Here is a 53113-nt window from a genome sequence, read left to right as displayed (position 1 = left end):
TTTAAATCAAAAAAGCTATCCACCAAAGTGGAAAGCTTTTCATTGGTCTAACTACTAAACCCGCTACGAGTTACAAATTCGTAGCAAACAACACAACTAACGTTAAAAACCTTATGGGGCAAAAAAGCCTTTCTGTTACGAAAGGCTTTCCCCAATATTGCGGTCTGGACGGGACTCGAACCCGCGACCCCATGCGTGACAGGCATGTATTCTAACCAACTGAACTACCAAACCTCTGCGTTATTGCGGTGGCAAAGATACAATAGATTTCCGTTTACGCAAGCGTTTTTTGAAAAAATAATTGATAAATTTTCGCCTTATTATCCAAAGTTTTGTTTTTCAACCAAGTATGTCATTAAAATTTTTTCGAAACTTTCATCCACACTCACCGGAATGTACTTTATTCGGTTTTGAGAGCAGGTTAAAGCCAACTTCTTGAAGTAACTTTCCACCTGTTTTTCGTATTCTTCTTTCACATTATCCGCAAAAATCGCTACTTCATCTCCCGTTTCCACATCAATAAACTTCCTTGGAGCATTATCAAAGTCAAAATTTAACTCTGTTTTGTTATCGACAACATGAAACAAGACTACTTTATGCTTATTGTGTTTCAAATGTTGCAGTGCATTAAACAGCGCTTCTTCTCCCGATGATTGGGAACCAGACTGAAACATATCCGTAAATAAGATGATCATCGAACGGCGGTGGATTTTTTCCGCTATTTGATGCAAAAATGTAACCGCGTCTGTATTTTTTTCAACAGCAGGCTTCACAAGTAAACCTTCGAGCGTATTCAAAATCATCCGATGATGGCGATCACTACCTTTTTCAGGCGCGTAGTACTCGTATGTATCCGAAAACACACTTAGACCCACAGCATCGCGTTGTTTCCTCAACAGATTCATTAAAACTGCCGAAGCCAATACTGAAAACCCAATCTTATTCTCAAAAAAGTTCTGATTGTCTTTTAATTTTGGATAATGCATCGATGAGGAATTATCGATAATAAGATGACACCGCAAATTAGTCTCTTCCTCAAAGCGTTTTGTAAACAGGCGATCCGTTTTGGCAAACAACTTCCAATCAATATGCTTGGTGCTTTCGCCAACATTATACACTTTATGCTCGGCAAATTCAGCTGAAAAGCCATGAAACGGGCTTTTGTGCATTCCTGAAATAAAACCTTCCACAACTTGATTAGCCAACAACTCCAGATGCTGGAAACTGGAAATTTTTTCTATTTGCGATTCAATCTTCATCTACCAAATATATCAAAAGATTGAATGATTTAAAAATTAAAAGATTACCGAAACAAAACTTAATCAAGAAGCGGAAATAAATGCAGCTTAAACAAAAAAAAAGGCTTGACTTTCACCAAACCTTCTCTTTGAATCCAATAAAGATTCTATATAAATCATAATCTACCGATTACAACAAAGCGTCTAAACTATCAGCGTAAGTTTGTTTCGGAGCAACTCCTACTTGTTTCCCTACTACTTCTCCGTTATGAAAAACCAAAACCGTTGGAATATTTCTCACTCCGTATTTAGCTGCAAATTCTTGGTTTGCATCAACATCAACTTTTCCTATAACAACTTTTCCTTCGTATTCGTTGCTCAATTCATCAATGATTGGACCTACCATTCTACAAGGTCCACACCATGCTGCCCAAAAATCCACCATTACCGGTTTGTCTGATTTCAAAACTACTTCCTCAAAAGTAGCATCTGTTATTGCTAATGCCATAATATTTTATTTAAAGTTTATCGTTTGAATATTTTAAAGCTTCAAACTAGGTTACAAATTTAGAAATTAAAAACAAACCAAACACTATTCCCAAATTAGTTTTGACTATAAACATATTGTTAATTCTTATCTTTCTTCACTGCAAAATTCCGTTTTTGATTTTCAGGAGCTATTTCCTGCTGTACGCTGTATCTTTTTACAATTTTTTTAGACTGGAAGCCTTTTGAATGCTTCCAGTCTAAAAAAATTGTAAAAAGGATGCCGCTCCCATCAGGGCTAAAAAACCCGCGTTCCAAAAACCTATTTTTTTAAAACAAAAAAAGGGATGCTTTTTCAAACATCCCTTCTCCTATAATAAAACTGTATTACAAGCTATATTTCAATCCAAGCGTCAAACCAAGACCACTGATTCCAACATAAGAACTTAATTCATCCATCGGTTTAGTTGAATCCAATCCATTTGGATTTGTCGCAGCATTATTTGAATTAACATCCAAACGGTCTACATAATTCGTATGAATTTGAGCCTGACTTCTACCTGCCAAAGCATTTTGACCATTCATAGTAAATTCAGTAGTTTCTTTCGATTTACCATGAACAGTAAAATTACGATATTCTAATTCTGCAAATGCAGAAATATGTTTTCCTAATTTATATGAAGAACCTAATGTCGCCATAAAACCTACTGTTGGATTTGGCTTAACCTTATCAACACTATGAACAGCTACCGTAGCAGGGTTAGCAACACCTGTAGGAGCAATTGCATCTGTAGTAATTTCTAAATCACCGTGAACTGGTAAAAGTACCCCAACTTTCGTGTATGGTTCAAAACCATTTTGCTCTCCTAAAAATAAAACTAAAGCAGGAGCTAAATCAAAAGCAGTGATTTGTCCCACTGATTTAAAATTATAAATAGGCCGACCACCCGACATAAAAATTACATCTGTAGTTGTTTGAGCCATTGTTTTATCGTTACTAGAATAATAATTTACCCCCATCTCAACACCCAAACGCGTATTAAATCTATAGCCAACAGTTGCTCCAGTTCTAAAACCTTCACCAAATGAACCTGTAACACTTTCTTCAGAAACTAATTTTCCACCTACGTAAACTTTATCTAAAGCTGCATTACCTCCAACTGTTGGAAATTCTGTAGCGGCAGTTTGCAAGAAGTAAGATCCTCCAAGTTTAAAATACCAACTTTCTTTTTTTTCGGTTTGTGCAACCATAGTCATTGAACAAACCATTAATCCTAATACAAATAGGTTCTTTTTCATAATTTTGTTTTTTGTTTTAGGACAAACTTATATAATTTTAACTAATGCTTTTATGTATTTCTTAAAGAAATGTGAACACAAAAACAAAATTATATGCATGCATATAAAAATCAAGTGGTTACGTAAAAAATTTAACGTTTTAAATCCAAAAAAAATAATCTCAAGGAAGTAAAAAAACTAATATTAGTAAAATTGAACCTTATTTTGATGCTACTAACCCTAAAAAACAAACCTCTCGATTCATTATTATTCTAATTCCGGCATTTAAATTTTATTTATCTGTACTGTTTACAACACCTAATTCAGCTTAAAATTAATCTGCATTTTTTCCAGTTCCATTAACAATTCATTCGAAATTTTAACTTTCAGTTTTCTACTCGGCATCGTTAGCTTGGTGACTACCTTAATTTCTTCCACCTCTTCCACTTTTGCAACAGCATTACTCTCTGGAATTTCGAGAGTTTCCATTTCAGAATTATCATTTTCATCAACAAAAGCAACTTCTTCATTCTCTAATTCAACTGGAGCAACAGCAACGAGGCGTTTTGTTTTTTCCAATTCCATAACCTCAAAAGAAACCGTGTTATCTCCTTTATTCTCTTGAAAAAGGTGACTCAATTTATGGATAAAATCTGTTTCTAAATCCTTAATATTTAGCAGTACAATTAATTTTCTAGCAAAAGTTTCTAATACATCTTGCAATTGTTTTACCTCAACAAACTGAAGTCTTGGTTCTCCTTTTTTTCCAGTATCTCGGTCTGTCCAGCCTTCTTTTACCAATACTTTCATGAACGTGAAATTATTCTGGATAAAGAAATGACGGAACTTTAAATACTCTTCCCCAAAAATTCGGAACTCATAACTTTCATCATATCCTTCTAATGTAAACATACCCCAACCTTTTCCATTTTTAGCCACACGATGTTGCACATTATTGATGATTCCTCCAAACGCTAGGTTTTTACTCACATGCAATTCCATGTTTTTCAACGCTTCCAGTTTGGCATTACAAAAATATTTCATTTCAAATTTGTAATCGTCTAAAGGATGTCCCGAAATATAAATCCCTACAACTTCTTTTTCTTTAGCCAATTTTTCCATCGTGCTCCAATCCTCGCAAGGTGGCACGATAGGTTCTGCGATTTGAACATCACTGCTGTCGCCAAACAAACTCACTTGGGATGAATTCTCATTTTCCTGAAACTTTGCACCATACCGAATCGCTTTTTCATAAAAAGTAATTCCATCGCCATCATCATGAAAATATTGCGCTCTAGTAGTTCCTGTGAAGGAGTCAAATCCTCCCGCCAAAGCCAAATTTTCTAATGCTTTTTTATTTGCCGCACGCAAATCGATACGTTTGGTCAAATCAAAAATAGATTTATATCTTCCGTCTTTTCTTTTCTCCACAATCGTAGCCACAGCGCCAGAGCCCACTCCTTTAATCGCTCCCATTCCAAAACGTACCGCGTAATCATCATTAACGGTAAACTTATAAAAAGACTCATTTACATCAGGCCCCAAAACTTGTAACCCCATACGTTTGCACTCTTCCATAAAGAACGAAACTTGCTTGATATCACTCATATTATTCGAAAGTACTGCAGCCATATATTCAGCAGGATAATTCGCTTTTAAAAATGCTGTTTGGTACGCAATCCAAGCGTAACAAGTAGAGTGTGATTTATTAAAGGCATATTCCGCAAAAGCTTCCCAGTCTTTCCATATTTTCTCCAGTTTATCTTCGGCATGACCTTTGGCGGCAGCCTGACTGATAAATTTGGGTTTCATTTTATCCAAAACGTCCTTTTGCTTTTTTCCCATCGCTTTACGCAAAACATCGGCATCACCTTTCGAGAAATCTGCCAGTTTTTGGGACAAAAGCATTACTTGTTCTTGGTAAACGGTAATTCCATAAGTATCTTTCAGTAATTCTTCGCAGGCATCAAGGTCATAAATAATTTCCTCTTCACCATTTTTTCGCTTGACGAAACTCGGAATATAAGCAATTGGTCCCGGACGATACAATGCATTCATCGCAATCAAATCGGGAAATACTGTTGGCTTCAATTCCTTCATATATTTCTGCATTCCAGGACTCTCATACTGAAAAATCCCAACTGTTTCTCCCCGCTGAAAAAGCTCATACGTCTTCAAATCATCTATCGGAAACGTGTCTGGATCAAGATCAATTCCGGTTCTGTATTTTACTAATTTAACGGTGTCTTTTATCAGAGTCAGGGTTTTCAAACCCAAGAAGTCCATCTTCAGCAATCCGGCACTTTCAACTACCGAGTTATCAAATTGAGTCACATACAAATCCGAGTCTTTGGCAGTAGCCACAGGAACAAAATCAGTAATATCGCTTGGCGTAATAATCACTCCACAAGCGTGAATCCCTGTATTTCTTAAGTTTCCTTCTAAAACTTTAGCTTGCTGAATGGTTTCTCCACCCAAATCATCTTCATTAGCAAGACCTATTAATTCTTTTATTTTATCGTATTCCTCGGGACGAACCGCTTTTTTAATGATATCTTCTTTTTCATTTAAAAAACGAGCCAAATTCCACTTGGAGGGCATCATTCCCGGAATCAATTTCGCAATTTTATCTGCTTCAAATAAAGGCAAATCCAGCACACGAGCGGTATCTCGAATGGCTGATTTGGTTGCCATTTTACCATACGTGATAATTTGTGCCACTTGTTTCGAACCGTATTTTCGGATTACATAATCCATTACGCTACTTCGTCCTTCGTCATCAAAATCGATATCAATATCGGGTAGTGACACACGATCCGGATTCAGGAAACGCTCAAAAAGGAGGTTGTACATCAATGGGTCAATATTGGTAATTTTCAAACAATACGCCACCACCGAACCCGCCGCAGAACCCCGACCAGGCCCTACAGAAACGCCCATACTTCTCGCTTCGGCAATTAAATCCTGTACAATCAGGAAATAACCGGGATAACCAGAATTGGAAATCGTTAACAATTCAAAATCCAATCGTTCCTGAATTTCTTCAGTAATAACAGGATATCGTCTTCTTGCTCCTTCAAAAGTCAAATGTCTTAAATACGCATTTTCACCTCGTACTCCGCCATCAACTGCATCTTCGGGATTATTAAATTCAACCGGGATTTCAAATTTTGGAAGTAAAACTTCACGAGCCAAATCGAAAATTTCAATCTTATCCACAATCTCCGAAATATTCGAAATCGCTTCCGGCAAATTGGCGAAAAGCTGTTTCATTTCGTCTCCCGACTTGAAATAATATTCCTGATTTGGTAATCCGTAACGATAGCCGCGACCACGGCCAATAGGCGTAGTTTGCTTTTCACCATCACGCACACAAAGCAAAATATCGTGTGCATTCGAATTTTCCTTGTCTATATAAAAGGTATTGTTTGTCGCAATAATCTTGACATCGTGTTTCCTTGCCAATGAAATCAAAGACGAATTCACCCGATTTTCATCTTCTTGATTGTGACGCATCACCTCAATGTAAAAATCTTCCTTGAATTCATTTTTCCACCAAATCAAGGCTTCTTCGGCTTGGTTTTCACCTATGTTTAAAATCTTATTTGGGATTTCACCATAAAGGTTACCAGACAAAACAATAATATCTTCTTTGAATTCCTGAATGACTTTCCTGTCGATTCTTGGCACGTAATAAAATCCTTCGGTGTAAGCGATGGAAGACATTTTAGCCAAATTATGATAGCCTTTTTTGGTCTTCGCCAAAAGCACTATTTGGTAACCATTGTCTTTAACCGACTTATTTTTATGGTCTTCACACACAAAAAATTCGCAACCCACGATTGGTTTCATCGGAACTTCAGTAGGTTCTTCACCATTTTCTATTGCCGCTTTATTTTTGGCTTCAGCCGCCTTATTGTGGTATAAAATATCGCGCACAAAATGAAAAGCACCCATCAAATTCGCATGATCCGTCATTGCAACCGCAGGCATTTTTTGCTGAGCTGCCGCTTTTACCAATGCCGCAATACTAATTGTAGATTGCAACACGGAAAATTGGGTGTGATTGTGCAAATGCACAAAAGGCGTATCAATAAGCACCTTTTTATTCTCAGAAAGTTCTGCTCTGGAAACGGCAGGAGCTTGTTTCTCTCCAAATTGCTGCCGAATTTTATCCGAAGCTTCCTTGAGATTGATATGTTTTAAACCAATGAGTTTAATCTCACTTGGGTTCTTACTTTGAAAGTCTTGAAAATAACTGGCAGGAACATCCAGTTCCTCTTTTGTGAAAATATCACGACGAATCAACTCCAAGAAACAACGTGTAGTTGCCTCCACATCGGCAGTCGCGTTATGCGCTTCGCCAAAAGGTTTATTAAAAAGATACGAGTGCAATTCCGTTAATGTAGGCAACTTAAATTTCCCTCCTCGACCACCCGGCAATTTCAATAAGGAAGCCGTAACTTCAGTACATGTATCCAGAATTGGCATGGAACTCATTTGGCTTTCAACGCCCATTCTGTAAAATTCGCAACCCATAATATTGATATCAAAACCTAGATTCTGACCCACAATAAATTTGGCTTTGCCTAATGCGATATTGAATTTTTCCAAAACTTCCGCCAACGAAATTCCATCTGTCTCAGCCAATTCAGTAGAAATACCGTGAATTCGTTCCGCGTCATATGGAATATTAAAACCTTCGGGCTTGACCAAATAATCTTGATGCTCGATGAGTTTTCCCATATCATCGTGCAACTGCCAAGCAATTTGAATACATCTTGGCCAATTGTCTGTGTCAGAAATGGGAGCGCCCCAACGCTTTGGTAATCCTGTAGTTTCGGTATCGAATATTAAGTACATAAATCCCCTCCCCAGCCCTCCCCGAAGGAAAGGGTGCCTAAACCCAAAGATTCAGACCGTGTATTTAACTGGCTTAAAACACTTTAAAATTAATAATAGTAGCAAAAAAATGAATTTCAAATTTATGCTTTTTTTAGCTAAAAAAGTGACTGAAGTTATCAACAAAGAGAAGAAAAATTTCTCTTCTTTTTAAAAAGATTTCTCTGATATTTCCCATTTCTGAATCCGCACAATCATCTTCTGATTACTACACTAAAATACAAATTTATCAGTTCTCCTTTTTTTGGATGTCGTAGTATTTTCTCAAAGTAAATTAGAATTCTATGACTCCAAATAATTCTTAAACGTTGAGATTAAAAGACTAAAAAAGAACTATTCAAAAGAGCAATTTTTCATTATAACATTGACAATTATTTAATAAAAAGTCCAATTTATATATTTAATGTAAACAAAAGTGCTTTTTTAAACATAAATTTAATGAATTAATAATTTTAAAGAAAGCTCTTAATTCAGAAAAAAAGCGAATCAAAAACGAAATAAATCTATATTAAAAGTAAACAATAAAGCTACAGATACTTTATCGGAAACCGTAAACTGTTTAAATTGCGTTTTGGGTATCGTATATAATGAAATATTAAAAAATAAAGACTTGATTCTTTTTTTAATTTTGCTTTCATTGTTATCATCTTAGTCAACTTGGCTATAAAAAAATACATTAAAAACATATTAAAATGAGTACTACATTATTTGACAAAGTATGGGATTCGCACGTGGTGCGTAAAATTGAAGATGGACCAGACGTGTTTTTCATTGACCGTCATTTCATCCATGAAGTTACTAGTCCTGTAGCTTTTTTAGGTTTGAAAGAAAGAGGAATTTCAGTATTATATCCAGAGCGTACTTTTGCTACTGCTGACCACAACACACCAACTATAAATCAACATTTACCCGTACAAGATGCACTATCTGCCAATCAATTAAAAGCATTGGAAGACAACGCAGCAGAATATGGCATTTCGCACTGGGGATTAGGTCACCAAAAGAATGGAATTGTACACGTTGTAGGTCCTGAAAACGGAATTACTTTGCCAGGCGCCACTATTGTTTGTGGAGATTCTCATACCTCTACGCATGGTGCTTTTGGCGCAATTGCTTTTGGTATCGGAACTTCAGAGGTTGAAATGGTTATGGCTACACAATGTATCATGCAACCAAAACCAAAGAAAATGCGTATCAACGTAAATGGTGAATTGAGTAAAGGTGTTGGTCCAAAAGACGTTGCATTGTATATTATTTCTCAATTAACCACTTCTGGAGGTACAGGATATTTTGCAGAATATGCAGGAGATGTTTTTGAAAACATGTCAATGGAAGGTCGTATGACTGTTTGTAACTTGAGTATCGAAATGGGTGCTCGTGGCGGAATCATTGCTCCTGACCAAAAAACATTTGATTTCTTAGAAGGAAGATTATACGCTCCAAAAGGCGAAGCTTGGACAAAAGCAGTTGAATATTGGAAAACATTAAAAACAGATGCTGATGCAGTTTTTGACGCTGAATTAAACATCAATGCTGCAGATATTGAACCAATGATTACGTTTGGTACGAACCCTGGAATGGGAATTGGTATCTCAAAAAATATTCCAAATGCCAACCAAGTAGAAGGTGGCGCCGAAACATACAAAAAATCTTTGGCTTACATGGGCTTTGAAGAAAATGACGTAATGATTGGTAAACCAATTGATTTTGTCTTCTTGGGAAGTTGCACCAATGGTAGAATTGAAGATTTTAGAGCTTTTACAGAAATTGTAAAAGGGCGACAAAAAGCAGAAAATGTTACGGCTTGGTTAGTTCCGGGCTCTCATGTTGTAGAAGCACAAATCAAAGAAGAAGGACTTTTGGACATTCTTACTGAAGCTGGTTTTGTATTACGCCAGCCAGGTTGTTCGGCTTGTTTAGCGATGAATGACGATAAAGTTCCTGCGGGAAAATATGCTGTAAGTACATCCAACAGAAACTTCGAAGGTCGTCAAGGTCCAGGTTCAAGAACATTATTAGCTAGTCCAATTATGGCAGCTGCAGCTGCAGTTACTGGAAAACTAACAGATCCAAGAGATTTATTCTAGTTGAAAGTCGATTGCAATAACAATATCAAAAATTAATAAAATGTTTTAGTTTTTATGATTCTGTTTTCTATACAAGAAACCTGAAACCTAAAACCTAAAACCTGAAACCTAAAAAAATGGCATACGATAAATTTAATATCCTTACCAGTAGTGCAGTGCCACTATCAATAGAAAATGTAGATACCGATCAAATAATCCCTGCGCGTTTCTTGAAAGCTACCAAACGTGAAGCTTTTGGAGACAATCTTTTCAGAGACTGGAGATACAACGGAGATGACACTCCAAAAGCAGATTTTGTACTAAACGACTCAACTTACAGTGGAAAAATCCTTGTTGGAGGAAAAAACTTCGGTTCAGGTTCTTCGAGAGAGCACGCAGCTTGGGCAGTTTACGATTACGGTTTCCGTGCAGTTGTTTCCAGTTTTTTTGCAGATATCTTTAAAGGTAATTGCTTAAACATTGGTGTTTTACCGGTACAAGTAAGTCCTGAATTTGCCGACACTATTTTCAAGGCTATTGAGGCTAATCCAAAAACAGAATTGGAAATCAATCTTCCAGAACAAACTATTACTTTATTAGCAACTGGTCAAAAAGAATCTTTTGATATTTCTGGTTATAAAAAAGACAATATGGTCAACGGTTTTGATGACATTGATTATTTACAAAACATCAAAGAGGAAATTATTGGGTTTGCTGACAAACTTCCTTACTAAAAAACAAACAATAAAAAAGCAGTTATTTAAAGTTCAATAGTATAATTAAGCCTGAGAACTGCTTTTACCTTTTTATAAAAACACAAAAGCAAGATTTCAATTTACTGAAATCAAAACTACTTTTAGCATCAAATTTATAATGGAAAAAAGAAAAATTGAAATAATGGATACGACACTCCGTGACGGTGAACAAACCTCGGGAGTATCATTTTCTGCTGCAGAAAAACTAACCATTGCACAATTGTTGTTGGAAGAATTAAATATTGATAGAATCGAAATTGCTTCTGCACGCGTGAGCGAAGGGGAATTTCAGGGTGTGAAAGGAATAATGAATTGGGCTAACGAAAAAAATTACTCCAATAGAATTGAAGTTCTAACCTTTGTTGATGGCGGACTTTCCATAGATTGGATGAAAAAAACCGGAGCTAAAGTCCAGAATTTACTAACCAAAGGATCTTTGAATCATTTAACGCATCAGTTAAAAAAAACACCCGAACAGCATTTTACTGAAATCGAACAAGCCATAGTTTTGGCTCAGGAAAACAATATTGAAACGAATGTCTATTTAGAAGATTGGAGTAACGGAATGCGGAATTCACCTGATTATGTGTTTCAATATTTAGATTTTTTAACCAAACAACCAATTAAAAGAGTCTTACTACCGGATACTTTAGGCGTTTTGATTCCTTCAGAAACTTTTGAATTTATTTCGAAAATTATAGCAAGATACCCTGATACTCATTTTGATTTTCATGCACACAACGACTATGATTTAAGTATCGCAAATGTAATGGAAGCAGTAAAAGCGGGAATCCAAGGACTCCACGTGACCGTAAACGGAATGGGAGAACGTGCTGGAAATGCACCACTTGAAAGTACTGTTGCTGTAATCAATGACTTTTTTCCGCAAATAGAAATCGGCGTAAAAGAATCCTCATTATACTCCGTAAGTAAATTAGTGGAGACTTTTACCGGTTATAGAATTCCTGCCAACAAACCTATCGTTGGTGACAATGTGTTTACCCAAACTGCCGGTATTCACGCTGATGGTGACAATAAAAATAACTTATATTTTAATGATTTGCTTCCAGAACGTTTTGGAAGAAAACGAAAATACGCCTTAGGAAAAACATCCGGAAAAGCTAATATTGAAAAAAACCTTCAGGAATTGGGTCTTCAATTAAACCCTGAGGATTTAAAGTTAGTTACCCAAAGGATTATCGAATTAGGCGACAAAAAAGAAACGGTTACCAAAGAGGACTTGCCTTATATAATCTCTGATGTTTTAGACAGTCAAACTTATCAGGAAAAAATTGTTGTTGAGTCCTATATATTATCTCATGCAAAAGGCATGCGTCCATCGACCACTTTATCTCTAAAAATAGACGGCGAAATCATTGAAGAGCACGCACAAGGTGATGGACAATTTGATGCTTTCATGAATGCTTTGGCAAAAATATACAAAAGCAAAAATTTAGAATTGCCTAAATTGATCGATTATGCCGTACGAATTCCGCCAGGAAGTAGTTCTGACGCCTTATGCGAAACCATAATTACCTGGACGAATAATGAAAAAGAATTCAAAACCAGAGGACTGGATTCAGACCAAACAGTTGCCGCAATTATAGCAACCCAGAAAATGTTGAATGTTGTTGCTGCCCAATAATAAATAGAAATACATTAATATAAAATAGACCTAATGAAATTTACCATAGCCCTTTTAGCCGGAGACGGAATTGGACCCGAAGTAATCAATGAAGCTGTAAAAGTTTCGGATGCCATTGCAAAAAAGTTTAACCATGAAATCACTTGGACACCAGCACTTACAGGAGCTTGTGCCATTGACGCCGTTGGAGTTCCTTATCCTGACGAAACACATGAAATTTGCATGAAAGCAGATGCTGTTTTATTCGGAGCTATTGGACATCCAAAATATGATAACGACCCAAGTGCGCCTGTAAGACCCGAACAAGGTTTATTATTGATGCGTAAAAAATTAGGTTTGTTTGCCAATGTACGTCCAACCTTTACATTTCCATCTCTGATTGACAACTCCCCTTTAAAAAGAGAACGCATTGAAGGAACTGATTTGGTTTTCTTAAGAGAGCTTACCGGAGGAATATATTTTGGAGAAAAAGGAAGAAAAGACGATGGCGAAACAGCTTTTGACACCTGTACGTACAACAGATCTGAAGTACAACGTTTAGCAAAAAAAGGTTTTGAATTAGCAATGACCCGAACTAAAAAATTATGTTGTGTGGACAAAGCCAACGTAATGGAAACTTCCCGATTGTGGAGAGAAACAGTACAAGCCATGCAAAAAGACTATCCAGAGGTGGAGGTGAGCTATGAATTTGTTGATGCGGTTGCCATGCGTTTGGTACAATGGCCAAACTCTTATGATGTCCTGATTACTGAAAACTTATTTGGAGATATATTAACGGATGAAGCTTCTGTAATTTCAGGTTCTATGGGATTAATGCCATCAGCATCTGTTGGAGAACATACTTCATTGTACGAACCAATTCACGGATCGTATCCACAAGCCACAGGTTTGAATATCGCTAATCCGTTAGCGACCGTTTTATCTGCTGCAATGATGTTTGAAGATGCTTTTGGATTAAAAGAAGAAGCAGAAGCTATTAGAGCAGTGGTGAATAAATCCTTAGAACAAGGAATTGTAACCGAAGATTTAGTTGCAAAGGGAAGTAAAGCGTATAAAACGAGTGAAGTTGGCGACTGGTTAGTTGCTAATCTATAAAATTTATTTTGTTTAAAAATTGAGTAATAGCTAAGATTACAACCTGAAAAACAACACTCACTTTTAGCTCTTACTCAGCTTTAAACCAAATAATAAACAACAAAAAAGGTGTCAATTTTCATTGACACCTTTTTTTATAGCTAGAAAAAAATATTAATATCCTCCTCTGTTTCCACCACCACGGTTTTCTCCACCACGGCTGTTTCCACCACCATAACCACCGCGTGAATCTCCACCACGACTGTTATTGTTAAAACTTCTTCTTTCACCTTCTGGTTTAGGCTCAGATTTGTTTACTACGATTGCACGTCCTTGAACAGTAGCTCCGTTCAATTCGTCAATTGCTTTTTGAGCTTCGTCATCATTTGGCATCTCAACAAAACCAAATCCTTTACTTCTTCCTGTAAATTTATCAGTAATAATTTTAACTGAATCAACTGCTCCGTAAGCCTCGAAAGACTCTCTTAAATCTGCTTCCTCAATACTGAATGGAAGGCTTCCAACAAAAATATTCATATGTACTTATTTAAATAATAGAGCAAATGTACGTCTATTTTTTTCTAATCCACTATAAATTAGCTTATTTATGTTTTTTATTTTAATTTAAAAAATAAAAAGAATATTCTAAAACACCTAATTCAAGGGTTTTAGGAATTTAACTCAGCATAGTTTCCAGAATCATAAACTTCCCTGAAACTAATAAAAACATCTTAATAATAATTAACAACATCAAATTTTAAACAAATAATACAGACTTACAACATACAAAATCAAAAACAACCCTAATCCATTATCATTCATTTAAGTATAGTCAGATTAGTATTTATCAATAAAAGATGTATCTTTGCACCCTTAATTAACAGAGGTCGAGTACCTCAAAATTTAATCACAAGATTATGTCAGTAAAAATTAGATTACAAAGACACGGTAAAAAAGGAAAACCTTTTTACTGGGTTGTAGCAGCAGATGCACGCTCAAAAAGAGATGGTAAATACCTAGAAAAAATTGGTACTTACAATCCAAACACAAACCCAGCAACTATCGACTTAAACCTTGATAGCGCAGTAAAATGGTTGCACAATGGTGCTCAACCAACTGATACTGCAAAAGCAATTCTTTCTTACAAAGGAGCTTTATTGAAACATCACCTTGACGGTGGTATCCGTAAAGGAGCCTTAACTCAAGAACAAGCTGATGCAAAATTAAATGCTTGGTTAGATGCAAAATCTGGAAAAGTTGATGCTAAAAAAGAAGGTTTAACTAAAGCACAAGCTGATGTTAAAGCTAAAGCTTTCAAAGCAGAACAAGATGTTAACGCTAAACGTTTAGCTGCAGCTGCTCAAGCAGAAGCTGATGCTATCGCTGCTGCAACTCCAGCTGTTGAAGAAGAAGTTGCTGAAGTTGAAGCTGAAGAAGCTCCTGCTGCAGAAGAAAATAACGAAACAACTGAAGCATAATTTAAGAAGCGAAGATGCGTAAAGAAGATTGTTTCTACTTAGGTAAAATCGCTAAAAAATTTAGTTTCAAAGGGGAAGTTCTTGCCTATTTAGACACGGACGAACCTGAGTTATACGAAAACTTGGAATCAGTGTTTGTTGAATGCAACAAACACTTGGTTCCTTTTTTTATTGAAAGCAGTTCACTGCACAAAAACGACTTTCTTAGAATTCGTTTTGAGGATATGAATACTGAAGAAGATGCCGATGCCATAATAGGTAACGCCATTTATCTTCCTTTAAATATGTTGCCAAAACTTACCGGCAACAAATTCTACTTCCACGAAGTAATTGGTTTTGAAGTTGAAGACAAACGCCTTGGTGTTGTTGGGAAAATTCAATCCATAAATGACACTACTGCCCAACCTCTTTTTGAAGTTTTAAACGGTGAAGTAGAAATCCTTATCCCCATGATTGACCATTTTCTTGTGAAAATCGATAGGGAAAACAAAAAAGTCATCATGGACTTACCAGAAGGATTAATCGAAATGTATCTTTAGAACAGTTTAATCGGTTATTTGTTTATTCGGTTAATCAAAAAAATTGTTAATCTAAAATCAAAGTTTTAAGCTGCTAAAATCTGCAATCAAAAATCGTTAATCCTCAATCTGAAATCATCATGTTTTCATTCAAGCAATTCTCAATCCAGCAAGATCGTTGTGCCATGAAAATTGGAACAGATGGCGTTTTATTGGGTGCATGGACACCAATTGAAAACAATCCGTTGAGCATTTTAGATGTTGGAACCGGAACCGGTGTTATTGCTTTGATGCTAGCACAAAGGAGTCATGCCGAACAAATTGATGCGTTAGAAATTGATGAAGAAGCGTACGAACAATCCGTAGATAATTTTGAAAACTCACCTTGGAGCGACCGCTTATTTTGTTTTCATGCAGGATTGGACGAATTCGTCGAAGAACCGGAAGACGAGTATGATTTAATTGTTTCCAATCCTCCTTTTTATACCGATGAATACAAATCCGAAAATGAACAACGCGATTTAGCACGTTTTGCTGACGCAATGCCTTTTGAAGATTTAATTGAAGCTGCCGACTTGTTACTTTCGGAAAACGGAATATTCGCAGTAATCATTCCTTTTAAAGAAGAAGAAAATTTCCTGGCTCTAGCTGCAGCATTCGAATTATACCCATTAAAAATTACAAGAGTAAAAGGAACTCCAACCACCGAAATCAAACGCAGTTTATTGGCTTTTAGCCGAAATGAAAGTGTGAATTTTCCAGTTGATGAATTAATTATCGAAACCGCGAGACATATTTACACCCCAGAATACATTGCCTTGACTAAGGATTTTTATTTGAAACTTTAGTTTGCTTTAAGAATACTCTTAAACTGGTACAATATTCTTTCTAACAAGCGTAGATCTTCTGTAACAATCTCAGCAGAACCTTTCATTTCCTGTTGAAAAGGAATTTTCTTTTTATAATTTGTTTCCAAATTTTCGGGAAGCGAAACATCTAATAATAAATTTCCTTCTTTATCCGGAACCAATGAAATGTTTTTTACTTTACCTTTTAGGATACCAAACTCTCTATCAGGAAAATTTGCCAGACGAATATTAACGCGTTGCCCAATCTTAATTTTTCCGGAATTTTGAGCTGGAGCTTTGACTTTACCTATATATCCTTTTTCTATAGCGGGAATTATGGAGAATACATTATCCCCTGCTATTATGGTCTGACTCTCCGTCCAAATTTGCAAAAAAGAAACTTGTCCTTCAATAGATGATTTTAGCACATATGCTAATTCCCAATCTTTTATGATTTTTTTCAATTGATAAAAAGATTGTATCTTGGTACTTTCCAAATTAACTTCCTCTTTAGTTCCATTAATTCTTGTGCCTTCGCTATTCCGGTCATTACTAATTAAAGATGATTTTAATTGCGAAATACTACTCAAAAGACTTTTATAATTTTTCTCAGCTTGAAGATATCCTAATTTCTTATTTTCAAAATCTTGCGCAGACACTACTCCTTTATTAAATAAAATTTCAAATCGATTCACATCATTCTTCTGAAGCTGCAATTCAGATTCGTTTATGTTTTTTTGCTGTTTTAAAAGATCCAAACGCTCTCTAATCTGAATACTTTCTGAATTATTAGCCTTATTTTCTATTTGGAAAGGATGCAAATCCGAATTAAGCTCATCCGCAATGTAAGCTGCATGAAAGATTGAAAAAGCGTTCTCAATATCTCCCAATTGAGCATTTCTTAATAATCCAAAAGGAAAATTACTTTTCTTTGAATTAATATTTATTGTGTCAACGATATTTTTCAATACATAAACATCTTTATAATTAGCAGGATTTTCAATTATCGCCAAAGGCGTATTTACTAAAACTTTGCTCTTGTCAGTTATTAAAATTGCTTCAATTCTCCCTGAAGTTTTTGCCACCAACTTTTCAGGTGGAATATTTGTAGTGACAGTAACTTGCGTTGTTATAACGTCCGGATATTTGACAAACCAGGAAACAAAAAAAAGCATCAGGATAATTCCAAAAATCAAAACTGTCCCCCAACGGATCATCCAATGCGGAACACGTGTAAGAATATCTTGAACCTCTTCGCTTCTCAATTCGAATGTCGTATTATTTTCAGTCATATTATTAATTTCCTAATTGCAATTGATTTCTAACCAATTCAAAATAATTTCCTTTTTGCTCCACCAAAGCAGAATGGCTTCCAATTTCAATAATCTTTCCTTTATCCAAAACAACAATTTGATCTGCATTCATTACAGTACTTAATCGGTGTGCAATCACTACTACAGTTTTATTTTTAAAGAAAATATCTAATTTCCCCATAATTTCTTTTTCATTATTGGCATCCAATGCGGAAGTGGCTTCATCAAAAAATAGCATTTCAGGATTCTTATACACCGCTCTGGCAATCAACAGCCTTTGTTTCTGTCCCGTACTCATCCCTACACCTTCGGAACCAATTTTTGTGTTATAGCCTAATGGCAAACCCGAAATATATTCTTTTATGTTGGCAACATCGGCAGCATAAACCAATCGATCTTTATTGATACTATCAACTCCAACCGCAATATTATTAGCAATGGTATCATTAAAAATAAAACCTTCTTGCATAACCGCACCAATGTTAGCGCGCCAAGCCTTTTGGGCAATGTTTTTAAGTTGTGTATTGCCAATGTTAACTTCTCCATGATCTGGCTCGTAAAATTTTAACAGCAGTTTCATTAAGGTAGTTTTTCCGCTACCACTGACTCCTACAATTGCAGTTACTTTATGGGCAGGAATAGTCAAATTCAAATTTTCCAAGACTGGAATATCTGACCCCAAATAACGATAAGAAAGATTTTTAATTACAATATCACTATCTTTTGGAATATCATGTGTTTGATACACTTCTTGCTGTGCTTCATCTTCTTTTTCATGAATCTCAGATAGCCTGGCTAGTGATATTTTAGCATCTTGCACCTCCCGAACAAACTCGATAAGTTGTGCAATAGGACCGTTCAAACTACCGACAATTGAACTTATCGCCATCATCATACCTAAAGTAATTTGACCATCGATAACCAATTTTGCCGAAAGGAAAATAATGAAAATATTTTTTAGTTCATTAATTACAGATGAACCAATAGTTTGTGTTTGTTCAAGAACTAATCCTTTTATAGAAACCCGAAACAATCTCGCCTGGACATATTCCCATCCCCAACGTTTTTGTTTTTCGGCATTATGCAGTTTTATTTCCTGCATCCCGTTGATAAGTTCCATTACTTTACTTTGTTCTTGGGAAACTTCTGAAAAACGTTTATAATCCAGTGCTTCTCTTCGTTTTAAAAACAAGGTAATCCAACCGAAATACAATAAGCTTCCAGCAAAAAAAACGAAGAATATCTGAATATTATAATAGGCTAAAACCCCTCCCATAATAAACATATTGATCACCGAGAACAATACGTTTAATGATGAAGTGGTAAGTATGCGTTCTATACGATGATGGTCGTTGATTCGTTGCATGATATCGCCTGTCATTCGAACATCGAAGAACGAAATCGGCAAGTTCATTAATTTGATAAAGAAATCTGAAATCAAGGAAATGTTAATTCGTGTAGAAAGATGGAGTAATATCCAACTTCGGATGAGTTCCAATCCTGTTCTTCCGGCAAAAAGAAATAATTGCGCAAACAGAATTAAATAAATAAAATGAATATTCTGATTTTGAATCCCAACATCTACAATACTCTGTGTAAGAAAAGGAAAGATAAGCTGTAACAAACTACTGGCAAGCAAACCAATACTTAATTGCATTAAAAATGACTTATATCTTAAAACATATTGAGACAATAACCCAAAACCCAACCCTTTTTTATCTTCTTTATCAAATTCCGATTGAAAAAATTTTGGAGTAGCCTCAAGTAATAAGACAATCCCCTCTTTTGTGGTATTATCGGCATTATTCCCTATCCATAATTTCACAAAATCTTTCTGGTTGTATTCTATTAATCCAAATCCTGGATCTGAAATAAAATAACGGCCCTTTTTTATTTTATACAAAACCACGTAATGCTCTTTATTCCAATGCAAAACACATGGCAATGGCGCTTCTTCTAGTGTCTTAAGATTGAGTTTCACCCCTAAGGTTCTGAAACCGATCTTCTCAGCGGCATCACTTAAAAACAATAAATTACTCCCTTCACGTGTAGTTTCGCTAAAATCACGTAACTCTTGAATTTTTATGACTTTTCCGTAATGTTTCGAAATGATTTTTAAACAGGTGGGGCCACAGTCTTTGTTGTCAGCTTGTATATAATTTGGAAATTTCTTCAATTTTTTATTTTGTTTTCAAAAGTAATTTAAAAAAACTGTCAAAAAATTATTTTTTTGACAGTTTAATTTTACTATTATGATTAACGACAACAAGAGGGATCAAACACAGCAATAATATCTATCATATATTAAAACTATCTTACCTGATATACCCGTCCTATTAAAACAGTCATCTCCACCTTCTGAAGCTATATAAAGTGAGTCACATCCAGCTGGAACAGCTGTATACACTCCTCCTTTAATTGACTTTTGCTCATTTTTGGTTAACTTTTGAGCGCCTTCTAAGTTTAAAATATTTTTTAACATAATCTAATATTTAAAATTTGATTAATCTCTCTAATTATTTAAAAGGTAATTATCTATTTAAGATTACTAACTAACAATCTCTTAATTCAGCACCAGCAACGCAAGAGGTCCCTCCTTCAACACCGGTACTGCAATTATTAGTTCCCGCCCAACAGCATTTTTTACAAGCCCCTCCATCATCGAAGGCCAAATCTTTTAATCCACCTTTTATTAATTTTTGCTCATTTATAGTTAATCTTTGAGCACCTTCTAAGTTTAAAATATTTTTTAACATAATCTAAAAATTTGGTTAATATCCCAATCGTTTTAAGACACTTGGAACTTATGTCTATCTATCCAGCATTAAAAAATGAGGAAATTAATAATCTCTTACTATTCAATACAAATCCAACAAGTTCCTTTGGTATAACCCTGACCAATTGGACACGGATGAGTTGCATCACATGTAATTCTTCATCCGTTAATTGACTTTTGCTCATTCTTGGTTAATTCCTGAGCTCATTTTAAGTTTAATATTTCAATTGTTTTTAAGAAACTTGAAGTTTATGCCAAACAATTTTAGAAATCTGGAAATAGCAATTACTGTTTCCAGATTTCAAATCCGAAAATTGCTATGGCATTATATCTTAAAAACAATCTTTTAACAAGGGATATAACTATTTAGTCTGCAGAGATTAGTATATCGACAGTCATTCACACATTGTGATCCTGCAGGACAGTTTCCATCAACGTTACAAGCCAATCCACCTTTAATGCTTTTTTGCTCATTTTTAGACAATTCTTGAGCTCCGTCTAATTTTAAAATGTTTTTTAACATGATTTTTTAATTTTAGGTTATTAATAACAACATTTTCCGCAAGCAACAAGTGCAAACTCATCATCTATAGTTGGACATGTTGTAGTTGTTTTTGGAACACAATACATTGTAGCCCATGCATTAGCACAAGCCTCAGTAATACCTCCATTAATTGATTTTTGCTCATTTTTGGTTAATTTCTGAGCACCTTCTAAGTTTAAAATGTTTTTTAACATAATCTAAAATTTTAAAAATTTGGTTAATATCTCAATCGTTTTAAGACACTTGGGACTTATGTCTATTCTTGCAAGAAATATTTTTATGTTTTTTTATGCTTCTACTAAAATATTTATTCCTGAATATTCTTTATCCTCTGAAAAATCATTTAGAAAATATTTAAGTTCACTTATTTCATATTCTTTTGGAAACAATTTGCCGTTTACAATTTTGACTGGGGTATAATTGAATTCATTTTCTAAACACCAATTGTATTGTTGCTCTATCTGATGGTTAACTCTCATAGGAACGTCACCAATCTTCCATTTAGCTACCCATTTTTCTAATCCAATTTTTTGGATATGCCAATCTGATATTGCTTCCTCCATATTCCCTAGGTTAGAATTATTAATTGCCAATAAACTCTCCACGACTACTTTGTATGGATTGTCGTTATTCTCTGGGTTAATATTGAACAATACATTTAAAAAAACTTTCTGTGGAAATTTAGAAACCAACTCAAATGCATCTTGAAATGCTTTATGACAATGACCACAACTTGGACTAAGTAGTAAAGTAAGACTTACTTCGGAATTTCTATTCCCAAATTTTAAGCCTTCTAATAGATCAAACCCTTTAACAACAGGAATTTCCTTCAACAAGAAATTAAAAACATCATAATTTCTTTTGAATTTTTTTAATTCAGTTATTTCATTTTCTAGTTTAATTTTATTTTCTAAAACGGGTTTTATACCAACCCAGATTGAAGGAACAAGAATCAACGAAAACAGATATGAAAAAAAGTTAGGAAAAGTGACATCCAATGGCTGTTCAACAAAAAACCACAAAACACCTTGAGATATAATTAGAGATGATACTATTAAACACAAAATACACCACTTTTTTAATTGAACTTTTTGTAACCAAAAAGAATAAGCAATTATAGGAAGAGCAAATAAGCTAAGGATCCCCACGATTTTACTCGAATCTGTCGGTTGAATTGCGATAGCTAAAACGTTGACTCCAAAAAAAATTAATGGTAAATCAGAAAAACTAAACCATCTATTAATATCACCTATGTCAGATTTAATAACTGAATCACAAGAAGTATTAGGGTTTATATCACATAGTTTAGAAACTATGTGATTTTTGAACCCTAATTTCTCCTGAATAATAAAAATACTACAAACTAAACCTACAGTTGAAACAATCAACTGAAACAAATTACTAAAACTATACTTATTATATATTATTGACAAAACCAGCAATCCTATAACTGGTAAGCCATATTTAATCCATTTTGAGTTTATTTTAAAGCCATGACTTGAAATGGTTTCATTTGGCTCTATTGCTACTATTATACCATTCCAATCTTTAGAAAAATCATCAATAGTCAAAATCTTGTTTTCCCCTTTTTCAATATCGACAACTATGTTTTTTTCTGTTTTAGAAACCAGAACTAAGTCCTGATTAAAAATGGCTAAAAATGAATCGGGTAATTCTAGCAACTGTTCTTTTGGAACTTTCATAGCGACATTTTCAATGGACAACATATCCAGTGAATCCGTTATTGCAAATACGCTAGGGTAATTTGGATGAGAAAGAAACAAATCTTCGAAACTAGATTTTAAATCTGAAAACTGATTTATTTCTAAATACTTTTTAACTATGTTTATCATACTCTAACTTTTAACATAATAATTAAATCATCACTTTTAATTAAATAATCTAACCCTTACATCATTATTAAAAACATTAAGGACTGATTTACAAGCTCTTTTTACAGTTCAATTTGCTCTTCAAAAAATTCTAGAATTCAATTTACTGACAAAAAGGTGACCTCTAAATATTTTCATTGTGGTAAAAGTATCGATGTAAAAAAAGACACCGTTACGGCTTTACCATAAAAATTGTTAAATTTATATGGTCTGGAAATCACACCAAGATCTCAACATACTTATTTTGAAAAAATATGGAGGGAAAATCTAACCCGTTTTAAAACTATAATTTATGATGCTAAGTCAAAAAATTCCAAAAACAATATACTTCAGTAATAATTTCGATTAAAGCAGATTTTTATTGGCTTTTAGATGAAATAAAAAGACCAACTAACTGATATACAAAGTGTTTTTATTTGAAGATGTAATTCAGGATTTCATTCAAAAATACCAATCACCTTATTTTAAATAAATTATAAATTCCAATTAAAGATTTTATTGTAAATTAGTATCCACTGATATTTTCCATCAAAGTCATGCTTTGAGAAAATTACTTTTTTGATTATAAAATTCATTATTTTCAATTAAAATAAAAAAAATATAACATTTGTTAATGCTTTTGTTATATTTCTTTATGTAAATTTGTTCCATAAAAATTAACATCCATGAAACCAGACTTATTTCAATCTCCAGATTACTATAACTTAGACGACTTACTAACCGAAGAACACAAACTAGTACGTGACTCCGCTCGTGCTTGGGTAAAGAAAGAAGTTTCCCCTATAATAGAGGAATATGCTCAAAAAGCTGAATTCCCAAAACAAATCATAAAAGGTTTGGGAGAAATTGGCGGGTTTGGTCCTTATATTCCGGAAGAATATGGCGGTGCAGGTTTAGACCAGATTTCGTACGGTTTGATCATGCAGGAAATTGAGCGCGGTGATTCTGGTGTACGATCTACTTCATCAGTACAATCCTCTTTAGTGATGTATCCAATTTGGAAATACGGAAATGAAGAGCAACGCGTAAAATATTTACCAAAGTTAGCCACTGGCGAATACATGGGATGTTTTGGATTAACGGAACCTAATTATGGTTCAGATCCAGGAAGTATGATTACCAACTTCAAAGATATGGGCGACCATTATTTATTGAATGGTGCCAAAATGTGGATTTCAAATGCGCCGTTTGCGGATATTGCAATAGTTTGGGCAAAAAATGAAGAAGGAAGAATTCATGGTTTAATTGTAGAACGCGGAATGGAAGGTTTTACCACTCCGGAAACACATAACAAATGGTCGCTTCGTGCGTCATCAACTGGAGAATTAATTTTTGACAATGTTAAAGTCCCAAAAGAAAATTTATTACCCAATAAATCTGGATTAGGAGCACCGCTTGGTTGTCTAGATTCTGCGCGTTACGGAATTGCCTGGGGTGCTATTGGTGCTGCTATGGACTGTTACGATACCGCTTTACGCTATGCAAAAGAAAGAATCCAATTTGATAAACCGATTGCAGGAACACAATTACAACAAAAAAAATTGGCCGAAATGATTACCGAAATTACCAAAGCACAATTATTGACTTGGCGTTTAGGAGTTTTAAGAAATGAAGGAAAAGCCACAACGGCTCAAATCTCAATGGCCAAAAGAAACAATGTAGATATGGCGATTCATATTGCTCGTGAAGCCAGACAAATGTTAGGCGGAATGGGAATTACCGGAGAATATTCTATCATGCGACACATGATGAATTTAGAGTCGGTGATTACTTATGAAGGGACACATGATATTCATTTGCTGATTACGGGAATGGATATTACTGGAATTCCAGCTTTTAAATAGTAGTAAACGATTATTAAAGTATTTGTAAAATTGATAGAAAAAGCTTCTTGGAAACAGGAAGCTTTTTTATATTTACATAAAAAATACCACCTATGAATATTGAAACAATCAACAATAGCATTCAGCCCCAAAAAGAACTATTGTTACAACATTCTTTATACAAAAAAGTAAAAACCATTGAGGATTTACAGTGTTTTCTTGAAAATCATGTTTATGCAGTTTGGGATTTTATGTCTTTATTAAAAGCATTACAATCTAAATTGACTTGTACAACTACGCCATGGTTTGCCACTCAAAATCCCGAAACCAGATATTTGATAAACGAAATTGTCCTTGCTGAAGAATCTGATTTAACACTAGACGGAAACCGTTCAAGTCATTACGAGATGTACATTGAAGCTATGGAAGCCTGCAATGCAAACACCGATGGAATCAAACAATTTCTACATGAAGTGGATTCGCTTAAAAACATTTTTGTTGCGATTAAAACCAGTCATTTACACCCAAATATCAAAGCTTTTTTAGACTTTACTTTCAGAGTGATTGAAGAAGGGAAATCCCATGAAATAGCGGCCGCTTTTACTTTTGGAAGAGAAGATTTAATTCCAAGTATGTTCACTGAAATCTTGAAAAATTTTCAAGCAAATTTCCCCCAAACGGATTTGAGTAAACTCATTTATTATTTTGAAAGACACATCGAATTAGATGCTGACGAACACGGACCAATGGCAATGAAAATGATCACAGAACTTTGCGGTACGGATGCACAAAAATGGTCCGATGTAGAAGAGGTTTCTAAATTAGCCTTAGAAAAACGCATTGGTCTTTGGGATGCTATTGAAGAGACTATTATGATGAATGTAGAATTGGCATAGACCCAATTTACCCAAATAAATATAAGTATCGTTTAGAAATGAATTAGGTCTAATTTCGAATTAATGAAAAACAACTTCTTCAAATAAGTACCAATGAAAAAATAGCTTTATTAGCTATTTTTTTTATCTTTATTTTTTAAATTAAATAAATGTCTTCCCAAGAACGATTAACCAGAGCTTACAAAGAAGCCCAAAGAATTCCTTTTGACGATCAATCAAAATTCATTCTTTTTAGTGACTGCCACAGAAGTGATAATAGTTTTGCGGATGATTTTGCAAGCAATCGAAATGTGTATTTCCATGCGATGACCCAGTATTACAATGATGGCTTTTCTTATTGTGAGTTGGGAGATGGAGATGAATTATGGGAGAACATTTTTTTTAAAACCATTTTTGAAGCACACAAAAACGTGTATCTTTTACTAAAGAAATTTCACGATTCCAATAGATATTATAAAATTTGGGGAAATCATGAAATGACTTTTCGAGATAAAGATCATGTAGAAAAAACGCTTACCACCTATACAAATACGCAAAACGACAGAATTGAGCCCTTGTTTACTGGTATAAAATGTCACGAAGCGATCGTTTTAGTTCATCAGGAAACCAAACAAGAACTATTTTTGACCCATGGTCATCAAGCTGATTTCATGAATTATGTAGGTTGGAAAATCAACAGAACCATGGTGCGATTATTATGGAAACCATTACAAATCTGGGGAATATCCGATCCTACAAGTCCTGCCAAAAATTATGTGGAACGAATAAAAATCGAACTGCGTATCAAAAAATGGATTGAGAACAACAATCGCAAAATTACTATTGTGGGCCATACGCATCGCCCTAGTTTTTCTTACCCAAGTCAGAACGCGACACCTTATTTCAATGACGGAAGCTGTGTGCATCCTAGAAGTATCACCGGGATTGAAATAGTAAATGGAACGATAACACTTATAAAGTGGTTTATCGACACTAAGGAAAATGGCATTCTGCAAGTTGTTAGAGAAGTACTTGAAGGCCCTACCAATCTAAAGGATTATAAATAAAAAAAGCGTTTGCTGAGGCAAACGCTTTATCATTAATTTTCAGGAGCTAATTCCAGTTCTAATCCTTCAAGACTTTCGGTGATTGGAATTTGACAGCCCAAACGACTGTTTGATTTTACATAAAATGCTTCTGACAGCATTGCTTCTTCATCCTCACCCATTGCTGGCAAAGGCACGTCATTAAGAACGTAACATTGACAAGAAGCACACATGGCCATTCCGCCACAAGTCCCTTCTACAGGAAGCTCATAGGCTTTACATAATTCCATGATATTCATGGCCATATCTGTAGGAGCTTGTAATTCATGCACTACTCCTTCTCTATCTTTAATTTTTATTAATACATCCATGTGATTGTGGGTGTTTGGTTTTAGCCAATCGCTATTTATTATTGAGTACTGGATTGCGTGAGGGATAAAAGCCAGCTACCGAAGTAGCGCGTATAGCCCGACGCTTTTAAGAAAAAAGGCCTATACCCGTTAAAACAAGTAGCCTTTTTTCTTAAAAGAGTCACGCCCAAAAGATTTATAGAATATTTACAACAGTCTCTATTTGTGGTGCAAACTTTTTGATGGTAGTTTCCACGCCGGCTCTGAGTGTCATTTGGTTTACACTGCAACTGGTGCATGCTCCTTCAAGACGTACTTTTACGTGTTTGTCGTCCTCGATGGAAATCAGTGTGATATCCCCGCCGTCAGAATTCAAAAAAGGTCTGATTTCTTCGAGTGCTTTTTGGACTTCTACTAATAATTCTTCTGTTGTCATTTTCTTTATTTAAAGATGGAAAGATTAGAAAATTGAAAGATTAAAAATCATTTTCAAAAGATTCTAATTTCTATTTTTTTACTGCGGAACAACCGGCCATCGTTGTGATCTTAACAGCCTCAGTCGCAGGTAAACTTTCATTTCTATTTACGGTTTCTTGTACTACATTTTTTGTAATTTCCTCAAAAACCGTTTCGATAATCGAACCTGTTTGCATTGCTGCCGGACGACCGTAATCTCCTGCTTCACGAATAGATTGGACGATTGGCACTTCGCCAAGGAACGGCACGCCTAAGTCTTCTGAAAGATTTCTGGCTCCTTCTTTTCCAAAGATGTAGTATTTATTTTCAGGTAATTCTTCTGGTGTGAAATAGGCCATGTTTTCAATAATCCCTAAAACAGGAACATTTATAGCTTCAGACATAAACATTGAAACTCCTTTTTTAGCATCAGCCAATGCTACTGCTTGTGGCGTACTTACGATGACAACACCTGTAATAGGCAATGATTGCACGATAGAAAGGTGAATATCTCCTGTTCCTGGTGGCAAATCGACTAACATGAAATCCAATTCTCCCCAGTCCGCATCAAAAATCATTTGGTTCAACGCTTTGGAAGCCATTGGTCCTCTCCAGATTACCGCTTGACTTGGTGCTGTAAAAAATCCAATCGAAAGAATTTTTACTTCGTAGCTTTCAACGGGTTTCATTTTTGATTTCCCGTCAACTGTTACAGAAACTGGTTTTTCATTTTCTACGTCAAACATGATTGGCATAGACGGCCCGTAAATATCGGCATCAAGGATTCCAACTGAAAAACCCATTTTTGCTAGTGATACCGCTAGATTTGCGGTAACAGTAGATTTCCCAACTCCTCCTTTACCAGAGGCAACACCTATGATGTTTTTGATTCCCGGTATTGATTTTCCTTTGATTTCTGGTTTGTCCGGAACCTCAACTTTACTATTAATTTTGATTTTAGCATCCGGAGACACTAATTCAAGAATTGTTTTTCTGATGTCGTCTTCTGCACGCTTTTTAATGTGCATCGCCGGTGTGTGCAATACTAAATCCACTACTACTTCATCGCCAAAAGTGATCACATTTGCAATTGCACCACTCTCCACCATATTTTTCCCTTCTCCAGCTATAGTTATCGTCTCTAAAGCTTTAAGAATGTCTTTTCTGTCTAATTTCATTTTTAGTTTATTGTTTTCTATTGGCATTTTAGCGCCAGAATATTATCTTTATTTAAACTGATTTCAGATTACAAAGATACTATGAAAAGTTCTTATTATAAAGGATTTGCATCGCATTTATTGATCCGCAAATTGAGACTGATTATTGGTGAATTTTAAAGTTTCTATATAAAAAATTCTTGTTGGACCGATCTGTGACTGCAGTGAGTTATTCAAGTCGAACCATTGGTTGCCAGAAATGTTTTTCGAAATCTACAATTTGGTTATCCACCACAACAATTCCTTCGTTTTCCAATAATTGCTGCATCAAATTTGTTCCGTCAAAATGAAGTTTTCCGGTGAGTAATCCTTTTCGATTGACCACACGATGTGCCGGAACATCTTCAAGATTATGCGACGCATTCATTGCCCAACCCACCATTCGAGCAGATCGAGCCGTTCCTAAAGCTTTTGCTATAGCGCCATAAGAAGTGACTTTCCCGTAGGGGATTTGTCTGGCGATGGCGTATACTCTTTCAAAAAAATTATCATTTGACATGGTTTCTAAATCTAATAAAAAAGACATTCTATTATCTCTTTAGTTATAAAACTACTTCAAATAATACCGTATGATATTAATTAAAGTAATCAAGGAAATCAAACCAGTAATGCTGCCTATGATGGTATTCATATTGCGCATAAAATAATCTGTTTTGTCCTGTATTTTCTGAAAGAAAGTAATGTAAAAATAAAAAACCACAAAAGACCCCAATACTACCCCTGTTACAAAAATAAAAACGTGGGTCATATCAAAATAAAATAAATTATATGAGGCTAATGTGACACTTACAAAAACATAGTAAGGAATAGGGAAAAAGTTAAGAGCCGAAAGCAACATTCCCAAAAAAAAGCGTGTGGTCGTACTCTTTTTTTTAATTTTCTCTTTTTTCTTTTTTGGCTTTTTTGCAATCAGTAAAAAATACACCGTCAAGACTGCAAATATCCCAAAGCCAACTTCACGCAATAAAACAATCACATCAGGACGCTGTTTGATGAATTGCGCAAATAATATAGCAAGTGCTGCCTGAAAGAAGATTACAATTACCGCACCTAAAACAAACCAATAAGCACTTTTCTTTCCTTCTTTCATATTCACTTTTGCAGCCGTCATATTGATTAATCCTGGAGGTGTAATCCCTACAAAGGCAGTAACAAAACCCAAAAACAAGGAGGCAATTAAATTCATAGGCAAGGTGCAAATATTCAAAAAAAGGAACTTATTCCAGATATAAATGTAAACTTATTCTTTAATTTTAAATCGAATATACGTAATTGCTTTGTTAACTTCCAAATATTGTTTTTCATAAAATGTCTGAAAAGCAGTCACTTCCTCCGGACTACCCTCGTTTACATACACATTATGATTGGCATATAAAACTTCGTGTCCTTCTCCATGCAATAACCCCAGTGTATAGCCGTGCATGAATTCACTATCCGTTTTTAAGTTCACAACACCATCTTTCTTAAGGATTTTTTTATACAACTGCAAAAACTCCGAATTCGTCATTCTGTGTTTCGTACGTTTGTATTTGATTTGTGGATCTGGGAAAGTAATCCAGATTTCGTCCACTTCATTTTCAGCAAAAATGTGGTTAATCAATTCTATTTGGGTTCTAATAAAGGCCACATTATGCAATCCGGTATCTACAGCCGTTTTTGCACCACGCCAGAAACGCGCTCCTTTAATATCAATTCCCACAAAGTTCTTATTGGGATATCTTTCGGCAAGACCTACAGAATATTCTCCTTTTCCACAGCCTAATTCCAGCACTAATGGATTTTCATTTTTGAAGAAATCCGAATTCCATTTCCCTTTCAACGGAAATAAATCGCCCACCACTTCTTCTCTTGTTGGTTGAAAAACATTGTTGAATGTCTCGTTTTCCTTGAATCTCTTTAATTTATTTTTGCTTCCCACTTTTTTAGAATATTTCGGCAAAATTAAGGAAATATATAAGACTGGATGACCTACAGAAGAAAAAAAACACGCTAGAAGTGTTGATATTGAAAAATTATTTTATCAGCTGCCTTTTCTAACAATCGTATCTTTAACTGGCGCTTTGATTTCGCTGAATAAATTCAAAGAATTGTTTACAATTAATGGTGTCCCTAATTTGACATCAATCAGAAAGTAGATTACGGCAGTATTAAAAACAAATAGGACTAATATTCGTTAATATTTCTGAAATAGAGTTAATTAAAGTTATATTTTTATCCACAATTTCTATTTTTTTTACCTTTATAAAAAATAATTTAGCCATGAAAAACTTCGTTTTATCGGTTGCTGTTATTTTATTTGGTTTTTCATTTGCCAATGTTTCCAGCATTAGAAATAAAAACCTGATGGCTGACAAAACTTTTCCTACCCAAGAATTAAAAGAATCAATATTTGATAAATCAAAAGTAGCCATTGACAGCACGATTGTTTACCGTTTTTTTAAGAAATATAATAATTTAAAAAAATACAAATCAGATGTTATTGCTTTATACAAAAAACGAAATTACAATGCTATTTGGCATGACCACGAAGGACTTATCGAGTTTGCCAATTTGCTATACTCTAAAGTAAATCTACTGGAGGAAGAAGGCTTAAAATCACGTCTAGCCTACAAAGACAAGATTGACGGGATTTTTAGCGATGCATCCGTCAATGATTTGTCCCAAACCGACACAGAACTGCTTTTGTCCTCAATGTACGTGTTTTATGCTAAAAAAGTATATGACGGAATTGATGCTGAAAAAGTCAAAGAAATGGGATGGTTTTTACCTCGAAAAAATCTGTCCTATGAGAATCTATTGGATTCTTTATTAGTTGATCCTGAATTATTACGTAAAAATGAACAACGCCTCTTTGGACAATATTACAAACTACGCGATGTTTTAAAGAAATACCGTCAAATAAAAAGAAACGGAGACTGGAATCCCATAGCAATCGATTCTTTGGACAAAACATACAAACCAAGTGATAGCGCAGCAATCATCGGACAAATCAGACAGCGTCTTGCCATTACCGGAGATTTAAAAGTCGATTCAAAAAGTAATGTGTACGATGCCGAATTGATGGCTGGAATGGTGAATTACAAAAAAAGAAATGGCTTCAATATAGATTATCTGATTGCCTCTAAGCATATTCAACGCATGAATATTCCCATCGAAAAACACATTAAAACCATAATAGCCAACATGGAACGCTGTAGATGGATTGACCCAGCGTTGACAAAAACGGAAGAATATATCATTATAAACATACCTTCATACCAGTTTTTCTTTAAAAAAAATGGTAAAAACGAATTGGAATCCAAAGTTTTTGTCGGCAAAAATATGACCGAAACTGTTGTTCTTAGTAGCAGTATTAGCAAAATAGTATTCAGTCCCTATTGGAACATCCCAAAAAGCATCATTGAAAATGAAATAAAAGATGCGATGGCTCTGGATGAAAACTATCTGGCCAAACATAATATCGAATGGAACAAAGGCAATGCAAGACAAAAACCCGGACCTAAAAACTCTTTGGGACTGATTAAATTTGTGTTTCCAAATTCAGAAGACATCTATTTACACGATACACCATCTAAAGATTTATTTCAATACGAGTACCGAGCGTACAGCCACGGCTGCATCAATTTAGAGAAAGCAAAAGAATTGGCACTGTTGATTTTAAAAGACGATCCGGATTGGCCTCTCGAACGCATCAATGAAGCAATGAAAGGAGAAAAGGAAACAGTGTGTATCCTGAAAAAGAAAATTCCAATCCACATTGGGTATTTTACTGCTTGGGTCAATGATGCTGGAGAAATAAGTTTTTATAACGATATCTATTTAAGAGATGATCGCCTGGCCGAACTGCTATTCGCCGATGACATTAAATAAAACTATTATTTGGACTGTAACGTTTTGATCATTATATCTTCCAGAGAAGCCTTAACTTTTATCACTTCATTCGAATTTTCATTTGGAATCGTCATCGACAAAACGTACTGTTTTATTTTCCATTCCTTGCCTATTTTTACCAAAACACCTGAACCACGGCAAATTTTCATTTGAGTATTCAGTAATTCGTCAAACCAAGCTGTTTTGCCTGTTTCGTCAAAATAAATATGCCGTTCCAAAGCGGTAAAACGCCACGCTTTCCCTTTATCAAAATGCGGCTTTGCATAGGCTTGAAAAGCTGTCTTATTCCAATTCTCTGTTGCATCGGTACCAATGAAAACGGCATCATCAGCCATTAAAGCGAAATAATCGTTATAGTTAGCTTCTGCCGCTGCTTTATGCCAGGCATCAAGGGTGGTATTGACATTTGCTTTTGAAATTGTTTGGTTCTCCATCGTGCTTTTGCATCCGGATAAACTGAGAACGATAAGAACAGCCAGTATTTTTTTCATGTGATTTAAGTATTTATTCATGGTTTTTATTCCATCTGATTTTTATTTTTCCATCTACGTCAACGGCCAATAAATGCAGCACAATTCCTTTAGTACGTTTTTCGGCTTTTTCAGCTTCGTCGGTGATAAGTTCATCTTTTTTTGGGTTCCTCAACGGAATAGTCATCGCTAGATTCGTCCCTCTGTTAAACGAATAAACGCCATTTACATCCAAGTTCAAAACGCTGGAACTCACTTTCAAATCATTTACATCCACTAAATCACCATTGATTTTAAAATTCCCGGACAAATCGCTAAAAACGATATTCTTAACATCTCTAAAAGGAAAAGCGAACTTACCAATATTTGTTATGGGTTTAAAATCGACCAAAGCCCCTTGGATCACATCAAATTTTGCAGCTCCGGAAAGCGAGTTTGTTTTTAATTGCCCGCCGGAAAGCAGCGTTCCTTTCAGCGATGCCGAAGCAGACAAAAATCCTTTTATGTTTTTGGGTTGAAAGGATTGAATCCCAAAATTATTCAACGAAGTCAGGAATCGGGCAATATCCACCCGATTGATTTTCGCATTGGATTCCAGAAGGAAGTTATCGCCATTTGGAGCCAATTGTCCGTCAAAAGAAATCGTTCCGCCTGAACTCTGCACCCAGCCATTTTTTACAATTAACTGATTATTGACCAATAAAACCGTGGCTTTAGCATTAGTAGCCACCAGTTTACTATATGTCATTTTATCCGCTTTTAGATGCAACACCACTTGGCATTTATCAATAACGGAATACAATTCCTCTGAAAAATCATCTTTTTTATGGGGCTTTTTTGGGGCTTTTTGACCTGAACTGGTAATCACGCCTACAAACTGTTTCACATCCAGAAAGGGAGCATAAATATCCCAATTAACGAGCATTTTTTCAGGATTTTCGTAATATAAAGTAAGAAAATTATCAATTTTACCCTCCATAAAAACCGTGTTTTTTCGGTCTTTAAAATTAATTTTTTTAATCAATAAGGCTTGCTCCGTAAAATCAAGCTGAATGTCAGTTTTCAAAAAGGTTAAATTTCGGGGTCCATAATTTATAATGGCGTCTTTAACATAAACATTACCGGTAAACAAAGGTTTTTGTATTTTTAAATTTAAAACGTCAAATTTGAAATCCAAATTCACTTTGGCCTGACCATTAGAAAAATGCATAAAATCCTTGTTGATTATTTCATTCAATCGGGAAACTGCAAAATCTGATCTAAAACTTCCTGCGGCTGTTGTCTTTTCAAAATTGGAAATGATTCCAATTGGTATCGTAAAAGGAATCGTTTTGTACTTCCCAAAAAAATCAGTTAAAGTTATGGTAGAGTTGATATCATTGCAACCTGCTCCTTTTTTATATTGGTTGGTAAAAGTGGCATCAAAACTACAGTCCGTGATAATTCCGTCCGGTATCTTGAGTTCATTATTTTTTATTTTTGTGGTCACTACAATTTCCGGATCGCCCGTGGCATTCATATCGCCAATAATTGTGCAACCAACATCAATAGGTTTTTTCAAGTCAAACTGATTGACTTTAGTACTGATATTAGCACTCAATAAAGCGGAAGCACTGCGCCATAAAATGGTAGTTTTAATAGCAATATCAAACGGAGATTTGTTTTCATCCAGACTAAAATGGGCGTTGATATCAAAAAACTCTTTCCCAATCAGGAGTTGCTCCGTGGCGACACTAATCTGGTTTTTCTGTTTCGAAAAATCAACCGTCAAAACCCCTTCTACAATCCTGTCCTTGATAAAACTCCCTCTTTGAGTATTGAAAGCCATACTTTTGGCAAGCGTTTTCAAATACAGATTCGTGTGCCAGTTCTCGTTATCATGATCTATTTGGCTTCGCAATGCAACGATATTAAAATCAAATAACTTATTTCCCAATTGATTTTCAGAGATGAAATGCACTTGGTCCAAAATCACTTCATTGACTGTGGAAGTGGTCGAGCTTTTTGATTTTTCGCCTTTTGGTTTGGTTCTAAAAATAGCGGTATTTACGATTCCGTCCTTTCCTTTAAACAAATGTAAAGTAGCGTGCTGAATTTCAATTTTATCGATATTGATCTCATTTGAAAGCAAGTCTACTAAATCGATACGAACCTCAATTTGTTCCGCTTTGAGCAACGTGCGTTTATGAACGGCCCACAAACTGTCCTTCAATTCCACTTGGCTTAACGCCAAAGTCATATTGGGAAAACCCTTCAAAAACTTGTATTTGATATCGCCAATATCGATTGTACCCGTTATATTATCGTTGATTTTGGCATTGATCTGCGTGACAATTTCCGCTTTGTTATTGTTGAAATAAACTGCCAAAACCACCGAAAACAATAACAAAAACAGAACTATTCCCAGAAAGAAAAAACCAATTTTTTTGATTATTTTCCTGAAATGTATGGTTTTAAAATACGTTTTTGCAGCGTCCCAAAATTGATTCATTTATTCTCCTTTACTGTTTGAAATAAAGGTAGCATAAAAACATTCGGTTATGAAATTAATCGTACAAAAACTAGTTCTTCTGCCAACTGAAATTCCATTCGAAAGCAAAACCAAAAAGTCAGAAACACTCCAAGTAATCCCAAAATCATAGAATAGTATCATCAAAATCTTTTGATGTGAAAGCGTAGAACAGTCAACTATTTTTTTCATAATTTTTGGATTTTGATAATCCTATTTGATTTCAAATTTAGTTTTAAAAATAAAACAAAATTCCGTAACCAACTGATTAAAAGATTCTTGAATGTCATTTCCTTTTAATCTAGACACTCAAAATACAGATCTAATTTCAAACTAAAAAAAACCGTCCAACTCAAGGCCGTATTACATATCGAGTTTTGATGTATTTTTGTACTGCTTTAGACAGAAAAATTTAAGATTTAAAGTTCGAATTATGAGAAAGTTAAGTTCCCCCATACTAATTGTTGTTTTTACACTATTACTCACCATCGTTTCCTGCAAAAAGAAAGATGGAAATGAAGCTAAAAAGGAAACGAGTTTAAATACCGTTGAAATTGCTTTTGATAGTACACAAATCAAAACATTTTTTGAAAAATATCCAAAGCTGAAAAATTATCAGGGCGATGTAGAACAATTGTACCGCAAGCATCAATTTCATTACATCTGGTTTGACAAGGATGGACTCAATGAATTTGCAGGTTTGCTATACAATAAAGTAAATAATTTGTCTCAGGAAGGAATTGAAACCGTGATTCCATACAAGGAAAAATTAGATGATATTTATGACAATCCGGATGACAATCAAAAAGCAACTATTGATACTGAATTATTGAGTTCTGCGCTATACTTTTTTTATGCAGATAATGTATACGATGGTATCAGCACTCAAAAATCGAAAGATTTAGGATGGTTTTTACCTCGAAAAAGACAATCGTATGTCAATTACTTGGATTCGTTGTTAATCAACCCTTCATTAATCAACAAAGAAGAAAAAGGCGTATTGAAACAGTATTATCTGCTTAAAGATGTGTTGCAGGAATACCGCAAAATAGAAAAGAAAGGCGGCTGGAAAACCATTGCACTGGATCCAAATGTCAAATCGTATAAACCTGGTGACAGTGCCACAGCCATTGCACAAATCAGAACCCGTCTGTTTATCACGGATGATATTTCCCGAGATTCAAAAAGTGCCGTGTATGATGACGAATTAGCCACCGGAATTTTAAAATTTAAAAAGAGAAGTGGCAATCTCCTGAACAAAACGATTCTTCCGGAACACATCAATTACATGAATGTTTCTGTTGCGGATCGTATCAAAACTGTTATGGTCAATATGGAACGTTGCAGATGGATTTCGAATGACATTACCAAATCCAAGGAATTAATCGTGGTGAATATTCCAGCCTATGAATTAACCTTTTTCAGAGACGGAAAACCCGAATTACGCTCCAAAGTTGTGGTGGGAAAAGCGATGCACAAAACCGTGATTTTTAGTGCGCCAATGAAATATATCGTATTCAGACCGTATTGGAATGTGCCGACCAGTATTTTAAAGAAAGAGATTCTTCCTGCTATTGAAAAGAATCCAAATTACTTGGCCGAACATGACATGGAATGGAAAGACAGCAACGTAAGACAAAGACCCGGACCGGAAAATTCATTGGGATTAGTGAAGTTTTTATTCCCCAATTCGAATGCGATTTATTTACACGATACGCCATCCAAAAGTTTATTTGGTAAAGAAGACCGCGCTTTTAGCCACGGATGCATACGTGTAGCCAAGCCAAAAGAACTTGCTGCCATGATCATGAAGAACGATAAAAAATGGAATCCTGAAAAGATAGAAACGGCAATGAACGGCGGAGAAGAATATTGGTACACGCTTAAAAACAAAATTCCGGTATACATCGGTTATTTTACCGCTTGGGTAGATGAGGAAGGTGTAGTTCATTTTTATGAAGATGTTTATAAAAGAGACGAAGCATTAGCAACCTTACTGTTTGACAAATAAAAGACAATCTCTTTCTCCAGAGAATAACTAACAAAAAAATGACACTGTCTTATTTAGACAGTGTCATTTTTTTTATTGGTATTTCCCAAAAGGCAACTATTTAGTACGCTTTCTGTTTTTCGAAAGCGGTATCCAACACTTTTTTAATTTTGTCCAAGGCACCGTGAAAGGCTTTTTCGGTAGTATCCGCATGATTGGTAACCGCTACCGGTTGCATGTTATTTGGTCTTGCTTCGATCAGACATCGTTTGTCGTTCACACCACCTTTATCGCTGTTTTCGTCACCAAGATGCACTTCTAAACGGGTTATTTTATCTTCAAAACGTGCTAAAGCTGTCCCTAATTCTTCCGCAATATACGCTTTCAAACGTGCGTGTCCTTCTACATTGTTGTCTGTGTTGATTTGTACTGTCATGTTTTTATTTATTTAATGTTCTATTCTCAAATTTACCGATTGCAGTATAAAAAACCGAACCAATTAATAAAACATTGGGAAAATAAAAGAGAGAATTTGTGGTATTGAAAAACCGAGTCCATTAATAAAACATTGGGATATCTAAAAATCTATCCGCATCATTTTTTTAGCGGATGAGCAGGTATTCTAAATATTCGATTTTTTCTCGCTTACTTTCATTAAATCTGTTAATGTTACAACAAAAGGCTTGGCTGACTGTCTACGACTTTCATAATTTTTTAATTCTTTGAAATTCCATGAAATATTTTCAAATTCTTTTGAACTTGATCTTTCAATTTGGTAAATTAAATAACTGTTTTCAGTTGCATATCCTTCACTATTCATCTTTGCACTAGAATAAACCTTAACACCTTCACCCTTAATTTCCCAAAGCTCATTAGAAAAACTATCTCCAATTGTATGAAGCAAAATATATTTTGCAGTTAATTCTTTAATTGTTAATGGAATTGCACCATGATGCGAATCTACTCTAATATTGTATAAATTCTTACTTCCTATCCAATTATAGTGCTCCACATCTTTATAAAATCCAACTAGAACAAAAACATCATCGGGTATTAATTTTGCACCATTTAAATATTCTGGCATTGGTTCTTTTAGGATGTTTAGATCATCTTTAGGGTCCTTGTGAATATCGTAGCCTTTAGAAGCTATATTCTCTCTTTGGGAAGTTCTATCAAGTAAATGATTAATTACTTTATCTATAAATTCAGATAGATTTTTTAAACCAACGACTTCATTTGAAGGATTAATGGCAAAAGCTCCAAGTCCAGGAATTATTTCATGAAACCCTCTTAATTCTTTGGCCTCTGTTCCGGGATATAAAATATAAGCACCACCTGTCCTTCTAATTGCGTCTTTATAAGCGTGCATCTTCAGTAAGTCAGCATTCTTATAAAAACCTTTTCGTTCCTCTAACTCTTCTTCATCAATTTCTTTAGAATCAATTTTTGTGTTTATAATAAATTGAGTAACCTTATATTTTGCATCGAAATGAATGTGTACTATTAATTCGTTTTTTTCCGCATCGCTTTCAGAAAACTCTTGAGGCCAAAAAGACAATGTATAATCTGGTCTTAGAGTTGTCGTCCAACTGCCATGACCTTTATCTTCATTAAAAATCTTACCTCCTTTAAATGAGCGATTATAGGAATATTTTATTTTGAGCTTACGGTTTTCACTGATGTAAGTCCCGCTTAATGCGGTATGAACTCCTGCTTTTATTATTACATTTAAACCATCTTTTGTTTCTGAGATAAGATGTTTGTATGCAATATCGTCTTGTTCGATTTGATTTAGTTTAAATTTTTCTTTAAACAAATCATGTAAAGCAAAAAACAACCAATACTCATAAAGCGTTGCAATATCTTTTTTGCCAGCAGAATACACATCATCGCCACCTTTCCAAACTAACTTAGCCGCTAAATCAAACATAAGCCAAGTTTTTAACACTTCGCGATAGCCACTTTTTCTCTGTAGAACAGGGCTATTAAGTTTTAAAGTCGTCGGTCTCGAAATTTCTTTAAAAAAGGGTTGATTTAGTTGGACTTCGAGTTTTTTTACTAAAATTACGGCCTCTTTTTTCTCTCGTGTATTAACTTTAAAATTATCTGTACACTTTTCACAAAACACTAAATAAACTTCCAAGACATGTTTAACAAATCTGTTTTCAGCATTATCAATACTTTCAACTTTTTTAGTGCTAAATATCTTTGACGGAATAGAATTTATTCCCTTTGAATTTAAATAATGGTTTTCTTGTAATTTTATTCTGTTACTTGAAGAAGTTAATTGTCTAATTTCACTGCTTGAAAAACGCTTTATTTTTCTAGTATCAGATTGCTCCATTTCGTTAATCCAATGTGTTTTTGGAGATGAAATTATTTTTTGCACGGCTTCTTCAAATTCTTTAGAATTAATTAATGAACTGACAAAACAAAAACGTTGATAGATTGTTTCGTTATCTTCATTAAAATCCGTTTCAAAATTTTGTAAAACGGGACTATTGATTTGCATTAATAAGTCAGTACATTTTTCGGTTATGCTTTCAAGCATGTTCCGATAATTTTGCCTGTAACTTATGTCAGGTTCGTTGTTAAATTTTGTTGCTAAAACCTCAATTGATATTTTAGTTATTTTATCAGGGAAATCGACAGAAAAAACTTCTAATTGCAAGGTTCCAACGTAAATATTAGGAATTATTCTTCCTCTATGTTCATGTTTTTTAGATTTCGAAACAATTCCTTCAACGGAACATTTTAATCTGTATTTTTTTTTGGAAAATTCATATTCATAGGATCGTCCTTCTAATATTTGGATAAACGCCTCTCCATTTTCATTAGCACTGTTTTCATCAATTTTATACAATGAACTATCCCCCTCAGAAATAATTTCGAGAGTTAAGCCCTTTTTAATAAAATCAAGCTTTATTACACTATTATCTGATGGATCTATCATTTATTTACGCTTCAGCGTAACTTGTGAAACCATTATCTAAAGCATTTTTATACATTCTGATGATTTTTTCAAATGACAGTTTATATTTGATGTTGCTTTCTGTAAAGTCAATATCATCTAATTGGTCGAAATACTTTGTTTTACTATCTATTGAATCGTTAAGACATAGATTACCCAATGTTATTAAAATTTTAGATAATTTACTTCTAGAGCCATGTAGTTTTGGCAATAGTTTTTGCATTATAGCAATATCTAATAAATCATCCCCTTCCTCACCTAATTCCTCTAGTTTTTGTATTAGTCTTCCAATTTCGGAAGCACTTCTATACCCAAATTCAGCTCCAGATTTTTTTAACTCAGTAAAGAAATACAATAATTCAACTTTGGCTTTGTCAAAATCTTTATTAGTTTCATCGGTAGCAATATTAATAAAACTTTCAGCCATTGAAGTACCTTTAAATTTTAGTGAATCCATATCTAACTTTATTTTACTATCAAAGTAGTTTGTTAAATCTTTTTCGTTTACTCTAAATTCAATAGTATTAGCTCTATCTAAAACTTTGGGACTGAACATATAAGTCGTTTCGTCAATGTTTACAGTTCCAATTATAAAAAGATTTTTAGGCAGTATTATATTATTTGGCATGTATTCATGGTCTTCAATTGTATGTAATGGAATTGCCTCACCCGATTCCATAGCACTTAAAAAGTCAGCAAAATAGCGTTCAACATGACTTAAATTCATCTCATCAAGAATTAGAAAATAAGGTTTCTTATCATCTAAGCTAGCTTTAATTATTAATTCTAAAGCACCATTCTCAGGAACAACATATTTTTCTGTTTCAATAGCATTTGGATAACCTAACAAAGGCTCCCTATTAGTCCAATCTGCACCAACCGGTATAATTTTATATTGTTCTTCAGTTTCACAAATCCACCGAACAAAAGCTTGAGCTAACTTCGTTTTTCCAGAACCTGACAAACCACTACAAATTACAAATGGCTTAGTACACAAAGAAGCTACAAAACGAGCTGTTATTGGTTCTGAAAAGATCAAACCAGCTTCTTGCGTGTTTTTGTGGAATTTCTTGTAGTCAAATGGCTCTTGAATCAAAGAACATATTACATTTTGAGACAAATCGAAATCCCTTAACTTATTAATGTTGTTTTCTTCTTTTAAAAACTCAAATAAAAACTTCAAATAATTATTTTTACCTAAAACAGCTTCAGGCGCACCTTTGCTAGATGCTTCACTATAACTTTTCCATTCTTGATTACTTTTATCTGCAATCAGTTTTTCTGTTTTCAAGAATGACTCCTCTAAATTATCAAGTTCAATTAAAAACAAAGAATTGTTAAAATAGCTTTCATTCCAAAAACTTAAAACTTTAAGGTTGACGAGTCCTTCATACGACTTCTTGTAATTTTCTGCTTTTTTAAACCATTCAACAAATTTTTCTTGAATATAAAATGAAATTTTATTGTCGCCTTTAATCTTAATATTTCCATCTAAAGTTGATATCTGTAATTTTTCAATAAAGTAATTATTACCAACTATTGAATCAAAAATCGAAGGGTCTAGATTAGATTTGGTAATATCCTTAATTGCTCTTATAACATTTTGACCGCTAACTCCTTCAATAAAACGACAAGGCTGTGCCGCAGAACCTTTAGTGTCTGGACCAAGATTCCCAACATCTTGTAAGGAAGGATAATAGTAAAAATCTTTTTTAGAAATAGATTTTAATAAAAAATGAATTATTTCAACCTCAAGCCCAAAGTGTTTATCATCTTTGCCCTTTAATGGAGTTTTAGAAATCTTTCCAATTGCTCGTAATCCATTTTCATATTTGATACTTTTTTTTACTTTGTCGCCACTAATTATAATAAAAACTAAATCGCCTTTTAAAATCTTATTTTTATCATATCCTGATAAATCATTAAATACAATGTTTTTATTATTTGATAAAACCTGTTTAATTGTATCTTGAAAACTTGTCTTTATGGAAAAAAAATTCATTTTATAAAATTATTAATTATTTAAAAAATCATCAAAACTATCCAATTTTGCTTTATCTATTTTGAAATTACCACTATTATCTTTAGAAATAATCACACTATCAAAACCTAGCTCTTCCATTTTTTCTATAGTAGCTAATTCTCCTTCTTTCAAATCAAAGACTTTTCTTAATAACCAATCTGATAAAGCTTTATTAGGGTTCGTCATTAAAGCTTTTGAATTTTCTTGACAAACTTTTGCTTTAAATATTTCTCCTGTCGGTATCTGTAAATTAAATTCTTGGTCTCTTTTAGGAAAAAAATTAGGATACAACTGATGAATAATACTGGGAATTGGTATATACACTTCGCCAAAATCTCTCTTTCTACCATTTGCATTCCATTGATTTAAACCACTTTTCTCAAAAACAAATTTTTGTTTCTCTTTAATTCCATAAAGAGGTAAAATGACGAAATTCTCTCCTTTTAAAAATAGATTTGTTGCTTTTGGAACACTCTTGCTTTCTTCAAATAATTCTAATAATAGTGTATAAGGATCACTAATAATATCAATTGGTAAACGAAAAACTTTTTCAGGAATTTCAAATTTTCTAAATAAAGTACTTTTGGAATAATTATAAGAATAACCATTTTTTCCATCATGAAATTGCAATCCAGAACTGCTTTCCTTTACTGAGCCAATATTATCAATATCAATTTTATGGTAATCTGTCTCAAACAAAAGCAACTCGTTACTTTTTCTAGCCACAATATGATAAAGTGAATTCTCAATATCATAAAGGCGATTTGCTAAATCAATTCTTTCGTTTCTAAATTCTGATAATTTATGCGCTAAATCTTTGCCCTTAAACCCGTTAAGTTGTTTTGAAAGTTTATTAAATTCAGCAACTTTTTCTGTACTTACTTGTTTGTTACATATAAAGGTTTTTAAACCTATTCCAACCGAATTATAGTTTGCATCAAATGCTGAATCTCCTCTTGAAAGATTTTCTGCTTCGAAACTTCTACAAAATATATTTTCTGCAGCTCTATAATATATATACGGAACTTGGCTTTCACTAAAGAGCTTAGAAAGTTTCGCTGATGCAGAAAGTAATTTTAAATAATTTCCATTATTTTCCTGATCTATTTCTGCAAATGATTTCATATAACTTGTGAAATTTGATTAGCAATCCTTTCAATCAATGTTGTCGTAACTGAATTACCCGCTTGCATATATAACTTACTATTAGAAACATTTGGCAAGATATATTTATCCATCGGATACCCTTGAAATGCAAAACATTCTTTCGGAGTTAATTTTCTGATACCATAATCATCTAAAATCAAAGGAACATTATGACCTCCTGTTCCCATATTAGCTGTTAGAGTGGGACAAACTTGACTTTTATTTTCTCTTACATAGACTCTTCTCCATTGATAAATCGTATCTTTTGAAGTCATAGTCTTTTCAAGTTCCGGATAATATTGATGGTCTTTCTTGTAATATAAATTATCTGCTTGTTTCCCTTTTTCTAAAATATCATGAATTGTATTGGTTAAAGGTATTGGCTCTGGAAATCTAAAATCTCCATGATTCGCTACTTGTTCTTTATCAAAAGCAACAATAAAAATCCTTTCTCTATTTTGTGGGACATTTGCATGAGTGGACGAATTCAGTATTTTAGTATAAGCTTTGTAACCAAGTTTTTCTTCTAAAATTTCCAATATTATTTTAAAAGTATTTCCTTTATCGTGAGATACAAGATTTTTAACATTTTCAAGGAAAACTACTTTTGGTCTTTTAGTTTCGATAATCTTTTCCAAATCGAAAAAAAGTGTTCCTCTTGTATCGTGAAAGCCTTTTCTGTTTCCTGCAATAGAAAATGCTTGGCAAGGAAATCCCGCACAGAGTACTTGAAAATCATCAGGTATATAATTTTTGGTTCTCTCCTTTGTTATATCTCCAAATGGAACTTCTCCAAAATTTGCTCTATATGTTATTTGTGAATCAGCATTCCATTCACTTGTATACACGCATTTCCCTCCAATATTTTGCAATGCAATTCTAAAACCTCCAATTCCCGCAAAAAGATCTATAAATTTAAAAGTATAATTATCAGGTGTTGGAAAGGGTACACCTTCAACCTCAAATAATAATTGTTGCAAAGCAACATCCGAAACAAGATTTAAATCTTCTTCTTCGTTTTTGTATTGAACAATTTCTTTTAAATATTTCTCTGCTTCTTCTTCATAATGTTTTTTTACTCCATTACGATAATTATGAAGATAATGAGTAACTACTGCTTTTCTATTATCTTCCGATTCAACTATGCGAAGTTTAAATTTTTTACTATCAAATTCCTCAATTGATATTTTCTCTTTCATTTTCATTTCTTAAAATTATTATCGTTGAAGAATTCTATAAAATCAGCATCGAGTGCTAAGATTATTTTCTCCATAATTTGAATGGAAACATTTCTTTTTCCTTTTTCTATATCAGAAATATAGGTTCTATCAACATTTGATATATTGGCTAAATACTCGATAGAGAAACCTTTTCGTTCTCGCAATTGTTTGACTTTAAATCCGAATTTTTCCTTAATATTCATAACCTATAAAAATAGTTTTGTGTGGACAATTGACTTGCTTACAATTGTCCTCATTATTGATTAGTTTTCAACTTGATTTTTTGATAAGTAAATTCATTCCACAAAAAAACGCTACTCTTTCGAATAGCGTTTTTTGAATTTGTTATGATGTGATTGCTTCGTTCCTCGCAATGACAATCGTCTGAAAATCTAATGTCCTAGCCCTGTTGGTAACTTATACGGTCTCTTTTCTTGTTTTTTTTATAATAAATCGGTGTTCTATTTTTTTAACAGCTTCTCTAAATAGTCAACCTTATCTTTTTCAGCTTGAACTAAACGTTCATAAAGTTTTTTATTTTCTTCATAAGCATCAACAAGTTTATCTAAGGGATTAAAAGTACATGTATTATTATGTCCAAAGTTACTGCTTGAAACAGCTTCATTAAAAGTATTAAAATAATTAATTACGCCTTCATCACTATAATTTTTAATTGCATCAGAAGAAACGCCTAATACTTCAGCAATTGCTTTTAGTTTTTCTTCCTCAACTGTTTCGCTTCCCTCAATATTAGAAACTGATTGTTGGCTCACTCCTATTGCAATAGCCAACGCTTCTTGTTTCATACCTCTAAGCTCTCTGATTCGGCTTATATTTCTGCCTATATGTTTCGGTTTTGTTGCTGTGTTCATAGTTCAAAGGTATTTAAAATGCTGTCAATAAAAAGTGCATGTGATAAACAAAAATACAATTTTTCAGACAGTATAACACTTAAAAAAGTAAAATCATGAATACAATTGAATTTCCGCAACAAAAGGAATTGGAGACTACAATCTCAAACTTTCGTCTTTTTAAGGACATTTGTAGTCTCCTAGCAGGAGGCAAATACATCTGTCTTGTCCTTACCCGTCCTAAAATAACTATACAAGTTATTAAATTAATCCTGCTTTAGCTATACACAAACCAAGAGTGTATGGATAAAGCATAGATAGTGCATAGATAGTGCATAGATAGTGTATGGATAGTGTATGAAAAACAGATACCACATATAATTTTTAATCACATTTCTACCATAAGGGATAAGTTATAAACCATCAAATATTTGATAATGAATTTCCCACACATTCCTGTTAGTCCTACTATCGCAATAACACCACTCCCATGTTGAATAAGGTAAAGGCCTGAATATCTACATTTTCCTGAATGGTTGCTGCCACGGATTTTCCGGCGCCGTGTCCTGCATTGATATCAATACGGATTAGGGTTGGGTTTGTTCCGGTTTGTTTTTCCTGTAATTCGGCAGCAAACTTGAAACTGTGCGCTGGTACAACTCTGTCATCGTGATCGCCCGTTGTGACCATGGTTGCCGGGTATTGAATCCCTTTTTGTATGTTGTGTACTGGAGAATATCCCTTGATGTAGTTGAACATTTCCTTGCTGTCCTGCGCCGTTCCGTAATCATATGCCCAACCTGCTCCTGCGGTAAAGGTGTGGTAGCGCAACATGTCCATCACGCCTACTGCCGGTAAAGCAACTCGCATCAAATCCGGACGTTGCGTCATGGTAGCGCCCACTAGCAATCCTCCGTTTGACCCACCACGAATGGCTAAATACTGCGAAGAAGTGTATTTTTGAGCAATCAGATATTCAGCCGCTGCGATGAAATCATCAAATACATTTTGTTTTTGCATTTTGGTTCCCGCATCGTGCCATTTTTTCCCGTATTCGCCACCACCACGTAAATTTGGCACGGCATAAACACCTCCGTTTTCCATCCAAACGGCATTGGCAATGCTGAAACTTGGTGTCAAACTCACGTTGAATCCTCCGTAACCATAAAGCATCGTTGGATTTGTCCCGTCGAGTTTTAATCCTTTTTTGTGGGTGATAATCATTGGGATTTTGGTTCCGTCTTTAGAAGTATAAAACACTTGTTTGGACTCGTATAGCTCACTGTCGAAATCTACTTTTGGTTTTTCATACACCGCCGAAGTTCCTGTTGCTGGTTCGAATGAAAAAATAGAACCCGGCGTAATGTAATTTGTGAAGGAATAATACAAAGTTTTCTCTTTTTTCTTTCCGCCAAAACCACCGGCAGTTCCTACGCCAGGCAATTGGATTTCACGTACCAATTTTCCTGAATAATCATATTGTTTCACCACCGAAACAGCATCTTTCATATAATTAGCAAAGAAATACCCGCCACCTGTTGATGGAGACAACACATTCTCTGTTTCTGCAATAAAATCTTTCCAGTTTTCCGGTTTCGGGTTGTTGACGTCCACGGTAACGATGCGTTTGTTGGGCGCATTCAAGTCGGTTTCTATATATAATTTCCCGCCTTCGTTTTCGATTATGTTGTTGTCGCTCTTGAAATTATCCACAATAGTCACAATAGGACTGTTGGGTTTTGTCAAATCTTTGATGTACAACTCGTTTCCGTAGGTAGAATTAGACGCTGTGATAACCAAATAAAGGTCATCTTCGGTCACACCACCGCCTACATAACGGCGTTTTTGGTCGGCACCAAAAATTACTTTATCGTCTTTTTGTGCGGTTCCTAACTTATGGAAATACAGTTTATGTTGGTCGGTTTTTGCCGATAATTCGCTTCCTTTTGGTTTGTCATAACTGGAATAGTAGAATCCTTCGTTAGCTTTCCAAGAAACACCACTGAATTTCACATCGACAATAGTGTCTTCGATTATTTTTTGGGTAATGGCATCCATGATGATGACTTTTCTCCAGTCGCTTCCGCCTTCTGAAATAGCATAGGCCACTTTAGAACCATCTTTAGAGAAATTTAATCCGCCAAGCGATGTAGTTCCGTCTTTAGAAAAGGTGTTTGGATCCAAAAACACGGTTTCGGTTCCTTTGGCGTCTTTTCTGTACAACACCGATTGATTTTGCAAACCGTTGTTTTTATAGTAATACGTGAAATCTCCTTCTTTGAAAGGTGCTCCTATTTTTTCGTAATTCCACAGTTTTTCCATTCTTGCTTTTAGCAAATCACGAAACGGAATTTGAGCCAAATAACCATAAGTCACTTCGTTTTGGGCTTTTACCCAAGCACCCGTTTCAGCAGATTTGTCGTCTTCGAGCCAGCGGTATGGATCCGAAAGCTTGGTATCAAAATATACATCAACAATTTCCCCTTTACTCGTAGTGGGATAAGTTACCGGTTTTTGGTTTTGGCCAAAAGTCGCCATTGCAGAAGATACAGCCATTATTAAAAAAGTTTTTTTCATTAGATTCTGTTTTAGATTGTTACAAAAATAGGGAAATAGTTAGTGTTGTAAATAAGGAAAAGTCTTAAATAAAACTAAAAAACGCTACTCTTTCGAATAGCGTTTTTTGTTTTTTTGCTCATGCAAATGAATTACAAATTAAAATTCACACCCAAAACGATGTTTCTTCCAATGTTTGGAATACCATCCGTTTTTAGACGGGAAAGATGCGCAATGTATCTTTTATCAAATAAATTATTCCCGTTGATATTGACGTCAAAAGCAGTTTTTCCCAATTTTACAGTTCCGCCAAAACCTAAATTCACTAAGTTATACCCATTCGATTCTGTTTCAAATCCACTTACATTTTTTTGATTGAACGTACTGGAAACATTCAAAGTTGCAAAACCATCTTCTAACCAGTTTTTGATTTTGAATTCGGTTCTAATGGTGTTGTTCCAATTGTTAGCCGGGATTAACGGCAAGTAGTCTCCGTTTTGTTTCTCGCCGGTCACGGTTTCAAAACTTGTTTCAAAATGCAACCAATCCAATGGATGCGGGTGAAAATGCAGTCCAACTTCACCTCCATATAATTTGGCGTTATTCTGAATATAATCAAAAACAGCATTTTCGTCAATCACTGCTCCTGTTGGAGAAGTGTAAATATAATTGTTGATGTGATTGTAAAATCCGTTCACAAAAAACTCAAAATGATCCGTTTTGTATTCTAAATTTAAATCCGTTTGAACGTTTTGTTCGGTTTCTAAATCACTGTTTCCTACTTCATAGCGATTCGTTCCTTCATGCACTCCATTTGAAGTTAATTCGGCAAGGTTTGGCGCTCTAAAGCCAGAAGCAACGTTCAAACGCAACGTCAAATCATCAGTCAGATTGGTTTTATAACCCAACGACGCATTAAAACTGTCGTATGATTTATCGATGGCTTCAAAAGAACCTTCTTCGCCTGCAATTCCTTGCGCATCAGTAGTAATATTTCTATTATCGAAACGCAATCCAGCTTGCAACACATTGGAATTCCACTCATAATTAGCCGTTCCAAAAACACCAAAATCATTCGTAACCGCATCCGGAATTAAATATTCTTCTCCTGAATTTGTATTGGTTTGATGCATTCCCTGAACGCCCACAATGGTTTCTATTTTTCCCATTTTTGGTAAATGGTATTTTGCATTGTAATTGAAAGTCTTCAATTTCATGTGTAAAACGGCCACATCGCTGTCTTCAAACTCACTTCGATCATTGGCAACATACCCTAAATCTAGATCCAGTTTTGATTTTTCGAAAAAGAAAACATTGTTTAAACTCAATAAATGATTAAAAACGCCTTGTTTTGGAAATCCGGTTTTCTTGCTTATCGTTTGATCTGCTATGCCATCTTCCGGAATTCCTAAATCCAATTCATTGTAATTGTAACGCAATACACTTGAAAATTTAGCATTGCTGTAGCCAATTCCTGTTTTGAAATCGGTTTCATTGTAACGGGTATTTGTCACTCGGTCACCATCGGCAATTTTATAATCAGAATGCGTGTTGTAACTTCCACGAGCCATGTATTTCCAGTTGTCTGTAGATGTTTTCAAACCCAAAGAAGAACTGCTTCCTGCGGTATTCGAGAAATATTTTTGACTGAAGTTTGCTTTAAAAGTATTCGCATCGGCAAATTTTTCTGGGTTAAAATACAAAACACCACCCAAAGCATCTGAACCGTACAATAAAGAAGCTGGCCCTTTGATTACCTCAACACTTTCAATTCCTGAATCATTCAATCCCAAACCGTGTTCGTCACCAAACTGTTGATTTTCTATTCGAACACCTTGAGAATATACCAAAACACGATTGCCGCTCAAACCACGAATTACCGGTTTCCCGATAGAAGTTCCAGTAGAAACCTGAGAAACTCCCGGAATAGTAGCCAATCCTTCGATTAAAGTGGCCGTTCCTTTTCGTTGCAAATTTTTGATACTTTCATGCTCAACTTTCATCACGTTTTGCGATTGAATTTTATTGAAAGCCGTAGAGACGATTACTTCGTCCATTTCGAAAATTGCTTCTTCAAGAATAATATCAAGTGTGTTTTCTTTTTGAAGACTGTTTATGGTTTTATTTTGGGTTGCAAATCCTACGAATGTAAAGCTGATTTTTAAGTTTCTATTTGGCAGATTTGAAAAAGTATATTTTCCGTTTTCATCTGTAGTGGTTCCTTTATGCAATTCTGAAGCATAGACTGAAACGCCTTTTATGGGTTGGTTTTTTAAATCGGTTACAGTTCCCGAAAGGGTGTTTTGCGCTTGAAGCATCGCCGAAAGTCCTAAAAATAGGACTATGATATGTTTTTTCATTGGAATTGATTGTAGTATTCCTGCTGTCAGCTTTCTCCGAACAGAGTTTACCGAGACTGGAATTATTTAGTAAATAAAAATGCTTCCAACAAAATCAAATTATTGAAGTTGCGTGGAAAATAAATTCAACAGAAGCTGAAATGAATTCAGCTTAAACTATTTACTGGTGGACCTCGGAGGGAATACAAACTGCCGGAAAACGAAATAACTGTTTCCGCTGCAGTAAAAAAATAAGGGATTTCTACACTACTGGAATACAATTGATAGGAGAAATCTTTTGGAGTAATGTAACTTCCTAAAGCAAATTCACAAACATAACAATGATCAACTTTCTGGTGTTGGTGCGTTATCTCTGTTCCGGTAACATTGTATTTATGGTAGCATTGCTTTTCAGAAAGCTGTTTAGCCAAATGCTCATACGTATGCCATGACTGGAACAGCATTGAAAACAATACTGTAATAACCAGAGAAAGACTTAGTATGAGTTTATTCTTTTTCATTCGAGCCAAAGGTAACAAAAACAGGAAAAAAGAAAACCATTTGTCTCACAAAATATATTTTTTGCGAAACAAATGATTTCATTTTAAAATAAAATTTGATTTACACCAATTTAGCTGCAATCAAATATTCAGCAATTTGAATTGTGTTTGTTGCTGCTCCTTTTCTCAAGTTATCCGCAACAATCCACATATTCAATGTGTTTTCCTGGCTTTCGTCACGACGAATTCTACCTACAAAAACATCATCTTTTCCTTGTGCATACATTGGCATTGGGTATGTATACGTATCATTATTGTCCTGAACCACTACGCCATCGGTATGATGCAAAATATTTCTCACTTCATTTAAGTCAAAGTCATTCGAGAATTCTACGTTTACCGCTTCACTGTGTCCACCTACAATTGGCACACGAACCGCAGTTGCTGTAACGGCAATGGTGTTGTCACTTAAGATTTTTTTAGTTTCACGAACCAGCTTCATCTCTTCTTTAGTGTATCCATTTTCTTCAAAAGAATCACATTGTGGAATCGCATTTCTGTGAATTGGGTATTTATAAGCCATTTCACCTTGAACACCTGCGTATTCATTTTCCAATTGCTGCACTGCTTTTACACCGGTTCCAGTAATGGATTGGTACGTAGAAACAATTACACGTTTGATATTATATTTTTTGTGCAAAGGAGCCAAAACTAAAACCATTTGAATGGTAGAACAGTTAGGATTCGCAATTATTTTATCTGCTGCATTCAATTCAGCTGCGTTGATTTCCGGAACGATTAATTTTTTAGTTGGGTCCATTCTCCAAGCAGATGAATTATCGATAACAGTTGTTCCTGCTGCCGCAAATTTTGGAGCCCACTCCAGTGAAGTATCTCCACCCGCAGAGAACAAAGCAATATCTGCTTTCATATCTACTGCCGTTTGCATGCCTACTACTTTATATTTTTTGCCCTTGTATTCAATTTCTTTTCCCACTGATCGCTCAGAAGCAACCGGAATTAATTCTGTTACAGGGAAATTTCTTTCTGCTAAAACTTTCAACATTACTTCGCCAACCATTCCAGTAGCGCCTACAACTGCTATTCTCATCTTATATTTTTATTATTGAATATTAAATTTGAAGTACAAAAGTAAGTAATATTAAAACCAAAACAAGTGGCTTCACAAAAAATAACAAAATGTTATAAATACAACAAATCATTGTTTTCTATTATTAAACAAAAAGAAAAACCGCCTCAATTACGAAGCGGTTTAGTCCTGAAATGAATTCAGGATAAATTAGAATATATAATGTAGCGGAAATTACTTTTTCAATAAATCTCTAATCTGAGTCAATAATTCTTCTTGCGTTGGTCCAGCCGGAGCAGCTACAACAACAACTTCTTTTTTCTTCGCTTTCTCAGCAGCTCTTAAAATAACAAAAACAAAAAATGCGATAATAACAAAGTTAATAATTGCTTGCACAAGATTTCCATAAGTGATGACTGCCGCTCCTGCTGCTTTTGCTGCAGGTAAATCAGCATAACTATTACCGTCTAAAGTGATGAATTTTTGGGTAAAATCGATTCCACCAGTTATCAAACCTACTATTGGCATAATGATATCATCCACAGCGGATCCAACAATTTTACCAAATGCACCCGCTATAACAACAGCAGTTGCCAAACTTAAAACGTCTCCTTTCATTAAAGAAGCTTTAAAATCACTGAAAAATCCCATAATTTATCTTTTTAGGTTAAAAATTCATTTCTTAATAAGCGAATTTAATAAAAATTTTAACATAATTAACAGTCATTTCCTCTAGTTTAGCTGTTAGCGATAAAATACCCGTTTCACACGCTGCGAAATACTGGTGAGAATTTCATAGGGAATAGTATTTAATTTTTCGGCAATAAAAGATACCGTTGGATTTTCCCCAAAAATAAGTATCGAATCGCCTTCTTTACATTCGATTCCAGTGACATCAACCATCAGCATATCCATGCAAATACTGCCAACTATATAAGCCTTTGCGCCTTTTATCATCACAAATCCTAATCCATTTC

At 34.6% G+C, this 53113-nt stretch carries 45 protein-coding genes and 1 tRNA gene (1 of these 46 only partly in view); 12 read left to right on the top strand and 34 right to left on the bottom strand.

Going from position 1 to position 53113, the window contains the following annotated elements; genetic code table 11:
* Window positions 1-160 precede the first annotated feature (160 nt).
* The 5 genes from BMX64_RS13090 to dnaE form a co-directional block, all read right to left on the bottom strand.
* Window positions 161-234, bottom strand: a tRNA-Asp gene (locus tag BMX64_RS13090).
* A gap of 86 nt (window positions 235-320) precedes the next feature.
* Window positions 321-1259: a DUF58 domain-containing protein gene (locus BMX64_RS13085; protein ID WP_091172810.1), complete on the bottom strand. Its 939-nt coding sequence runs from the start codon at window positions 1257-1259 to the stop codon at window positions 321-323.
* 169 nt (window positions 1260-1428) lie between these two features.
* The gene (trxA, locus tag BMX64_RS13080; protein ID WP_066083169.1) at window positions 1429-1746 is read right to left on the bottom strand and encodes a thioredoxin; all 318 of its coding nucleotides are present in this window, start codon (window positions 1744-1746) and stop codon (window positions 1429-1431) included.
* A 365-nt stretch (window positions 1747-2111) separates the two neighbouring features.
* On the bottom strand, window positions 2112-3023 hold the full coding sequence (locus tag BMX64_RS13075) for an outer membrane beta-barrel protein (RefSeq protein WP_091172807.1): 912 nt from the start codon (window positions 3021-3023) through the stop codon (window positions 2112-2114).
* Between the two features lie 297 nt (window positions 3024-3320).
* Window positions 3321-7865 carry a DNA polymerase III subunit alpha gene (dnaE, locus tag BMX64_RS13070; RefSeq protein WP_091172803.1) on the bottom strand — a complete coding sequence of 1515 codons (4545 nt, stop codon included), beginning with the start codon at window positions 7863-7865 and terminating at the stop codon, window positions 3321-3323.
* Between the two features lie 731 nt (window positions 7866-8596).
* On the opposite strand from dnaE, the gene leuC reads away from it, so the two are divergent.
* The 4 genes from leuC (at window position 8597) to leuB (ending at window position 13465) form a co-directional block, all read left to right on the top strand.
* Window positions 8597-9991, top strand: coding sequence for a 3-isopropylmalate dehydratase large subunit (leuC, locus tag BMX64_RS13065; protein ID WP_091172800.1), 1395 nt, complete (start codon window positions 8597-8599; stop codon window positions 9989-9991).
* A 116-nt stretch (window positions 9992-10107) separates the two neighbouring features.
* A complete protein-coding gene (gene leuD, locus BMX64_RS13060; protein WP_091172796.1) occupies window positions 10108-10704 on the top strand; it encodes a 3-isopropylmalate dehydratase small subunit in 597 nt (198 codons plus the stop codon).
* 139 nt (window positions 10705-10843) lie between these two features.
* Window positions 10844-12370 (top strand): alpha-isopropylmalate synthase regulatory domain-containing protein, encoded by a 1527-nt coding sequence (locus BMX64_RS13055; protein ID WP_091172792.1) that lies wholly within the window; start codon window positions 10844-10846, stop codon window positions 12368-12370.
* Window positions 12371-12403: 33 nt separating this feature from the next.
* Window positions 12404-13465 (top strand): 3-isopropylmalate dehydrogenase, encoded by a 1062-nt coding sequence (leuB, locus tag BMX64_RS13050; protein WP_091172789.1) that lies wholly within the window; start codon window positions 12404-12406, stop codon window positions 13463-13465.
* A gap of 153 nt (window positions 13466-13618) precedes the next feature.
* Here leuB and BMX64_RS13045 read toward each other — a convergent pair whose 3' ends face one another.
* Window positions 13619-13981 (bottom strand): RNA recognition motif domain-containing protein, encoded by a 363-nt coding sequence (locus tag BMX64_RS13045; protein WP_066079550.1) that lies wholly within the window; start codon window positions 13979-13981, stop codon window positions 13619-13621.
* 380 nt (window positions 13982-14361) lie between these two features.
* Between BMX64_RS13045 and BMX64_RS13040 the strand changes: the two genes are divergently transcribed.
* The 3 genes from BMX64_RS13040 to BMX64_RS13030 all read left to right on the top strand — a co-directional run bounded on the left by BMX64_RS13040 (window position 14362) and on the right by BMX64_RS13030 (window position 16288).
* Window positions 14362-14922 carry a 30S ribosomal protein S16 gene (locus BMX64_RS13040; protein ID WP_091172785.1) on the top strand — a complete coding sequence of 187 codons (561 nt, stop codon included), beginning with the start codon at window positions 14362-14364 and terminating at the stop codon, window positions 14920-14922.
* Window positions 14923-14936: 14 nt separating this feature from the next.
* Window positions 14937-15461: a ribosome maturation factor RimM gene (gene rimM, locus BMX64_RS13035; RefSeq protein WP_091172781.1), complete on the top strand. Its 525-nt coding sequence runs from the start codon at window positions 14937-14939 to the stop codon at window positions 15459-15461.
* A 119-nt stretch (window positions 15462-15580) separates the two neighbouring features.
* Window positions 15581-16288, top strand: a complete 708-nt coding sequence (locus tag BMX64_RS13030; RefSeq protein WP_091172778.1) for a tRNA1(Val) (adenine(37)-N6)-methyltransferase — start codon at window positions 15581-15583, stop codon at window positions 16286-16288.
* Here the strand turns inward: BMX64_RS13030 and BMX64_RS13025 are convergent.
* The 6 genes from BMX64_RS13025 to BMX64_RS13000 form a co-directional block, all read right to left on the bottom strand.
* Entirely contained in the window at window positions 16285-17580 is a 1296-nt protein-coding gene (locus BMX64_RS13025; RefSeq protein WP_091172775.1) for an HlyD family secretion protein, read from the bottom strand. The two genes, BMX64_RS13030 and BMX64_RS13025, sit on opposite strands and share 4 nt — an antisense overlap.
* 4 nt (window positions 17581-17584) lie before the next feature.
* Window positions 17585-19777 carry a peptidase domain-containing ABC transporter gene (locus BMX64_RS13020; RefSeq protein WP_091172771.1) on the bottom strand — a complete coding sequence of 731 codons (2193 nt, stop codon included), beginning with the start codon at window positions 19775-19777 and terminating at the stop codon, window positions 17585-17587.
* Window positions 19778-19876: 99 nt separating this feature from the next.
* The gene (locus tag BMX64_RS13015; protein ID WP_091172768.1) at window positions 19877-20083 is read right to left on the bottom strand and encodes a hypothetical protein; all 207 of its coding nucleotides are present in this window, start codon (window positions 20081-20083) and stop codon (window positions 19877-19879) included.
* Between the two features lie 70 nt (window positions 20084-20153).
* Window positions 20154-20357, bottom strand: coding sequence for a hypothetical protein (locus tag BMX64_RS13010; RefSeq protein ID WP_091172765.1), 204 nt, complete (start codon window positions 20355-20357; stop codon window positions 20154-20156).
* Window positions 20358-20920: 563 nt separating this feature from the next.
* Window positions 20921-21115 carry a hypothetical protein gene (locus tag BMX64_RS13005; RefSeq protein ID WP_091172762.1) on the bottom strand — a complete coding sequence of 65 codons (195 nt, stop codon included), beginning with the start codon at window positions 21113-21115 and terminating at the stop codon, window positions 20921-20923.
* A 93-nt stretch (window positions 21116-21208) separates the two neighbouring features.
* Window positions 21209-22774, bottom strand: a complete 1566-nt coding sequence (locus tag BMX64_RS13000; RefSeq protein WP_091172759.1) for a vitamin K epoxide reductase family protein — start codon at window positions 22772-22774, stop codon at window positions 21209-21211.
* 704 nt (window positions 22775-23478) lie between these two features.
* On the opposite strand from BMX64_RS13000, the gene BMX64_RS12995 reads away from it, so the two are divergent.
* The 3 genes from BMX64_RS12995 to BMX64_RS12985 all read left to right on the top strand — a co-directional run bounded on the left by BMX64_RS12995 (window position 23479) and on the right by BMX64_RS12985 (window position 26578).
* On the top strand, window positions 23479-24657 hold the full coding sequence (locus tag BMX64_RS12995; RefSeq protein ID WP_091172756.1) for an acyl-CoA dehydrogenase family protein: 1179 nt from the start codon (window positions 23479-23481) through the stop codon (window positions 24655-24657).
* Window positions 24658-24749: 92 nt separating this feature from the next.
* Entirely contained in the window at window positions 24750-25532 is a 783-nt protein-coding gene (locus tag BMX64_RS12990; protein WP_091172753.1) for a DUF3050 domain-containing protein, read from the top strand.
* A 149-nt stretch (window positions 25533-25681) separates the two neighbouring features.
* A complete protein-coding gene (locus tag BMX64_RS12985; RefSeq protein ID WP_091172749.1) occupies window positions 25682-26578 on the top strand; it encodes a serine/threonine protein phosphatase in 897 nt (298 codons plus the stop codon).
* Between the two features lie 32 nt (window positions 26579-26610).
* Here BMX64_RS12985 and BMX64_RS12980 read toward each other — a convergent pair whose 3' ends face one another.
* The 6 genes from BMX64_RS12980 to trmB all read right to left on the bottom strand — a co-directional run bounded on the left by BMX64_RS12980 (window position 26611) and on the right by trmB (window position 30498).
* Window positions 26611-26928, bottom strand: a complete 318-nt coding sequence (locus BMX64_RS12980) for a 2Fe-2S iron-sulfur cluster-binding family protein (protein ID WP_091172746.1) — start codon at window positions 26926-26928, stop codon at window positions 26611-26613.
* Window positions 26929-27103: 175 nt separating this feature from the next.
* Complete coding sequence (locus BMX64_RS12975) at window positions 27104-27343, bottom strand: NifU family protein (protein WP_091172742.1); 240 nt, start codon at window positions 27341-27343, stop codon at window positions 27104-27106.
* 70 nt (window positions 27344-27413) lie between these two features.
* Window positions 27414-28541 carry an Mrp/NBP35 family ATP-binding protein gene (locus tag BMX64_RS12970; RefSeq protein WP_091172869.1) on the bottom strand — a complete coding sequence of 376 codons (1128 nt, stop codon included), beginning with the start codon at window positions 28539-28541 and terminating at the stop codon, window positions 27414-27416.
* Window positions 28542-28749: 208 nt separating this feature from the next.
* Window positions 28750-29079, bottom strand: a complete 330-nt coding sequence (locus tag BMX64_RS12965; RefSeq protein WP_091172866.1) for an MGMT family protein — start codon at window positions 29077-29079, stop codon at window positions 28750-28752.
* A 51-nt stretch (window positions 29080-29130) separates the two neighbouring features.
* Window positions 29131-29766 (bottom strand): LysE family transporter, encoded by a 636-nt coding sequence (locus BMX64_RS12960; RefSeq protein ID WP_091172739.1) that lies wholly within the window; start codon window positions 29764-29766, stop codon window positions 29131-29133.
* Between the two features lie 54 nt (window positions 29767-29820).
* Window positions 29821-30498, bottom strand: coding sequence for a tRNA (guanosine(46)-N7)-methyltransferase TrmB (gene trmB / locus BMX64_RS12955; RefSeq protein ID WP_091172862.1), 678 nt, complete (start codon window positions 30496-30498; stop codon window positions 29821-29823).
* 341 nt (window positions 30499-30839) lie between these two features.
* Here trmB and BMX64_RS12950 point away from each other — a divergent pair, with 341 nt between their 5' ends.
* Complete coding sequence (locus tag BMX64_RS12950) at window positions 30840-32450, top strand: L,D-transpeptidase family protein (protein ID WP_091172735.1); 1611 nt, start codon at window positions 30840-30842, stop codon at window positions 32448-32450.
* 5 nt (window positions 32451-32455) lie between these two features.
* On the opposite strand, the gene BMX64_RS12945 is transcribed toward BMX64_RS12950, so the two are convergent.
* From BMX64_RS12945 to BMX64_RS12935, 3 genes are read right to left on the bottom strand one after another with little or no spacing between them, the layout of a single operon-like run.
* Entirely contained in the window at window positions 32456-32962 is a 507-nt protein-coding gene (locus tag BMX64_RS12945) for a nuclear transport factor 2 family protein (RefSeq protein ID WP_091172858.1), read from the bottom strand.
* A gap of 13 nt (window positions 32963-32975) precedes the next feature.
* Complete coding sequence (locus tag BMX64_RS12940; protein WP_091172732.1) at window positions 32976-35432, bottom strand: AsmA family protein; 2457 nt, start codon at window positions 35430-35432, stop codon at window positions 32976-32978.
* On the bottom strand, window positions 35433-35642 hold the full coding sequence (locus BMX64_RS12935) for a hypothetical protein (protein ID WP_091172730.1): 210 nt from the start codon (window positions 35640-35642) through the stop codon (window positions 35433-35435).
* A 241-nt stretch (window positions 35643-35883) separates the two neighbouring features.
* Here BMX64_RS12935 and BMX64_RS12930 point away from each other — a divergent pair, with 241 nt between their 5' ends.
* The gene (locus BMX64_RS12930; RefSeq protein WP_091172727.1) at window positions 35884-37461 is read left to right on the top strand and encodes a L,D-transpeptidase family protein; all 1578 of its coding nucleotides are present in this window, start codon (window positions 35884-35886) and stop codon (window positions 37459-37461) included.
* A 100-nt stretch (window positions 37462-37561) separates the two neighbouring features.
* On the opposite strand, the gene BMX64_RS12925 is transcribed toward BMX64_RS12930, so the two are convergent.
* The 13 genes from BMX64_RS12925 to BMX64_RS12865 form a co-directional block, all read right to left on the bottom strand.
* Window positions 37562-37876, bottom strand: coding sequence for an HPF/RaiA family ribosome-associated protein (locus BMX64_RS12925; protein ID WP_091172724.1), 315 nt, complete (start codon window positions 37874-37876; stop codon window positions 37562-37564).
* 186 nt (window positions 37877-38062) lie between these two features.
* Window positions 38063-40393: a DUF2357 domain-containing protein gene (locus BMX64_RS12920; RefSeq protein WP_091172721.1), complete on the bottom strand. Its 2331-nt coding sequence runs from the start codon at window positions 40391-40393 to the stop codon at window positions 38063-38065.
* Window positions 40394-40397: 4 nt separating this feature from the next.
* The gene (locus BMX64_RS12915) at window positions 40398-42413 is read right to left on the bottom strand and encodes an McrB family protein (protein WP_091172716.1); all 2016 of its coding nucleotides are present in this window, start codon (window positions 42411-42413) and stop codon (window positions 40398-40400) included.
* 12 nt (window positions 42414-42425) lie between these two features.
* On the bottom strand, window positions 42426-43559 hold the full coding sequence (locus BMX64_RS12910; RefSeq protein ID WP_091172712.1) for a phospholipase D-like domain-containing protein: 1134 nt from the start codon (window positions 43557-43559) through the stop codon (window positions 42426-42428).
* Window positions 43556-44779, bottom strand: a complete 1224-nt coding sequence (dcm, locus tag BMX64_RS12905) for a DNA cytosine methyltransferase (RefSeq protein WP_244273298.1) — start codon at window positions 44777-44779, stop codon at window positions 43556-43558. The genes BMX64_RS12910 and dcm overlap by 4 nt, the downstream gene beginning before the upstream one ends.
* Window positions 44780-44781: 2 nt before the next feature.
* Entirely contained in the window at window positions 44782-45003 is a 222-nt protein-coding gene (locus BMX64_RS12900) for a helix-turn-helix domain-containing protein (RefSeq protein WP_091172705.1), read from the bottom strand.
* Window positions 45004-45261: 258 nt separating this feature from the next.
* Complete coding sequence (locus BMX64_RS12895) at window positions 45262-45672, bottom strand: helix-turn-helix domain-containing protein (RefSeq protein WP_091172702.1); 411 nt, start codon at window positions 45670-45672, stop codon at window positions 45262-45264.
* Between the two features lie 447 nt (window positions 45673-46119).
* Window positions 46120-48207: a prolyl oligopeptidase family serine peptidase gene (locus BMX64_RS12890; RefSeq protein WP_396180378.1), complete on the bottom strand. Its 2088-nt coding sequence runs from the start codon at window positions 48205-48207 to the stop codon at window positions 46120-46122.
* Window positions 48208-48359: 152 nt separating this feature from the next.
* The gene (locus tag BMX64_RS12885) at window positions 48360-50567 is read right to left on the bottom strand and encodes a TonB-dependent receptor (RefSeq protein WP_091172697.1); all 2208 of its coding nucleotides are present in this window, start codon (window positions 50565-50567) and stop codon (window positions 48360-48362) included.
* A gap of 146 nt (window positions 50568-50713) precedes the next feature.
* Window positions 50714-51067: a hypothetical protein gene (locus BMX64_RS12880; RefSeq protein ID WP_091172694.1), complete on the bottom strand. Its 354-nt coding sequence runs from the start codon at window positions 51065-51067 to the stop codon at window positions 50714-50716.
* Between the two features lie 100 nt (window positions 51068-51167).
* On the bottom strand, window positions 51168-52157 hold the full coding sequence (locus BMX64_RS12875) for an aspartate-semialdehyde dehydrogenase (RefSeq protein WP_091172692.1): 990 nt from the start codon (window positions 52155-52157) through the stop codon (window positions 51168-51170).
* A gap of 213 nt (window positions 52158-52370) precedes the next feature.
* Window positions 52371-52787, bottom strand: a complete 417-nt coding sequence (gene mscL, locus BMX64_RS12870; protein WP_091172689.1) for a large conductance mechanosensitive channel protein MscL — start codon at window positions 52785-52787, stop codon at window positions 52371-52373.
* A gap of 93 nt (window positions 52788-52880) precedes the next feature.
* A protein-coding gene (locus tag BMX64_RS12865; protein ID WP_091172855.1) for a bifunctional UDP-N-acetylmuramoyl-tripeptide:D-alanyl-D-alanine ligase/alanine racemase crosses the window boundary here: on the bottom strand, window positions 52881-53113 show its end. The gene runs 2209 nt beyond the window's last position; the window shows 233 of its 2442 coding nt (coding positions 2210-2442); its start codon lies off the right edge, out of view; the stop codon is at window positions 52881-52883.

Source organism: Flavobacterium sinopsychrotolerans, assembly GCF_900110375.1.
GTDB lineage: Bacteria > Bacteroidota > Bacteroidia > Flavobacteriales > Flavobacteriaceae > Flavobacterium > Flavobacterium sinopsychrotolerans.
The sequence above is the reverse complement of the archived record's forward strand: the minus strand, read 5'-3'. Positions and strand labels throughout refer to the sequence as shown.

Coding starts and splice junctions, on each gene's coding strand:
- BMX64_RS12995 (WP_091172756.1), top strand. CDS start 23,479: ATGAAACCAGACTTATTTCAATCTCCAGATTACTATAACTTAGACGAC.
- BMX64_RS12885 (WP_091172697.1), bottom strand. CDS start 50,567: ATGAAAAAACATATCATAGTCCTATTTTTAGGACTTTCGGCGATGCTT.
- rimM (WP_091172781.1), top strand. CDS start 14,937: ATGCGTAAAGAAGATTGTTTCTACTTAGGTAAAATCGCTAAAAAATTT.
- BMX64_RS12915 (WP_091172716.1), bottom strand. CDS start 42,413: ATGAATTTTTTTTCCATAAAGACAAGTTTTCAAGATACAATTAAACAG.
- BMX64_RS12895 (WP_091172702.1), bottom strand. CDS start 45,672: ATGAACACAGCAACAAAACCGAAACATATAGGCAGAAATATAAGCCGA.
- BMX64_RS12985 (WP_091172749.1), top strand. CDS start 25,682: ATGTCTTCCCAAGAACGATTAACCAGAGCTTACAAAGAAGCCCAAAGA.
- mscL (WP_091172689.1), bottom strand. CDS start 52,787: ATGGGATTTTTCAGTGATTTTAAAGCTTCTTTAATGAAAGGAGACGTT.
- BMX64_RS13025 (WP_091172775.1), bottom strand. CDS start 17,580: ATGACTGAAAATAATACGACATTCGAATTGAGAAGCGAAGAGGTTCAA.
- BMX64_RS12975 (WP_091172742.1), bottom strand. CDS start 27,343: ATGACAACAGAAGAATTATTAGTAGAAGTCCAAAAAGCACTCGAAGAA.
- BMX64_RS12875 (WP_091172692.1), bottom strand. CDS start 52,157: ATGAGAATAGCAGTTGTAGGCGCTACTGGAATGGTTGGCGAAGTAATG.
- BMX64_RS12950 (WP_091172735.1), top strand. CDS start 30,840: ATGAAAAACTTCGTTTTATCGGTTGCTGTTATTTTATTTGGTTTTTCA.
- BMX64_RS12960 (WP_091172739.1), bottom strand. CDS start 29,766: ATGAATTTAATTGCCTCCTTGTTTTTGGGTTTTGTTACTGCCTTTGTA.
- BMX64_RS13075 (WP_091172807.1), bottom strand. CDS start 3,023: ATGAAAAAGAACCTATTTGTATTAGGATTAATGGTTTGTTCAATGACT.
- BMX64_RS13010 (WP_091172765.1), bottom strand. CDS start 20,357: ATGTTAAAAAATATTTTAAACTTAGAAGGTGCTCAAAGATTAACTATA.
- BMX64_RS12990 (WP_091172753.1), top strand. CDS start 24,750: ATGAATATTGAAACAATCAACAATAGCATTCAGCCCCAAAAAGAACTA.
- leuD (WP_091172796.1), top strand. CDS start 10,108: ATGGCATACGATAAATTTAATATCCTTACCAGTAGTGCAGTGCCACTA.
- BMX64_RS12910 (WP_091172712.1), bottom strand. CDS start 43,559: ATGAAATCATTTGCAGAAATAGATCAGGAAAATAATGGAAATTATTTA.
- BMX64_RS12880 (WP_091172694.1), bottom strand. CDS start 51,067: ATGAAAAAGAATAAACTCATACTAAGTCTTTCTCTGGTTATTACAGTA.
- BMX64_RS12890 (WP_396180378.1), bottom strand. CDS start 48,207: ATGGCTGTATCTTCTGCAATGGCGACTTTTGGCCAAAACCAAAAACCG.
- BMX64_RS13085 (WP_091172810.1), bottom strand. CDS start 1,259: ATGAAGATTGAATCGCAAATAGAAAAAATTTCCAGTTTCCAGCATCTG.
- BMX64_RS13000 (WP_091172759.1), bottom strand. CDS start 22,774: ATGATAAACATAGTTAAAAAGTATTTAGAAATAAATCAGTTTTCAGAT.
- BMX64_RS13015 (WP_091172768.1), bottom strand. CDS start 20,083: ATGTTAAAAAATATTTTAAACTTAGAAGGCGCTCAAAAGTTAACCAAA.
- BMX64_RS13055 (WP_091172792.1), top strand. CDS start 10,844: ATGGAAAAAAGAAAAATTGAAATAATGGATACGACACTCCGTGACGGT.
- trxA (WP_066083169.1), bottom strand. CDS start 1,746: ATGGCATTAGCAATAACAGATGCTACTTTTGAGGAAGTAGTTTTGAAA.
- leuC (WP_091172800.1), top strand. CDS start 8,597: ATGAGTACTACATTATTTGACAAAGTATGGGATTCGCACGTGGTGCGT.
- BMX64_RS12925 (WP_091172724.1), bottom strand. CDS start 37,876: ATGACAGTACAAATCAACACAGACAACAATGTAGAAGGACACGCACGT.
- leuB (WP_091172789.1), top strand. CDS start 12,404: ATGAAATTTACCATAGCCCTTTTAGCCGGAGACGGAATTGGACCCGAA.
- BMX64_RS12940 (WP_091172732.1), bottom strand. CDS start 35,432: ATGAATCAATTTTGGGACGCTGCAAAAACGTATTTTAAAACCATACAT.
- BMX64_RS12930 (WP_091172727.1), top strand. CDS start 35,884: ATGAGAAAGTTAAGTTCCCCCATACTAATTGTTGTTTTTACACTATTA.
- BMX64_RS13030 (WP_091172778.1), top strand. CDS start 15,581: ATGTTTTCATTCAAGCAATTCTCAATCCAGCAAGATCGTTGTGCCATG.
- BMX64_RS12935 (WP_091172730.1), bottom strand. CDS start 35,642: ATGAAAAAAATAGTTGACTGTTCTACGCTTTCACATCAAAAGATTTTG.
- BMX64_RS13040 (WP_091172785.1), top strand. CDS start 14,362: ATGTCAGTAAAAATTAGATTACAAAGACACGGTAAAAAAGGAAAACCT.
- BMX64_RS13005 (WP_091172762.1), bottom strand. CDS start 21,115: ATGTTAAAAAACATTTTAAACTTAGAAGGTGCTCAGAAATTAACCAAA.
- BMX64_RS13045 (WP_066079550.1), bottom strand. CDS start 13,981: ATGAATATTTTTGTTGGAAGCCTTCCATTCAGTATTGAGGAAGCAGAT.
- BMX64_RS12900 (WP_091172705.1), bottom strand. CDS start 45,003: ATGAATATTAAGGAAAAATTCGGATTTAAAGTCAAACAATTGCGAGAA.
- BMX64_RS12980 (WP_091172746.1), bottom strand. CDS start 26,928: ATGGATGTATTAATAAAAATTAAAGATAGAGAAGGAGTAGTGCATGAA.
- dnaE (WP_091172803.1), bottom strand. CDS start 7,865: ATGTACTTAATATTCGATACCGAAACTACAGGATTACCAAAGCGTTGG.
- dcm (WP_244273298.1), bottom strand. CDS start 44,779: ATGAAAGAGAAAATATCAATTGAGGAATTTGATAGTAAAAAATTTAAA.
- BMX64_RS12965 (WP_091172866.1), bottom strand. CDS start 29,079: ATGTCAAATGATAATTTTTTTGAAAGAGTATACGCCATCGCCAGACAA.
- BMX64_RS12970 (WP_091172869.1), bottom strand. CDS start 28,541: ATGAAATTAGACAGAAAAGACATTCTTAAAGCTTTAGAGACGATAACT.
- BMX64_RS12945 (WP_091172858.1), bottom strand. CDS start 32,962: ATGAAAAAAATACTGGCTGTTCTTATCGTTCTCAGTTTATCCGGATGC.
- BMX64_RS12920 (WP_091172721.1), bottom strand. CDS start 40,393: ATGATAGATCCATCAGATAATAGTGTAATAAAGCTTGATTTTATTAAA.